This window comes from Citrobacter europaeus (assembly GCF_037482245.1).
GTDB lineage: Bacteria > Pseudomonadota > Gammaproteobacteria > Enterobacterales > Enterobacteriaceae > Citrobacter > Citrobacter europaeus.
This window is the reverse complement of record NZ_CP148084.1, coordinates 1095760-1152813: the sequence shown is the minus strand read 5'-3', so window position 1 is coordinate 1152813 and position 57054 is coordinate 1095760. Positions and strand designations below refer to the sequence as shown.

The 57054-nt window shown below is 53.4% G+C and carries 58 protein-coding genes and 5 tRNA genes (2 of these 63 cut by a window edge); 31 read left to right on the top strand and 32 right to left on the bottom strand.

Features of this window, described 5'->3' with window-relative positions:
* The 3 genes from WHR59_RS05395 to WHR59_RS05385 all read left to right on the top strand — a co-directional run.
* Positions 1–160 carry the 3' portion of an ArsR/SmtB family transcription factor gene (locus WHR59_RS05395; RefSeq protein ID WP_006687216.1) on the top strand. Its footprint begins 140 nt before the window's first position, so 160 of the gene's 300 nt are visible here — the last part of the coding sequence; its start codon lies beyond the left edge, outside the window; it ends in the stop codon at positions 158–160.
* Between the two features lie 9 nt (positions 161–169).
* Complete coding sequence (locus WHR59_RS05390; RefSeq protein ID WP_338843695.1) at positions 170–697, top strand: rhodanese family protein; 528 nt, start codon at positions 170–172, stop codon at positions 695–697.
* A gap of 80 nt (positions 698–777) precedes the next feature.
* Positions 778–957, top strand: a complete 180-nt coding sequence (locus WHR59_RS05385; RefSeq protein ID WP_043017306.1) for a hypothetical protein — start codon at positions 778–780, stop codon at positions 955–957.
* A 36-nt stretch (positions 958–993) separates the two neighbouring features.
* Here the strand turns inward: WHR59_RS05385 and stpA are convergent, their stop codons facing one another.
* A complete protein-coding gene (gene stpA, locus WHR59_RS05380) occupies positions 994–1395 on the bottom strand; it encodes a DNA-binding protein StpA (RefSeq protein WP_181634372.1) in 402 nt (133 codons plus the stop codon).
* Positions 1396–1942: 547 nt separating this feature from the next.
* On the opposite strand from stpA, the gene alaE reads away from it, so the two are divergent.
* Positions 1943–2392 carry an L-alanine exporter AlaE gene (gene alaE, locus WHR59_RS05375; RefSeq protein ID WP_016154144.1) on the top strand — a complete coding sequence of 150 codons (450 nt, stop codon included), beginning with the start codon at positions 1943–1945 and terminating at the stop codon, positions 2390–2392.
* A 36-nt stretch (positions 2393–2428) separates the two neighbouring features.
* On the opposite strand, the gene WHR59_RS05370 is transcribed toward alaE, so the two are convergent.
* Positions 2429–2779 (bottom strand): DUF2002 family protein, encoded by a 351-nt coding sequence (locus tag WHR59_RS05370; protein WP_016154145.1) that lies wholly within the window; start codon positions 2777–2779, stop codon positions 2429–2431.
* Positions 2780–2902: 123 nt separating this feature from the next.
* Positions 2903–4237 carry a PLP-dependent aminotransferase family protein gene (locus WHR59_RS05365; RefSeq protein WP_043017308.1) on the bottom strand — a complete coding sequence of 445 codons (1335 nt, stop codon included), beginning with the start codon at positions 4235–4237 and terminating at the stop codon, positions 2903–2905.
* 90 nt (positions 4238–4327) lie between these two features.
* On the opposite strand from WHR59_RS05365, the gene WHR59_RS05360 reads away from it, so the two are divergent.
* From WHR59_RS05360 to emrB, 14 genes are all read left to right on the top strand, one after another.
* Positions 4328–4759 (top strand): carboxymuconolactone decarboxylase family protein, encoded by a 432-nt coding sequence (locus tag WHR59_RS05360; protein ID WP_043017309.1) that lies wholly within the window; start codon positions 4328–4330, stop codon positions 4757–4759.
* A 279-nt stretch (positions 4760–5038) separates the two neighbouring features.
* Entirely contained in the window at positions 5039–5284 is a 246-nt protein-coding gene (gene nrdH, locus WHR59_RS05355) for a glutaredoxin-like protein NrdH (RefSeq protein ID WP_043017310.1), read from the top strand.
* Positions 5281–5691, top strand: coding sequence for a class Ib ribonucleoside-diphosphate reductase assembly flavoprotein NrdI (gene nrdI / locus WHR59_RS05350; protein WP_047409260.1), 411 nt, complete (start codon positions 5281–5283; stop codon positions 5689–5691). The genes nrdH and nrdI overlap by 4 nt, the downstream gene beginning before the upstream one ends.
* The gene (nrdE, locus tag WHR59_RS05345; RefSeq protein WP_338843693.1) at positions 5664–7808 is read left to right on the top strand and encodes a class 1b ribonucleoside-diphosphate reductase subunit alpha; all 2145 of its coding nucleotides are present in this window, start codon (positions 5664–5666) and stop codon (positions 7806–7808) included. Before nrdI ends, nrdE begins: the two co-directional genes overlap by 28 nt.
* A 10-nt stretch (positions 7809–7818) precedes the next feature.
* On the top strand, positions 7819–8778 hold the full coding sequence (nrdF, locus tag WHR59_RS05340) for a class 1b ribonucleoside-diphosphate reductase subunit beta (RefSeq protein WP_075145744.1): 960 nt from the start codon (positions 7819–7821) through the stop codon (positions 8776–8778).
* A 354-nt stretch (positions 8779–9132) separates the two neighbouring features.
* Positions 9133–10335, top strand: coding sequence for a glycine betaine/L-proline ABC transporter ATP-binding protein ProV (gene proV / locus WHR59_RS05335; RefSeq protein WP_003037282.1), 1203 nt, complete (start codon positions 9133–9135; stop codon positions 10333–10335).
* Entirely contained in the window at positions 10328–11392 is a 1065-nt protein-coding gene (proW, locus tag WHR59_RS05330) for a glycine betaine/L-proline ABC transporter permease ProW (RefSeq protein WP_043017314.1), read from the top strand. The genes proV and proW overlap by 8 nt, the downstream gene beginning before the upstream one ends.
* Before the next feature lie 189 nt (positions 11393–11581).
* Positions 11582–12577: a glycine betaine/L-proline ABC transporter substrate-binding protein ProX gene (gene proX / locus WHR59_RS05325; protein WP_043017315.1), complete on the top strand. Its 996-nt coding sequence runs from the start codon at positions 11582–11584 to the stop codon at positions 12575–12577.
* A gap of 192 nt (positions 12578–12769) precedes the next feature.
* On the top strand, positions 12770–13954 hold the full coding sequence (locus WHR59_RS05320) for an MFS transporter (RefSeq protein WP_338843691.1): 1185 nt from the start codon (positions 12770–12772) through the stop codon (positions 13952–13954).
* 122 nt (positions 13955–14076) lie between these two features.
* The gene (locus WHR59_RS05315) at positions 14077–14814 is read left to right on the top strand and encodes an AzlC family ABC transporter permease (protein ID WP_047409251.1); all 738 of its coding nucleotides are present in this window, start codon (positions 14077–14079) and stop codon (positions 14812–14814) included.
* Entirely contained in the window at positions 14804–15139 is a 336-nt protein-coding gene (ygaH, locus tag WHR59_RS05310; protein ID WP_043017318.1) for an L-valine transporter subunit YgaH, read from the top strand. The genes WHR59_RS05315 and ygaH overlap by 11 nt, the downstream gene beginning before the upstream one ends.
* A gap of 90 nt (positions 15140–15229) precedes the next feature.
* Positions 15230–15760 carry a multidrug efflux transporter EmrAB transcriptional repressor EmrR gene (emrR, locus tag WHR59_RS05305; protein ID WP_003037300.1) on the top strand — a complete coding sequence of 177 codons (531 nt, stop codon included), beginning with the start codon at positions 15230–15232 and terminating at the stop codon, positions 15758–15760.
* Positions 15761–15891: 131 nt separating this feature from the next.
* Positions 15892–17064, top strand: a complete 1173-nt coding sequence (gene emrA / locus WHR59_RS05300; protein ID WP_200008209.1) for a multidrug efflux MFS transporter periplasmic adaptor subunit EmrA — start codon at positions 15892–15894, stop codon at positions 17062–17064.
* Between the two features lie 15 nt (positions 17065–17079).
* Positions 17080–18618, top strand: a complete 1539-nt coding sequence (emrB, locus tag WHR59_RS05295) for a multidrug efflux MFS transporter permease subunit EmrB (protein WP_338843689.1) — start codon at positions 17080–17082, stop codon at positions 18616–18618.
* 48 nt (positions 18619–18666) lie between these two features.
* Here the strand turns inward: emrB and WHR59_RS05290 are convergent, their stop codons facing one another.
* The 16 genes from WHR59_RS05290 to mltB all read right to left on the bottom strand — a co-directional run bounded on the left by WHR59_RS05290 (position 18667) and on the right by mltB (position 31626).
* Entirely contained in the window at positions 18667–20034 is a 1368-nt protein-coding gene (locus tag WHR59_RS05290; protein ID WP_338843687.1) for a carbohydrate porin, read from the bottom strand.
* 346 nt (positions 20035–20380) lie between these two features.
* Complete coding sequence (gene luxS / locus WHR59_RS05285; RefSeq protein WP_016154160.1) at positions 20381–20896, bottom strand: S-ribosylhomocysteine lyase; 516 nt, start codon at positions 20894–20896, stop codon at positions 20381–20383.
* A 149-nt stretch (positions 20897–21045) separates the two neighbouring features.
* Complete coding sequence (gshA, locus tag WHR59_RS05280) at positions 21046–22602, bottom strand: glutamate--cysteine ligase (RefSeq protein WP_016154161.1); 1557 nt, start codon at positions 22600–22602, stop codon at positions 21046–21048.
* 77 nt (positions 22603–22679) lie between these two features.
* Positions 22680–23108: a YqaA family protein gene (locus WHR59_RS05275; protein WP_003825961.1), complete on the bottom strand. Its 429-nt coding sequence runs from the start codon at positions 23106–23108 to the stop codon at positions 22680–22682.
* Positions 23105–23671, bottom strand: a complete 567-nt coding sequence (yqaB, locus tag WHR59_RS05270; RefSeq protein ID WP_043017322.1) for a fructose-1-phosphate/6-phosphogluconate phosphatase — start codon at positions 23669–23671, stop codon at positions 23105–23107. The genes WHR59_RS05275 and yqaB overlap by 4 nt, the downstream gene beginning before the upstream one ends.
* 310 nt (positions 23672–23981) lie before the next feature.
* Positions 23982–24058, bottom strand: a tRNA-Arg gene (locus tag WHR59_RS05265).
* 60 nt (positions 24059–24118) lie between these two features.
* Positions 24119–24195, bottom strand: a tRNA-Arg gene (locus tag WHR59_RS05260).
* Positions 24196–24255: 60 nt separating this feature from the next.
* Positions 24256–24332 (bottom strand) — tRNA-Arg (locus tag WHR59_RS05255).
* Between the two features lie 91 nt (positions 24333–24423).
* Positions 24424–24500: transfer RNA gene (locus tag WHR59_RS05250), tRNA-Arg, on the bottom strand.
* 3 nt (positions 24501–24503) lie between these two features.
* Positions 24504–24596: transfer RNA gene (locus WHR59_RS05245), tRNA-Ser, on the bottom strand.
* A gap of 336 nt (positions 24597–24932) precedes the next feature.
* On the bottom strand, positions 24933–25118 hold the full coding sequence (csrA, locus tag WHR59_RS05240) for a carbon storage regulator CsrA (protein ID WP_000906486.1): 186 nt from the start codon (positions 25116–25118) through the stop codon (positions 24933–24935).
* 238 nt (positions 25119–25356) lie between these two features.
* Entirely contained in the window at positions 25357–27984 is a 2628-nt protein-coding gene (alaS, locus tag WHR59_RS05235) for an alanine--tRNA ligase (RefSeq protein ID WP_338843686.1), read from the bottom strand.
* 128 nt (positions 27985–28112) lie between these two features.
* Positions 28113–28613, bottom strand: a complete 501-nt coding sequence (recX, locus tag WHR59_RS05230; RefSeq protein ID WP_047409232.1) for a recombination regulator RecX — start codon at positions 28611–28613, stop codon at positions 28113–28115.
* A gap of 86 nt (positions 28614–28699) precedes the next feature.
* Complete coding sequence (gene recA / locus WHR59_RS05225; RefSeq protein ID WP_003037330.1) at positions 28700–29764, bottom strand: recombinase RecA; 1065 nt, start codon at positions 29762–29764, stop codon at positions 28700–28702.
* A gap of 92 nt (positions 29765–29856) precedes the next feature.
* Complete coding sequence (gene pncC / locus WHR59_RS05220) at positions 29857–30354, bottom strand: nicotinamide-nucleotide amidase (RefSeq protein ID WP_047409230.1); 498 nt, start codon at positions 30352–30354, stop codon at positions 29857–29859.
* Positions 30355–30546: 192 nt separating this feature from the next.
* Positions 30547–31626: a lytic murein transglycosylase B gene (gene mltB, locus WHR59_RS05215; protein ID WP_032947148.1), complete on the bottom strand. Its 1080-nt coding sequence runs from the start codon at positions 31624–31626 to the stop codon at positions 30547–30549.
* A 264-nt stretch (positions 31627–31890) separates the two neighbouring features.
* Between mltB and srlA the strand changes: the two genes are divergently transcribed.
* The 7 genes from srlA (at position 31891) to gutQ (ending at position 36811) form a co-directional block, all read left to right on the top strand.
* Positions 31891–32454, top strand: coding sequence for a PTS glucitol/sorbitol transporter subunit IIC (srlA, locus tag WHR59_RS05210; RefSeq protein WP_003825953.1), 564 nt, complete (start codon positions 31891–31893; stop codon positions 32452–32454).
* Positions 32451–33422 (top strand): PTS glucitol/sorbitol transporter subunit IIB, encoded by a 972-nt coding sequence (srlE, locus tag WHR59_RS05205; protein ID WP_075145739.1) that lies wholly within the window; start codon positions 32451–32453, stop codon positions 33420–33422. Before srlA ends, srlE begins: the two co-directional genes overlap by 4 nt.
* A gap of 13 nt (positions 33423–33435) precedes the next feature.
* Positions 33436–33798 (top strand): PTS glucitol/sorbitol transporter subunit IIA, encoded by a 363-nt coding sequence (srlB, locus tag WHR59_RS05200; protein ID WP_043017328.1) that lies wholly within the window; start codon positions 33436–33438, stop codon positions 33796–33798.
* A 17-nt stretch (positions 33799–33815) separates the two neighbouring features.
* Positions 33816–34595 (top strand): sorbitol-6-phosphate dehydrogenase, encoded by a 780-nt coding sequence (gene srlD, locus WHR59_RS05195; RefSeq protein ID WP_003037345.1) that lies wholly within the window; start codon positions 33816–33818, stop codon positions 34593–34595.
* Positions 34596–34649: 54 nt separating this feature from the next.
* Complete coding sequence (gutM, locus tag WHR59_RS05190; protein ID WP_043017330.1) at positions 34650–35009, top strand: transcriptional regulator GutM; 360 nt, start codon at positions 34650–34652, stop codon at positions 35007–35009.
* A gap of 70 nt (positions 35010–35079) precedes the next feature.
* The gene (srlR, locus tag WHR59_RS05185) at positions 35080–35853 is read left to right on the top strand and encodes a glucitol operon DNA-binding transcriptional repressor SrlR (RefSeq protein ID WP_003037350.1); all 774 of its coding nucleotides are present in this window, start codon (positions 35080–35082) and stop codon (positions 35851–35853) included.
* Complete coding sequence (gene gutQ, locus WHR59_RS05180) at positions 35846–36811, top strand: arabinose-5-phosphate isomerase GutQ (protein WP_038633059.1); 966 nt, start codon at positions 35846–35848, stop codon at positions 36809–36811. Before srlR ends, gutQ begins: the two co-directional genes overlap by 8 nt.
* On the opposite strand, the gene norR is transcribed toward gutQ, so the two are convergent.
* A complete protein-coding gene (gene norR, locus WHR59_RS05175) occupies positions 36808–38328 on the bottom strand; it encodes a nitric oxide reductase transcriptional regulator NorR (RefSeq protein WP_080626190.1) in 1521 nt (506 codons plus the stop codon). The two genes, gutQ and norR, sit on opposite strands and share 4 nt — an antisense overlap.
* 191 nt (positions 38329–38519) lie before the next feature.
* On the opposite strand from norR, the gene norV reads away from it, so the two are divergent.
* The gene (gene norV, locus WHR59_RS05170; RefSeq protein WP_075145736.1) at positions 38520–39968 is read left to right on the top strand and encodes an anaerobic nitric oxide reductase flavorubredoxin; all 1449 of its coding nucleotides are present in this window, start codon (positions 38520–38522) and stop codon (positions 39966–39968) included.
* On the top strand, positions 39965–41098 hold the full coding sequence (norW, locus tag WHR59_RS05165; protein WP_181231133.1) for an NADH:flavorubredoxin reductase NorW: 1134 nt from the start codon (positions 39965–39967) through the stop codon (positions 41096–41098). The genes norV and norW overlap by 4 nt, the downstream gene beginning before the upstream one ends.
* Positions 41099–41236: 138 nt before the next feature.
* On the opposite strand, the gene hypF is transcribed toward norW, so the two are convergent.
* The 3 genes from hypF to WHR59_RS05150 form a co-directional block, all read right to left on the bottom strand.
* Positions 41237–43477: a carbamoyltransferase HypF gene (gene hypF / locus WHR59_RS05160; protein WP_181231132.1), complete on the bottom strand. Its 2241-nt coding sequence runs from the start codon at positions 43475–43477 to the stop codon at positions 41237–41239.
* A 95-nt stretch (positions 43478–43572) separates the two neighbouring features.
* Complete coding sequence (gene hydN, locus WHR59_RS05155) at positions 43573–44118, bottom strand: electron transport protein HydN (RefSeq protein ID WP_003037366.1); 546 nt, start codon at positions 44116–44118, stop codon at positions 43573–43575.
* A gap of 145 nt (positions 44119–44263) precedes the next feature.
* Complete coding sequence (locus WHR59_RS05150) at positions 44264–45277, bottom strand: LacI family DNA-binding transcriptional regulator (RefSeq protein ID WP_043017976.1); 1014 nt, start codon at positions 45275–45277, stop codon at positions 44264–44266.
* Between the two features lie 264 nt (positions 45278–45541).
* Here WHR59_RS05150 and ascF point away from each other — a divergent pair, with 264 nt between their 5' ends.
* From ascF to WHR59_RS05135, 3 genes are all read left to right on the top strand, one after another.
* Positions 45542–46996, top strand: a complete 1455-nt coding sequence (gene ascF, locus WHR59_RS05145; RefSeq protein ID WP_047409216.1) for a PTS cellobiose/arbutin/salicin transporter subunit IIBC — start codon at positions 45542–45544, stop codon at positions 46994–46996.
* Between the two features lie 22 nt (positions 46997–47018).
* Complete coding sequence (locus tag WHR59_RS05140; protein ID WP_043017977.1) at positions 47019–48443, top strand: 6-phospho-beta-glucosidase; 1425 nt, start codon at positions 47019–47021, stop codon at positions 48441–48443.
* A gap of 172 nt (positions 48444–48615) precedes the next feature.
* Positions 48616–48855 carry a SymE family type I addiction module toxin gene (locus WHR59_RS05135; protein ID WP_075145731.1) on the top strand — a complete coding sequence of 80 codons (240 nt, stop codon included), beginning with the start codon at positions 48616–48618 and terminating at the stop codon, positions 48853–48855.
* 55 nt (positions 48856–48910) lie between these two features.
* Here WHR59_RS05135 and hycI read toward each other — a convergent pair whose 3' ends face one another.
* The 9 genes from hycI to hycA form a co-directional block, all read right to left on the bottom strand.
* Positions 48911–49381, bottom strand: a complete 471-nt coding sequence (hycI, locus tag WHR59_RS05130) for a hydrogenase maturation peptidase HycI (RefSeq protein WP_193145234.1) — start codon at positions 49379–49381, stop codon at positions 48911–48913.
* On the bottom strand, positions 49374–49784 hold the full coding sequence (locus tag WHR59_RS05125) for a formate hydrogenlyase maturation HycH family protein (protein ID WP_338843671.1): 411 nt from the start codon (positions 49782–49784) through the stop codon (positions 49374–49376). The genes hycI and WHR59_RS05125 overlap by 8 nt, the downstream gene beginning before the upstream one ends.
* Complete coding sequence (hycG, locus tag WHR59_RS05120; protein ID WP_080626188.1) at positions 49781–50548, bottom strand: formate hydrogenlyase subunit HycG; 768 nt, start codon at positions 50546–50548, stop codon at positions 49781–49783. Before hycG ends, WHR59_RS05125 begins: the two co-directional genes overlap by 4 nt.
* Entirely contained in the window at positions 50548–51090 is a 543-nt protein-coding gene (gene hycF / locus WHR59_RS05115) for a formate hydrogenlyase subunit HycF (protein WP_016154185.1), read from the bottom strand. The genes hycG and hycF overlap by 1 nt, the downstream gene beginning before the upstream one ends.
* A 9-nt stretch (positions 51091–51099) precedes the next feature.
* Positions 51100–52809 (bottom strand): formate hydrogenlyase subunit HycE, encoded by a 1710-nt coding sequence (hycE, locus tag WHR59_RS05110; RefSeq protein WP_338843669.1) that lies wholly within the window; start codon positions 52807–52809, stop codon positions 51100–51102.
* Positions 52810–52826: 17 nt separating this feature from the next.
* Positions 52827–53750: a respiratory chain complex I subunit 1 family protein gene (locus tag WHR59_RS05105; protein WP_003825914.1), complete on the bottom strand. Its 924-nt coding sequence runs from the start codon at positions 53748–53750 to the stop codon at positions 52827–52829.
* A 2-nt stretch (positions 53751–53752) separates the two neighbouring features.
* Positions 53753–55579: a formate hydrogenlyase subunit 3 gene (hycC, locus tag WHR59_RS05100; protein WP_200001191.1), complete on the bottom strand. Its 1827-nt coding sequence runs from the start codon at positions 55577–55579 to the stop codon at positions 53753–53755.
* Entirely contained in the window at positions 55576–56187 is a 612-nt protein-coding gene (hycB, locus tag WHR59_RS05095; RefSeq protein ID WP_003825909.1) for a formate hydrogenlyase subunit HycB, read from the bottom strand. Before hycB ends, hycC begins: the two co-directional genes overlap by 4 nt.
* A gap of 143 nt (positions 56188–56330) precedes the next feature.
* Entirely contained in the window at positions 56331–56789 is a 459-nt protein-coding gene (gene hycA / locus WHR59_RS05090) for a formate hydrogenlyase regulator HycA (RefSeq protein ID WP_043017342.1), read from the bottom strand.
* Between the two features lie 198 nt (positions 56790–56987).
* Here hycA and hypA point away from each other — a divergent pair, with 198 nt between their 5' ends.
* Positions 56988–57054, top strand: partial view of a hydrogenase maturation nickel metallochaperone HypA gene (hypA, locus tag WHR59_RS05085; RefSeq protein WP_016154191.1) — the 5' end (the start) only. The gene runs 305 nt beyond the window's last position; the window shows 67 of its 372 coding nt (coding positions 1–67); it begins with the start codon at positions 56988–56990; the stop codon falls past the right edge of the window.

Below are 57054 nucleotides of genomic sequence, written 5' to 3'. Positions count from 1 at the left end.
TACCGGACTGAGCCCTTCCGCCACCTCCCAGCATCTGGCGCGTATGCGCGAAGAAGGTCTGATAGACAGCCAGCGCGATGCCCAGCGCATCCTCTACTCCATTAAAAATGCGGCCGTGAATTCGCTGATCGCCACATTAAAAACACTGTATTGCCCATAAGGAGCCATCATGACCATTGGGACGATTTCCCCGCGCGAGGCGCAGACGCACCTCTCACAAGGTGCAAAACTGATTGATATCCGCGATGCTGATGAGTATCTGTACGAGCATATTCCTGAGGCGCATCTGGTGCCGTTACCCACGCTTGAGCACGGAGTGCTGCCTGAGAATTTACGCGCCGGTCAGGTAATTTTTCACTGCCAGTCCGGCAAACGTACACAAAACGCAGCGACAAAACTGAGCGCCATTGCCGCGCCTGCGCAGGTCTGGTTGCTGGAAGGCGGAATTGACGGCTGGAAAGCCGCTGGTTTGCCGGTGGCGAAAGACAGTTCACAACCGTTACCGCTGATGCGTCAGGTACAGATAGCCGCAGGCAGCCTTGCTTTACTTGGCGTCATTCTGGGTTACGCCGTTAACAGCGCGTTCTTCCTGCTGAGCGGTTTTGTTGGCGCCGGGCTGATTCTCGCTGGCGTGACCGGCTTTTGCGGCATGGCGCGAGTACTGAATATCATGCCCTGGAACCGACGTACTCATTAAGCGGTAATCATTGAAACAGCGCTGTACCCGTTGAATGACGTGATCTATGGTGAGTTCTGCGATAAATAAAGGAGAGCAATATGTTTCAACCTGGCGATCTGGTTCAACCGCGCATGGGCGGACCCAAACTGAAAGTTATCGAAGTCAATGGCGATCAAATTGTGGCGGTACAAGCCAGTAATGAAAGCGGTGATAAATTCACGCTGAAAGCAGCTGATGTGACGCGATATACCGAAGAAGGTGATTTCGGCGTTTGCTGAAAATAAGCGGTGAGGACACCCTCACCGCCGTCGTAATTAGATCAAAAAGTCATCAAGAGATTTACCGGCAGCCAACGCCTGAGCAATTGGCTTCGGTGTGCGACCTTGTCCGGTCCATGTTTGCGTTTCACCATTGAAATCGGTAAAACGATATTTCGCCGGGCGTGGCTGACGTTTTTTAACTGAACGTGCCGACGCAGGCGTTATGCTCAACAGCTCTTCCGGACTGATCCCATCTGCCTGCATCTGCGCCAGCAAGGCACTAATTTTTTCCTGCTGTTCTGCACGTTGGCGCTGCAGTTGTTCTTCTTCATCGCGCCGTTCTTTGGTCACTACCCTGAATTTTTCAAGCATATCTTCCAGTACATCAACGGAAAATTCGCGAGCCATTGCACGCAGCGAGCGGATATTATTTAAGTTTTTTAACATTGAACTCATATTAACAAAACCTCTTTAACGTAAAAACAGTATTACGCTAAATATTGTATGCAACTGCTTATTATATTTCCAGTCTAATTTCTTCGTGAGTTATTAAACAAATAGCCAACACTGGTATTTATAGCATCTATTTCGCTATCGTCCATGCAATATATTCCATTACCGGATAGCTGTCAGGAATATACCTGCAAGCTATCTCAGCACGTCACTTGAGAAACAGACCACGGCATCGCACAGGACAACTCGTCTACATATTGCACATTGGTCAACATTCAGAAAAGGAGCGCAAAAAATTCAGAAAAACAAATTCCTATAACCCATTGATCTAAAATACCTTTAATTAACCCAGCAACGAAAATACCAAAACGAACAAAAAACAGACCATTGCAGAGCATTTTATCGACAAAAAGGTTATAAATAAAAATTTTAAGCTAGTTGCCAGTTATTATCCAGACAGATATCCTATTCAAACGCGAAAGCAGCAAGACAAATCACTAGCAAGAAGGCATTCAAAACCTTTTTTTCCCTTTTTACAAGGAGCATTAACATGTTCTCTCCGCAGTCACGCTTGCGTCATGCAGTAGCAGACACGTTCGCGATGGTTGTTTATTGTTCTGTCGTGAACATGTTGATCGAAATATTCCTTTCAGGAATGAGCTTCGAACAGTCACTGTACTCCAGACTGGTGGCTATCCCCGTCAACATCCTGATCGCATGGCCTTACGGCATGTACCGCGATTTATTTATGCGTGCGGCGCGGAAAGCCACGCAGGCAGGATGGGGGAAAAACCTGGCAGACGTGTTGGCTTACGTCACCTTCCAGTCGCCGGTATATGTGATTATTCTGTTAACGGTTGGCGCAGACTGGCACCAGATTACGGCTGCAGTAAGTTCGAACATCGTGGTGTCAATGCTGATGGGCGCTGTCTATGGCTACTTTCTTGATTATTGCCGCCGCCTGTTTAAGGTCAGCAGCTATCACCAGGCTAAAGCTTGATACGATTCTTTGCGACTGGCCCTGCCAGTCGCATTATTAGTTTGAGCTAACGTCGCCAAACAACCCACTCAGATAGCGCTCAAGTGCAATTCGTGAACTAAAGCCGTGTGGAATACCATAATGTTCATGGGTCTCTCCGGCTAAATACAGCGGGAATTGCTGGTAGTGATCGCAGGTTTTAATATCCGTAGCAGGTTCCGCCAGCGAAGAGCTGCGCTCTTTTAGCGTGGGATGGATGACTAATGCGGTACGTCCCATGCGTGCTTCACGGTTAACGTACACATAATTTTCGCCACGACGATAGCCGTACGTTTTCTGCGTCACAACATCAACGGTAAAGCCCACTTTTTCAAGTACGCGCGCCACCTCATCTGGTCGTAAATACATATTCTTTTCCTCGTTATCTTTTACTGCGGGCTTACCTTACCTGATTCAGCATTAGCAACGCTTTCAGAAAAGTCCATAAACGAGTGGCGATGGTGGGACGAATATCTTAAGAACCGTGCTGATTCAGGCCAGCGCCAGCCGCAGCTGATATGCCGCCTGCTGCGCCATTTCCAGCGAGCTAATGTTGGTAAACGACAGCAATATTCCTCCCTTTCCTGCTGAAGTTATTCGCCAGCGGCTTAACGCCTGAACCGCCAGTCCAGCCTGATTCGCTTTGCGCACCAGCGCAACATCATCTCCATCTACACTCATTACCAGTTGAATCCCACCTTCCTGAGGAATGACGCTAAATCCTTGTTCGGTCAGGGCGTTTTCCATCCATTGTCGTCGCAAGGCGTAATGCTGACGCATGCGTTTTAAGTGTCGCCAGAAGTGGCCGTCTTGCATAAAATCCGCCAGCGTTTGCTGCCATAAAACCGGAACGCTACAGGCCGTTAGCGCCGCCTGCTGACGAAAATGTTCGACCTGGGTCAGAGGCACCACCAGCCATGCCGTGCGCAAAGCCGGAAACAGAGATTTGCTGAACGTTCCGGCATAAATCACCCGCTGGGGCGCATCCAGACTTTTTAGCGGCGGCAACGGTTTACCGTGGTAGCGAAATTCGCTGTCGTAGTCATCTTCGATTACCCACGCCAGCGCGCGAGTCGCCCATTCCAGCAACCGGTGGCGACGGTCTAATGACAAGGCCACGCCCAGCGGGCTTTGGTGTGCGGGCGTGAGCAGTACAAAACGCGCCTGCGGGAAATCGCGGATCCCAGCGCAGACGTCCAGACCATCAGCATCAACCGCCACCGGCATCAGCTCAATGCGTTCCTGAGCGACCACGGGGCGAATCAGCGGAAAGCCAGGATCTTCGACCCACATCCCCTCACCGGGTTGAGACAAAGCGCGCAGAATTAACGTCATTGATGCTGCGTAACCTGAAGTAATAAAAACCTGTTCCGGCTGGCATTCAATACTGCGTGAAACGCGCAGGTAATCAACAATCGCCTGACGTAATACCCGTTCGCCGCAAACATCGCCCACCGCCAGATCAAAACGCGTTTGGGTGCGTAAACGCCGCCCCATTACCCGCGCCCAGACGTCGCGCGGGAAGAGATCGAGTGCGGGTAATCCCATCTGAAAAAGCTGCGGTCTGGGTTTTTCTCCGGCGAAGATGGCAGGTGATGCTGGCGCGCTTTGAGGCCGCAGTTGTTCACTGACAAACGTTCCTGCTTGTCCGCGTCGCGCAAGCCAGCCCTGCGCCACCAGCTCTGCATAGGCGTTTTCCACCGTCGAGCGTGATACGCCCAGCTCCTGGGCCCAGGTCCGACTGGAAGGTAATCTGGTACCTGGCTTGAGTTCACCGTTCTCAATTGCGTTTTTTAACTGACGGGCGATTTGCTGATAGCGCGGCATTTATGGTCTGCTTTTTTTGCAAAAATATGGCTCTCTTTAGCAGTCCATTATAGTGCTACATTGCGGGTCAGCCAAACGAGGAGAAATACCATGACAATGTTACGCCAGCCCTATTATGAACTCAGTCCTGAAATCTATAACGCCCTGGTTCAGGCAAGCAAAGCGCTGGAAAACTGCGCGCTGGAACCTACGCTGACGGAACTGATTTACTTACGGGTCTCGCAAATCAATGGCTGCGCCTTTTGCCTGGAAATGCACAGTAAGGCGCTGCGTAAATCCGGTGTTGCGCAGGCCAAACTGGACGCACTGGCAGGCTGGCGGGTGAGTCACCACTTCAGCGAAAAGGAACGTGCGGCGCTGGCGTGGGCTGAATCCGTCACCCATATCGCCAGTACGCATGCCGAAGATGACGTTTATCTGCCGCTGCTCGCCCATTTTAGCGCGAAAGAAATTAGCGACCTGACGTTTGCCATTAGCCTGATGAACTGCTTTAACCGTCTGGCGGTGGGGATGCGTATGTGATTCTGCGCTATCGGATGACAGCATAAATGTCTTATCCGGCCTGGGAAGTCCTTTCCTGTAGGCCGGATTAGACGCGACGTGCCGCCATCCAGCAACCTGCGATGATACATATCACTTCCCCCGTCACGCTCCTCACCCGGCCCTCATTAATCTAAAATTCCCATATCTTGTATGGTTGAATCTTTTTAAAACTACATCTAGTATCTTCTGTATCAAGACGCACACAACCCGACGCCCTCTATCGCGTCGATCTTTTACTTATAAACGGAAATACGAATCATGCGCATTGTTATTTACACTCGCAACAACTGTGTTCAGTGTCACGCCACCAGGCGGGCGATGGAAAGCCGCGGGTTTAACTTCGAGATGGTGAACGTCGATTTACAGCCCGATCTGGCTGATAGCCTGCGCGAGCAAGGCTTTCGCCAGTTACCGGTCGTGGTCGCAGGGGAAGCCAGTTGGTCAGGATTTCGCCCGGACATGATCAACCGTCTGCGCCCGGAACCCCAAGTGGCCAGCGCATGAGCCAGCTCGTCTACTTCTCCAGCAGCTCCGAAAATACGCACCGCTTTATCCAGCGTCTGGGGCTGACTGCCATCCGCATTCCGCTTAACGAACGCGAGCGGATCCGGGTAGACGAACCTTACATATTAATCGTGCCATCCTACGGCGGCGGCGGTACGGCTGGCGCGGTCCCAAGACAGGTGATCCGCTTTTTAAACGATACGCACAACCGGGCGTTAATCCGTGGAGTGATCGCCTCCGGTAATCGCAATTTCGGGGATGCTTATGGTCGCGCGGGTGATGTGATCTCACAAAAATGCGGCGTGCCGTGGCTCTATCGCTTTGAGCTGATGGGCACCCAAAGCGATATCGACAACGTTCGGAAAGGAGTGAGCGAATTTTGGCAACGACAACCGCAGAACGCGTAATGCAGCCAACGCTGGATTACCATGCCCTGAATGCCATGCTGAATCTGTACGATAAAGCCGGACGCATTCAGTTCGACAAAGACCATCAGGCGGTGGAGGCTTTCTTTGCCGCCCACGTCCGCCCCAACTCGGTGGCGTTTGCCAGCCAGCAGGAGCGCCTGGACACATTGGTAGATGAAGGCTATTACGATGCCAGCGTGTTAGCCCGCTACAATCGCGCGTTCGTGCTGAAGCTATTCACCCACGCCCACGCCAGCGGATTCCGTTTCCAGACGTTCCTCGGCGCATGGAAGTTCTACACCAGCTATACGCTGAAAACGTTCGACGGTAAGCGCTATCTCGAAGACTTTGAGGATCGGGTCACGATGGTGGCGCTCACGCTGGCGCAGGGCGATGAAGCGCTCGCAATGCAACTGGCTAATGAAATGCTCTCCGGGCGCTTTCAACCCGCCACGCCAACCTTCTTAAACTGCGGTAAACAGCAACGCGGCGAGCTGGTCTCCTGCTTCCTGTTACGCATCGAAGACAATATGGAGTCAATTGGTCGGGCGGTAAACTCGGCGCTACAGCTCTCTAAACGCGGCGGCGGCGTGGCATTTTTGCTCTCTAACCTGCGCGAGGCAGGTGCGCCCATTAAGCGCATTGAGAACCAGTCCTCCGGCGTGATCCCGGTAATGAAAATGCTGGAAGATGCGTTTTCTTATGCGAATCAACTCGGGGCGCGTCAGGGCGCGGGGGCTGTGTATCTGCACGCGCACCATCCGGATATTTTGCGTTTTCTTGATACCAAACGTGAAAATGCCGACGAAAAAATTCGCATCAAAACGCTCTCGCTTGGCGTGGTGATCCCGGACGTCACCTTCCAGTTGGCGAAAGAAAACGCCCGGATGGCGCTGTTTTCACCGTATGACGTAGAACGAATTTACGGCAAACCATTCGGTGATATCGCCGTGAGCGAGCGGTATGACGAACTGGTTGCTGACCAACGCGTACACAAAAAATACATTAACGCCCGCGATTTCTTCCAGCGGCTGGCAGAGATCCAGTTTGAGTCTGGCTACCCTTACATCATGTTTGAAGACACGGTGAATCGCGCCAACCCGATTGCCGGTCGGATCAATATGAGCAACCTGTGCTCGGAGATTTTGCAGGTTAACAGCGCCTCCACCTACGATGAAAACCTCAATTACGCACAGACCGGGCATGATATCTCCTGCAATCTCGGCTCGTTGAACATTGCCCATACCATGGATTCACCGGACTTTGGTCGTACAGTGGAAACGGCGGTTCGCGGTTTAACCGCCGTTTCGGACATGAGCCACATCCGCAGCGTGCCTTCGATCGAAGCCGGGAACAGCGCGTCGCACGCGATTGGTCTTGGGCAGATGAATCTGCACGGGTATCTGGCGCGGGAAGGGATCGCCTATGGTTCGCCGGAAGGGCTGGATTTTACCAATCTCTATTTCTATACCATCACCTGGCATGCGCTGAATACGTCAATGAAGATCGCCCGCGAGCGCGGTCAAACCTTTGCCGGATTCAGACAATCCCGCTACGCCAGCGGCGAGTATTTTAGTCAGTATCTGCAGGGCGACTGGCAGCCAAAAACCGACAAGGTACGCACACTGTTTGCTGCCAGCGGCCTTACGCTGCCAACGCGCGAAATGTGGTCGCAGCTGCGAGAAGATGTGATGCGCTACGGCATTTATAATCAGAATTTACAGGCGGTGCCGCCCACCGGTTCTATCTCCTACATCAATCATGCCACGTCAAGCATTCACCCGATCGTGTCGAAAGTGGAGATTCGCAAAGAGGGTAAAACCGGGCGCGTTTACTACCCTGCCCCGTTTATGACCAATGAGAATCTGGCCTTGTATCAGGATGCCTACGAGATTGGTCCACAAAAAATCATTGATACCTACGCGGAAGCAACGCGCCATGTCGATCAGGGGCTTTCACTGACGCTCTTTTTCCCCGATACCGCCACCACGCGCGATATCAACAAAGCGCAGATTTACGCCTGGCGTAAGGGCATCAAATCGCTGTACTACATCCGACTACGTCAACTGGCGCTGGAAGGAACCGAAATCGAAGGTTGCGTGTCATGCGCGCTGTAAGGAGGAGAAAATGACATTATCCCGCGTGAGCGCCATCAACTGGAACAAGATTGAGGATGATAAAGATCTCGAGGTATGGAACCGCCTGACCAGTAACTTCTGGCTACCGGAAAAGGTCCCGCTCTCCAATGACATCCCGGCCTGGCAAACGTTGAACGCCGCCGAACAGCAGTTGACCATCCGCGTTTTTACCGGGCTGACGCTGCTCGACACCATTCAGAATGTTGCCGGAGCACCCGCGTTAATGGCCGATTCGTTAACGCCGCATGAAGAGGCGGTGCTGTCGAATATCAGCTTTATGGAAGCGGTACACGCCCGTTCATACAGCTCTATTTTCTCCACCCTTTGCCAGACCAAAGATGTGGATACAGCTTACGCCTGGAGTGAAGAAAATACCCCACTCCAGCGCAAGGCGCAGATCGTTTTGGCACATTACGCCAGCGACGAACCGTTGAAGAAGAAAATTGCCAGCGTGTTTCTGGAATCCTTCCTGTTCTATTCCGGCTTCTGGTTACCGATGTATTTTTCCAGCCGCGGCAAATTGACCAATACAGCCGATCTTATTCGCCTGATTATTCGTGATGAGGCCGTTCATGGGTATTACATTGGTTATAAATATCAAAAAGGTCTGGAGCATATTTCCGAGTCCGCACGCGAGGAGTTAAAGAACTTTGCCTTCGATCTGCTGATGGAATTGTATGATAACGAAGCGCGCTATACGGAAGAATTGTATGCAGAAACAGGCTGGGTGGATGACGTCAAAGCCTTCCTTTGCTACAACGCCAATAAGGCATTGATGAATTTGGGGTATGAGGCGCTATTTCCACCTGAAATGGCGGAGGTTAACCCGGCAATCCTTGCCGCGCTGTCGCCCAACGCTGACGAAAACCACGATTTCTTCTCGGGTTCTGGCTCATCATATGTGATGGGAAAAGCGGTCGAAACCGAAGACGACGACTGGAATTTCTAGCAATCATTTCTGCGGGAAATACCGTACATTTTTCGCGGAAATATTTTAACAGGATCACACTTTTGTCGTGCAAATATAATTGTGTGATCTACACTCAATATCAGCCGCATTATTCGCCTGCATTCCAGCAATTCAGGCGATTTTTCATTGGCATTTACAAAAAATATTAACCCGCCCGCATTCGCGCTCAGCCCTTATATCACGGGAAGTCCCGCCGCCTGGCCTTCGGCAATATTCATGCCACAACCAAATTCAGGGTTGTCTCAGATTCTCAGTATGTTAGGGTAGAAAAAGGTCACTATTTCCATCAGGTAATATATCGATATAAACAAATAACAGGAATCATTCTATTGCATGGCAATTAAATTAGAAGTTAAAAATCTCTATAAGATATTTGGAGAGCATCCCCAGAGAGCCTTCAAATATATTGAAAAAGGACTTTCAAAAGAGCAGATTCTGGATAAAACAGGGCTATCGCTTGGCGTAAAGAACGCCAGTCTGGCCATTGAAGAAGGCGAGATATTTGTCATCATGGGATTATCCGGTTCGGGTAAATCCACAATGGTACGCCTTCTCAATCGCCTGATTGAACCCACCCGCGGACAGGTATTGATTGACGGCGTAGACATCGCCCGCATATCCGATGCCGAGCTTCGCGAGGTGCGCAGAAAAAAGATTGCGATGGTGTTCCAGTCCTTTGCCCTGATGCCGCACATGACGGTGCTGGACAATACGGCATTCGGCATGGAATTAGCCGGTGTCGGCGCGGATGAACGTCGTGAAAAAGCGTTAGATGCGCTACGTCAGGTTGGTCTGGAGAATTATGCTCACGGATACCCGGATGAACTTTCCGGGGGAATGCGCCAGCGTGTGGGCCTCGCCCGTGCATTAGCCATTAACCCTGACATCTTATTAATGGATGAGGCCTTCTCAGCCCTCGATCCATTAATTCGTACTGAGATGCAGGATGAACTGGTAAAACTACAGGCGAAACATCAACGCACCGTGGTCTTTATATCGCATGACCTCGACGAAGCTATGCGTATTGGCGACAGAATTGCCATTATGCAAAACGGTGAAGTGGTCCAGGTCGGCACGCCGGATGAAATCCTGAATAATCCAGCCAATGATTATGTACGCACCTTCTTCCGTGGCGTTGATATTAGCCAGGTCTTCAGTGCGAAAGATATTTCACGCCGTAGCCCCGAAGGTTTAATTCGTAAAACGCCCGGGGTGGGTCCACGTTCAGCGCTGCAATTATTGCAGGACAAAGATCGCGAATATGGTTACGTGATCGAACGCGGCAATAAATTCGTTGGCGTTGTTTCAATCGACTCCTTAAAAACAGCGTTAAGTCAGGCGCAAGGTATTGAAGCGGCATTGATCGATGAGCCGTTAGCCGTAGATGCGCAAACTCCTCTCAGCGAGTTGCTTTCTCATGTCGGCCAGGCCCCGTGCGCGGTGCCGGTTGTTGATGAGGAACAGCAGTATGTGGGCGTCATTTCAAAACGCATGCTGTTACAGGCTTTAGATCGTGAGGGGGTAAACAATGGCTGATCAAACTAATCCGTGGGATACCACACCTGCGGCCGACAGCGCCGCACAAACTGCCGATGCCTGGAGCACGCCATCTGGTGCGCCCACTGACGGCGGTAGCGCAGACTGGCTGACCAGCGCCCCTGCGCCGGCGCCAGAACATTTCAATATTATGGATCCGTTCCATAAAACACTGATCCCGCTGGATAGTTGGGTCACCGAAGGGATCGACTGGGTTGTTACCCATTTCCGTCCGGTCTTCCAGGGCATTCGTGTTCCGGTGGATTACATTCTCAACGGCTTCCAGCAGCTTCTGTTAGGTATGCCAGCGCCCGTGGCGATTATCCTGTTCGCCCTGATTGCCTGGCAGATATCCGGTGTCGGAATGGGCGTTGCTACGCTGATTTCCTTGATTGCCATCGGAGCCATCGGTGCGTGGTCGCAGGCCATGATAACCCTGGCGCTGGTACTGACCGCTCTGCTGTTCTGCGTAGTGATCGGTCTGCCGATGGGGATCTGGTTAGCACGCAGTCCGCGGGCGGCAAAAATTGTTCGCCCGCTGCTGGACGCCATGCAAACCACCCCAGCGTTCGTCTATCTGGTGCCGATTGTCATGCTGTTCGGTATTGGTAACGTCCCGGGCGTGGTGGTGACGATTATCTTCGCCCTGCCGCCAATCGTACGTCTGACCATTCTGGGGATTAACCAGGTGCCAGCCGATCTGATTGAAGCCTCGCGTTCGTTTGGCGCCAGCCCGCGTCAGATGCTGTTTAAAGTGCAGCTCCCGCTGGCGATGCCCACTATTATGGCCGGGGTCAACCAGACGCTGATGCTGGCGCTTTCAATGGTCGTCATCGCGTCGATGATCGCCGTCGGCGGGCTGGGTCAGATGGTGCTGCGTGGAATCGGTCGTCTGGATATGGGGCTTGCCACCGTCGGAGGGGTTGGGATTGTAATCCTCGCCATCATCCTGGATCGCCTGACGCAGGCCGTTGGTCGCGACTCGCGTAGTCGTGGCAACCGTCGCTGGTACACCACTGGTCCCGTTGGGCTTATCACTCGCCCTTTCACGAAATAATTCACCCGTTGCCCGGTGGCGCATTGCTTACCGGGCCTACAATTCATTAACTTACACAAAATCATTCAAGTTGCATCGCGGCGGCAAACGAATGTATCCCCAGGAGCGTACAAGTAGTACGTGACTGGGGTGCATGAGTGCAGCCAACAAAGAGGCAGCTTGAAGGATGAAGTGTAATAAGGAACAACGATGCGACAGAAAATAATTATTGCCACAGCGTTTGCCACCCTTGTCTCCACCAGCACTTTCGCTGCCGACCTGCCGGGCAAAGGCATCACCGTACAGCCAATTCAGAGCACAATCTCTGAAGAATCCTTCCAGACGCAGCTGGTTGCCCGCGCGCTGGAGAAGCTGGGTTACACCGTTAACAAAACAAGCGAAGTTGATTACAACGTCGGCTATACCTCCATTGCCTCTGGCGATGCAACTTTTACCGCCGTGAACTGGCAGCCGCTGCATGATGATATGTACGCCGCTGCGGGCGGAGACAAAAAGTTTTATCGCGAGGGGGTATTCGTTACGGGTGCCGCACAGGGTTATCTGATCGACAAAAAAACCGCTGAGCAGTACAAAATCACTAACATCGCTCAGTTAAAAGATCCGAAGATCGCCAAAATCTTTGACACTAACGGTGACGGAAAAGCCGATATGATGGGCTGTTCACCGGGCTGGGGTTGTGAAGCCGTAATCAACCACCAGAACAAAGCTTTCGATCTGGAAAAAACCGTCGAGGTCAGCCACGGTAACTATGCGGCGATGATGGCTGACACCATTACCCGTTTTAAAGAAGGCAAACCCATTCTTTACTACACCTGGACACCGTACTGGGTCAGCGACGTCATGAAGCCGGGTAAAGATGTGGTCTGGCTGCAGGTACCGTTCTCTTCCCTGCCAGGCGAGCAGAAAGATATTGATACCAAGCTGCCAAACGGCGCCAACTACGGCTTCCCGGTGAACACGATGCATATTGTCGCCAATAAAGCCTGGGCGGAGAAAAACCCGGCTGCAGCGAAACTGTTTGCCATCATGAAGCTGCCGCTGGCGGATATCAACGCGCAGAACGCGATGATGCATGACGGTAAAGCGTCTGAAGCCGACGTGCAGGGTCACGTTGACGGCTGGATCAAAGCCCACCAGCAGCAGTTTGACGGCTGGGTGAACGAAGCGCTGGCCGCGCAGAAATAACCGGCTCGCAGGCCTGATGAGCGTAGTTTCATCAGGCACTGTAACCATACCAATGCCGGATGGTGGCGCGATGCGCCTTATCCGGCATAGACGCCCTCCCCCCAATCGCACAATTCATCACCCAACAAATCAGCAACATTTAATCACTTCCGTTATGATTGTTTTCTGCAACCCATTACTCAGTTGAAAACAATGACGAAAACCACTCAGGGACTTAGCCCTTCGCTGATCCTGTTAATGTCTATCGCCACCGGCCTCGCCGTCGCCAGTAACTATTATGCTCAGCCGTTGCTCGACACCATCGCCCGTAACTTTTCACTATCTGCCAGTACCGCAGGGTTTATCGTCACCGCGGCCCAACTCGGCTATGCCGCTGGCCTGCTGTTTTTAGTCTCGCTTGGCGATATGTTCGAACGTCGGATGCTGATCGTCTCCATGACGCTGTTAGCGGCAGGCGGCATGCTGATTACCGCCAGCAGCCAGTCGCTGGGCATGCTGATCCTCGGCACCGCCCTGACCGGGTTGTTCTCGGTAGTCGCACAGATTTTAGTTCCGCTGGCGGCGACACTTGCCACGCCAGACAAGCGCGGTAAAGTCGTCGGCACGATTATGAGCGGCCTGCTGTTGGGCATTCTGCTGGCGCGCACCGTAGCGGGATTACTGGCCAATTTGGGCGGCTGGCGCACCGTGTTTTGGGTGGCATCGGTATTAATGGCGCTGATGGCGATTGCGCTGTGGCGCGGTCTGCCGAAGATGAAATCAGAAACGCATCTTAACTACCCGCAACTTCTGGGTTCGGTATTCAGCCTGTTTATCCACGATAAACTGCTGCGTACCCGCGCGATGCTGGGCTGTCTGACCTTTGCCAATTTCAGTATCCTCTGGACATCAATGGCGTTTTTGCTCGCCGCACCGCCGTTTAACTATTCAGAAGGCATGATTGGTCTGTTTGGCCTGGCGGGGGCCGCCGGGGCATTAGGCGCGCGTCCGGCGGGCGGTTTTGCCGATAAAGGTAAATCTCACCTGACCACCACCCTTGGGCTGTTATTGCTGCTGCTCTCCTGGCTAGCTATTTGGTTTGGGCACGCTTCCGTCCCCATGCTGATTATCGGCATTCTGGTGCTGGATCTCACCGTTCAGGGCGTACATATCACCAACCAGACGGTTATCTATCGCACTCATCCGGACGCGCGTAATCGCCTGACCGCCGGATACATGACCAGCTATTTTATTGGCGGAGCGGCAGGGTCGCTGATTTCAGCCTCCGCCTGGCAGCATGCCGGGTGGGCTGGCGTTTGTCTGGCCGGTACGACCGTTGCCCTACTCAATCTGTTGGTCTGGTGGCGAGGTTTTCACCGTCAGGAAGCCGTAAATTAAGCGTATAGTGCATGTTTACCGCTGATTGGGCTCCACAGGGTGTTAAGGAGCCCATCAGTCTGCTAAGGTTATAACTCATTGAACCAAGTTATATTAATTTCGGTAATGAAACCTATAACCCTATGGAAAGCCCTATACCCCAGTCTGAACCCAGTTCTGCAACGCTAACTGAAGGATTCAAAGACAGCCTGCCAATAGTCATTAGCTATATTCCGGTCGCTTTTGCATTTGGTCTCAATGCCACTCGCCTTGGCTTTTCTCCCGTTGAAAGCGTCTTTTTCTCCTGCATTATCTATGCGGGAGCCAGCCAGTTTGTCATCACCACGATGCTCGCTGCAGGCAGTTCTCTGTGGGTTGCCGCTCTGACCGTCATGGCCATGGATGTACGCCATGTTTTGTACGGCCCTTCCCTGCGTAGCCGAATCGCCCAGCGACTGAGCAAACCCAAAAGTGCGCTGTGGGCCTTTGGCCTCACCGATGAAGTCTTTGCCGCCGCAACCGCAAAGCTGGTACGGGATAACCGGCGCTGGAGTGAGAACTGGATGATTGGCATTGCGCTATGCTCATGGGCCTCCTGGGTATTTGGCACGGTGATCGGCGCGTTTTCCGGCAGCGGTTTACTTAAGGATTACCCGGCCGTTGAGGCGGCGCTGGGCTTCATGCTCCCGGCGCTGTTCATGAGCTTCCTGCTGGCCTCTTTCCAGCGTCAGCAGGCGCTCTGCGTCACTGCGGCGCTAGCCGGGGCGCTGGCTGGCGTTATGCTGTTTTCCATTCCTGCCGCCATCCTTGCCGGCATTGTCTGCGGATGCCTGACGGCACTCATCCAGTCATTTTGGCAAGGGGGTCCTGATGAGCTATGAGGTCCTGCTGCTTGGCCTGTTGGTCGGCTGCGTGAACTACTGCTTTCGCTATTTACCGCTGCGCCTTCGAGTGGGTAATGTTCGCCCGACCAGGCGCGGCGCAACGGGCATATTACTCGACACCATTGGCATAGCATCAATTTGCGCCCTGTTGGTGGTGTCTACCGCGCCAGAAGTAATGCACGACGCTCGTCGGTTCGTACCGACGCTGGTGGGGTTTGTCATACTGGGCGCAAGCTTCTATAAGACCCGCAGCATCATCATTCCAACCTTACTGAGTGCTCTGGGCTACGGATTAGCCTGGAAAATGCTGGTTGGCTTATAGATAAAAGAAATCAATTTAAATAAATAATACATTTACTTTATTTGTCACTGTCGTTACTATATCGGCTGAAATTAATGAGGTTATACCCAAATGGATAGTTCGTTTACGCCCATTGAACAAATGCTAAAATTTCGCGCCAGCCGCTACGAAGAGTTCCCTTATCAGGAAGTGCTTCTGACTCGTCTCTGCATGCACATGCAGGGCAAGCTGCTGGAAAACCGCAATAAGATGCTGAAAGCTCAAGGGATTAACGAGACGTTGTTTATGGCGTTGATTACGCTGGAGTCTCAGGAAAACCACAGTATTCAGCCCTCTGAACTGAGTTGCGCGCTCGGCTCGTCACGCACTAACGCTACCCGCATCGCGGATGAGTTAGAAAAACGTGGCTGGATCGAACGTCGCGAAAGCGATAACGATCGCCGCTGTCTGCATCTGCAATTGACCGAGAAAGGCCATGCATTTTTGCAAGAGGTATTACCGCCTCAGCACAACTGCCTGCATCAGCTCTGGTCGTCTCTCAGCACCACCGAAAAAGATCAGCTCGAGCAAATTACCCGTAAACTTCTGACCCGTCTTGATCAGATGGAGCAGGATGGTGCGGTGTTAGAAGCGCTGCGCTAAGGCGCCGACTCGCTCAGAAATCCAGATTTATAAATGAAAAAACCGACAGGCCAGCACGCACACTGCTGGCCTGTCTGATAAACAGGTCGGCTCAGCCGATGTGAAAAAAAAAGAAGATCGTGGAGAACAACATGAGCGCAAATGCGGAGACTCAAACCCCGCAGCAACCGGTCAAGAAGAATGGCAAACGTAAAAGTACGCTGCTCCTTCTGACCTTGCTCTTTATTATCATTGCCGGGGCTATTGGGATTTATTGGTTTTTAGTACTGCGTCATGTCGAAGAGACAGACGATGCGTACGTGGCAGGGAACCAGGTTCAAATCATGGCGCAGGTATCAGGCAGCGTGACGAAAGTCTGGGCTGATAACACTGACTTTGTAAAACAAGGCGATGTACTGGTCACCCTTGATCAGACGGACGCAAAACAGGCATTTGAAAAAGCCAAAACTGCGCTGGCTTCCAGCGTGCGTCAGACGCACCAGTTGATGATCAACAGCAAGCAGTTGCAGGCCAGCATTGAAGTGCAGAGAACCGCACTGGCGCAGGCGCAAAGCGACTTTAATCGCCGTGTTCCACTGGGCAACGCCAACCTGATTGGCCGCGAAGAACTGCAACATGCGCGTGATGCTGTCGCCAGCGCGCAGGCCCAGCTTGATGTCGCAATTCAACAATATAATGCTAACCAGGCGATGATTCTGGGTAGCAAGCTGGAAGACCAGCCCGCCGTGCAACAGGCTGCCACTGAAGTACGCAATGCCTGGCTGGCACTGGAACGTACTAAAATTGTCAGCCCAATGACCGGCTATGTTTCCCGTCGTGCCGTGCAGCCTGGCGCGCAAATTAGCCCAACCACGCCGCTGATGGCAGTTGTTCCGGCCACTAATCTGTGGGTGGATGCTAACTTTAAAGAAACACAGCTCGCGCACATGCGTATCGGCCAACCGGCGACCGTTATCAGTGATATTTACGGCGATGACGTGAAATACACCGGTAAAGTAGTCGGCCTGGATATGGGTACGGGCAGCGCCTTCTCCCTGTTACCAGCGCAAAACGCGACCGGTAACTGGATCAAAGTCGTCCAGCGTCTGCCGGTACGTATCGAACTGGATGCGCAGCAACTGGCGCAGCATCCGCTGCGTATCGGTTTGTCTACGCTGGTAACCGTTGATACCGCTAATCGTGACGGGCAGATTCTGGCAAGCCAGGTTCGCACCACGCCGGTAGCAGAAAGTAATGCACGTGAAATCGACCTTGCTCCGGTCAATAAGATGATCGAAGAGATCGTGCGGGCCAACGCGGGCTAATTAAAGGTGCGTGTTATGCAACAGCAAAAACCGCTGGAAGGCGCGCAGCTCGTCATTATGACGATCGCGCTGTCCCTGGCGACATTCATGCAGGTGCTGGACTCCACCATTGCTAACGTGGCGATCCCCACTATCGCCGGGAACCTGGGCTCTTCGCTGAGCCAGGGAACCTGGGTGATCACCTCTTTCGGGGTGGCGAACGCTATCTCTATTCCGATCACCGGCTGGCTGGCAAAGCGCTTTGGCGAAGTCAGGCTCTTCATGTGGTCCACAATTGCCTTCGTCATTGCGTCCTGGGCATGTGGGATGTCCACCAGCCTGAACATGCTCATTTTCTTCCGCGTGATACAAGGGATTGTCGCCGGTCCATTAATTCCTCTGTCACAGAGCCTGTTGCTGAATAACTATCCTCCCGCCAAGCGTTCCATCGCCCTCGCGCTATGGTCGATGACGGTAATTGTTGCTCCGATATGTGGCCCTATTCTTGGGGGCTATATCAGCGACAACTATCTCTGGGGCTGGATATTTTTCATCAACGTGCCAATCGGTGCTGCGGTGGTATTGATGACCCTGCAAACCCTGCGCGGACGGGAAACCAAAACCGAGCAGCGGCGCATCGACGCCATTGGTCTGGCTCTGCTGGTCATCGGTATCGGCAGTTTGCAGATTATGCTCGACCGCGGCAAAGAGCTGGACTGGTTCGCCTCGCAGGAGATTATCATCCTGACGGTGGTCGCGGTTGTCGCTATCAGCTTCCTGATCGTCTGGGAGCTTACCGACGAGCACCCCATCGTCGATCTCTCGCTGTTTAAGTCGCGCAATTTTACCATCGGCTGCCTGTGTATCAGCCTGGCCTATATGCTCTACTTCGGCGCAATCGTCCTGCTGCCGCAGCTATTGCAGGAGGTTTATGGCTATACGGCAACCTGGGCCGGTCTGGCGTCCGCGCCGGTAGGGATCATTCCGGTGATCCTGTCGCCAATTATCGGCCGCTTTGCGCACAAGCTGGATATGCGTAGGTTGGTGACGTTCAGTTTTATTATGTATGCCGTCTGTTTCTACTGGCGTGCGTGGACGTTCGAACCGGGTATGGACTTTGGCGCATCAGCCTGGCCGCAGTTTATTCAGGGGTTCGCGGTAGCCTGCTTCTTTATGCCACTGACGACCATCACGCTGTCCGGCTTACCGCCTGAGCGTCTGGCCGCAGCATCAAGTTTGTCGAACTTTACGCGAACGCTGGCAGGTTCTATCGGCACGTCGATTACGACAACGATGTGGACGAACCGCGAGTCGCTGCACCATGCGCAGTTAACGGAATCCGTAAACCCCTACAACCCAAATGCTCAGGCCATGTACGATAAGCTGCAGGATTTAGGGATGACGCAGCAGCAGGCGTCAGGCTGGATAGCTCAGCAGATCACCAATCAGGGTCTGATTATTTCCGCCAACGAAATCTTCTGGATGTCGGCGGGGATCTTCCTGGTTTTGCTTGGCCTGGTGTGGTTTGCCAAACCGCCCTTCGGCGCAGGCGGTGGTGGCGGCGGCGCACACTAAACTTCTGATAAAAGGGATCTGCGGATCCCTTTTTTATTAGACTCGCGATCAGAAGTAATATTTAAATCTCAGGCGCCCGCCGTAGCGTGCATCTTCGCTGTTATCGCCATTATTCGGATCGGCCTCAACCCATGAGGCATAGGCACCGAGGTAGATGTTAAAGTTTTTCATATCCAGTACGTTGGGGAACAGATATGAGGCATGAATGGTGTGAATATCATAACTGCCAGGATCGGTTATCCAACAATCTTCCTCGCAAACGGCTTCAAGATTCGTGGCGTTGAAGGCGTCAATGTTGTTATGCGCATAGATATAACCCAGCTCAAACCGGTGCCACAACGCATTCACCCCGGCGGTAAAATCGGTCTCGTCGGTCGCATCCATATAGGCGGTGTTCAGGTTAATCACCGCACCATCTTCTGGATCGGTTTTCTGACCATCCCAGGTCATAGTAAAACCATAGCCTGTACGATCGGACTGATCGATCCACTTCCCATTCTCATAATAGCCATAGGCGTTGTTGACGACGTTACTTTCCATCGCCACCGCCGTCGAGAAGCGTCCGCTTTGCCAGGCTATCACCGGACGCACATAGGCCACGTTTTTATCGTTGGTTAAGTCCATTCCGTGGTACTGCTTCTCGGTATAAAGCGTACTGCCATTTTCCATCAATGTGTTCACTTCGAAATACCAGTTATCGATGGTTTTGCTGATCAGGAAGTTACCACCGCTGTCGCTACGCCCCCGGCCCTCTTTCATCATATATATATAACCGTAGCCATCGCTGTACAGGTCATTCGCCGTATTACCTGAATATTCAATAAAGGTATCCTGATTCAGCGGGAACATATCGTAAGCTTCAAAGCGTCCAACCTTAATTTGCCAGTCTTTTTCTTGTCCAAAGAAGAATACTGCATCATCGAGGTTCATTTTTCCTGTCAGGTCTGCCAGGGGCTGGACCGAGAACCCGGCAAAATTACCGTTATTCAGTCGTTGGTAACCATCAAAACCCAGCAAAATACGTCCGTTGATATCCCAACGCTCATTTGTTCCTGGCGCCCAATCTTTATTCGCAGAGGTTCTCGTTGATGCCAGGCTGCCGGAACGGCTTGCTGCGTCCATATTAAATTCAACATCACCATAGAATTTAATATCGCTAAAACCGGATAATGTTAGTTTAGGTGGGTTTTCCGTAGCGGCGACGGGCTCAGCTGACTGCACCTGTACCGTCGGTGCTGTGGCTACCTGCTGTTGCTTCAGCGAACGGATTTGCGACTCGGCATCAGCAGCCCGCTGCTCGGCATTAATCACACGCTGCTCCAGTTCGGCAAGACGCTGCTCAATAGCGGTATTCGCTGCCCAAAGGTTATGCGAAAAGCAAGCGCCGACCACTAGCGCTAAATATTTCACCTTCATTTTTTATCCCTAAAGTTAAATGTATACCAGATAAGATTTGATAAAAACCTCATCCACCGGCTATTAAAAGAGTCTTGTTATTACCCGGATATCTGGTGCATTCCATTATGTTTTTCTATTAATTATTTATGTTTTTTAATTTATGTGATCAATGCGGTCTGGCATCGTTAATCATCCGCCACTTTCTGTATACCAGATCACATTTTATTATTTCCCTGGCCATGCTTTAGTTAATACGTGATGTATTTCCTCCGCAAATATAATAAATACAAATTATGTTAAGCAATAAAAAACCCCGGCTACAAACCGGGGTTAATTTAAATACTGAAACAGCTAATTAGTAAGACTAAATATGCAGTTCCTGCAGTTTCTCTTTCGGCAGCGCCAGCTCTTCATTGCTGTTAACGCGCACATCATGCTCCAGAATATGACGTGCGATATCCTGCGCTTCGCTAAGCGAGTGCATCTGATACGTACCACACTGGTAAACGTTCAGTTCTGGGATCTGGTTTTGATCCTGCACTTTCAGCACGTCCGCCATCGCCGCTTTCCACGCGTCGGCAACTCGCTGCTCGTCCGGCGTACCAATCAGGCTCATGTAAAAGCCGGTGCGGCATCCCATCGGAGAGATATCGATAATCTCAACGCCGTTACCGTTGAGGTGATTACGCATAAAACCTGCAAACAAGTGTTCCAGCGTATGGATACCTTTCTCAGGCATCACTTCTTTGTTCGGAATGCAGAAACGCAGATCAAACACGGTGATTGCGTCGCCATGCGGGGTGTTCATCGTTTTTGCAACCCGGACCGCGGGAGCTTCCATCCGGGTGTGATCGACAGTAAAACTATCTAACAACGGCATTTAGCCACCTCCGATAAATTTTTTAAAAATAATCTGAACTCTTTGTTCCGGGGCGAGTCTGAGTATATGAAAGACGCGCATTTGTTATCATCATCCCTGTTTTCAGAGATGAAATTTTGGCCACTCCCGAGTGGCCTTTTTCTTTTGTATCAAGCGTGCTTTTCCAGCCACACGCTAAACGGCTCAGTATCCGCCGCTTCGATCTCCTGCTGACGACGCTTTGAAGCCTCGGTTTCAGCAATAAATTCAGCTTCCTGCAATATTTCTAACGGCTCTTCACGCAGTAGATTTCGGTAAGCCTCACCCAGCGCTTTGCCCGTGCCACCGATGCCTTCATCAATCATAGACCGAAGGATCCGGGCAGAGAAAGTCAGTTCAGGATTGTCAAAACAGGCAACCAGTTCATCACAGACCTTCTGATACTCCTCTCCCCCATCGATGCTGTCCAGCGTTTGTGCCACGCGTTTCAGATCGCGGAACAGATCTTTACCTACCTTCGGCAGCGGGAACTGGGCTGTTTCACAGCCAATACCTAGCGTCAGCCCAGGCTTACGCCCTTCGAGGATCACACGGTTCCAGTTTTTACGCGTACACAGCAATTCATCGCTGCTCATTTCCGGGGCATCGGCCAGCGCGCACCAGACCATAAACAGATCGAGGAAGCGCACCTGCTGCTCGTCTACGCCAATCGGTGAGAACGGGTTGATATCCAGCGAGCGAACCTCGATGTACTCAATACCGCCGCGAAGAAGCGCGTCAGAAGGTGTTTCACCACGACGAGTGACACGTTTCGGGCGAATAGGCGCATACAGCTCATTTTCAATCTGCAGAACGTTGCTGTTGATTTGCAGACGCTTACCATCCTTCTCCAGACCGATCGCCGCGTACTCCTCGGAAGGAGTTTTAATCGCGCGCTTTAATCCTGCCACATACTCATGCAAATCGTTAAACGTAATTCCGAGATTGCTTTGCGACTTATTGGTATAGCCTAAATCACTCAGACGCAGCGACGTCGCGTATGGCAGGTAATACATCCCGCAGTCGGTTTTTTCAAACGGCAGGGTTGTCGGTTTTCCTTGCAGGAAGGAGGAACAAATGGCCGGAGAGGCACCAAACAGATACGGGATAACCCAACCAAAACGGTAGTAGTTGCGGATCAGGCGGAAGTAACCTGCGGAGATCTTCTCTTTCGCATCTTCACCGTCCGTTACGCCGCATTTCGCCTGCCAGAAAGCCATCGGCAGCGAGAAATTGTAGTGTACGCCAGAGATAGTTTGCATCAACGCGCCGTAACGGTTTTTGAGGCCTTCACGGTACAGCGTTTTCAGACGACCAGTATTCGACGTACCGTACTGCGCCAGTTCGATATCCTGGCCTTCGGCAATATAGCAAGGCATGCTCAATGGCCACATACGCTCGTCGCCCAGATTTCTGGCGGTATAACGATGCAGATCGCGCATGAACGTGAGCATTTTCTCAATATCGTCGCCAGGAGGCGTAATAAACTCCAGCAGCGCTTCGGCAAAGTCAGTGGTTATCCATTTATGCGTTAGCGCTGAGCCTAACACCTCAGGATGACCTGTCGTTGCTAATGACCCGTCTGCATTAACGCGCAGCGTTTCGCGCTCCAGCCCACGTTGAATCCCCTTTAACGCCTGAGGATGGTTTTCCAGCCAGGCCAGCGCCTGTGATACGTCCGGGATCAAATTGACCTCCCGCCTGTCAAAATCGTTTTAATTAGCATAATGGTATTGGTTACCCTGTAGGCTATCTCACAACACAATTAGTGCCACCACATAATGCCTTGCGTCGTAACCGCTGCGACAACAACATAGCGCAGCGCCTTGCCAAGACATAAGAAAAAGAGTACCGGGCCCCACGAGATGCGCATCCATCCAGCTAACAGGCACAGTAAATCACCCACAACCGGCATCCAGCTTAATAATAGTGTGACAGCGCCATAGCGCCGCAGCCAGCCAGTGGCTTTTTCTTGCCAGCGCGATGTTTTACGCAATGGAAAGAAACGCCCAAGGATAACGTTAGTTAACCCTCCAAGGCTATTACCCATTGTTGCTGTTAAGACTAAGACCCAGGGATGACTTACCCCAGAAACCAGCAAAGCAACTAAAACAACCTCAGAATTACCGGGTAATAGCGTAGCGCTGAGAAAACTGCTGGCAAACAGTGACAGGAGCGATAGTCCATCACTCACAATAACCGGACATCCACAGCATCCATTCCCGCGGCACGCGCCGCCTGCAGTCCAAAATCAGCATCTTCAAACACCACACAGCGCGCCGGAACAACGCCCATACGTTCAGCACAGAGCAAAAACGTATCAGGAGCAGGTTTATGGCGTTGAACGTGATCGGCTGCGACTACAGCATCAAAATAGCGACGCAGCCCAAGATGAGCGAGCAGAGCTTCTGCAATCGCGCTTTCACTCCCCGTACCTACCGACATAGGACGGCGACCATGCCAGGCTTTCACGACGTCAACCAATGGCAAAGGTTGGACGCTATCCAGCAGCATGCTTCTCACCTTATCGGTTTTTTCACGTGCCAGGGCATGTGGGTCAAGATCGGCATGATTCAACTCAATTACCGACTGGGCAATACGCCACGTTGGGGAGCCATTGAGGGCGACCATGGCTTGTTCATCAAAACGTAGCCCATAATGCCCCAATACCTCATGCCACGCCTTACGGTGCGTAGGCTCGGTATCCAGGATGGTGCCATCCATATCAAAAATCAAACCCGCATAACGTTCGTACATCGTCTTCTCACAAGCCGATTGACCAGACGTTATTTTATCGTAATTGATTGATTTTGTCGCTGACAGCGAATTAAGGGGTGTTCCGGGAGTATGAGGAAATGATTCGAAAGGGGGAAGATGGTGCTGGCGATTATCTCGCAGACCATGAAAAAACAGTTTCACAGTTATTTCGGAGAAGATGGTGCATCCGGGAGGATTACTCACTAGTGTTCGCCCTGCGGGCCGTTGCTGAAGCAACGTTATCCTCCCTGGTACTCGCGATTATCTCACAGACCATGAAAAAACAGTTTCGCTGTTATCTCGGAGAAGATGGTGCATCCGGGAGGATTCGAACCTCCGACCGCTCGGTTCGTAGCCGAGTACTCTATCCAGCTGAGCTACGGATGCATCGGGAAACTTGCTTTACTGCCGATATTGATACCGCAATAAACGATATCAAGTAAGAGATGGTGCATCCGGGAGGATTCGAACCTCCGACCGCTCGGTTCGTAGCCGAGTACTCTATCCAGCTGAGCTACGGATGCATCGGGAAACTTGCTTTACTGCCGATATTGATACCGCAATAAACGATATCAAGTAAGAGATGGTGCATCCGGGAGGATTCGAACCTCCGACCGCTCGGTTCGTAGCCGAGTACTCTATCCAGCTGAGCTACGGATGCATCAGGGAAACTTACTTACTGCAGATTTGATATCGCTGCTAAAGTGATATCGATTTTCTGTAACAACGCTAATGCGCTATTGCAGAGAAGATGGTGCATCCGGGAGGATTCGAACCTCCGACCGCTCGGTTCGTAGCCGAGTACTCTATCCAGCTGAGCTACGGATGCAAATGGCGGTGAGGCGGGGATTCGAACCCCGGATGCAGCTTTTGACCGCATACTCCCTTAGCAGGGGAGCGCCTTCAGCCTCTCGGCCACCTCACCAACACGCCTCTTGCGAGTGCTTCGAAGAACTTGTTTCTGCTCATCGTCGCTGCGTGGCGCACATATTACTTTCTGGGACTTATAAGTCAAACAATTTTTCCAGAGCTTTTATCGTTTGCACATTTCACGCGCAATTAGTCTGCAAAAACGGCAAAAAGAGTGTTTTATCAACAGATAAATTGGCAATTTCCTGAAGCAGTGAACAAACGGAAACGTCGCAGGAAAAGGCAATACGCGCAGTGGAATCGAAAAAATGGGGAAGACAAAATAGAAAAGAGAAGAAAAAGGACTATTCAATCAGGTTGCGCCTCACCAGAAAGGTGAGACGCGAAAACCTTAGTAACTGGACTGCTGGGATTTTTCAGCCTGGATACGCTGGTAGATCTCTTCACGATGGACAGAAACTTCTTTCGGGGCGTTTACGCCAATGCGCACCTGGTTGCCCTTCACCCCTAAAACTGTCACGGTGACCTCATCGCCTATCATGAGGGTCTCACCAACTCGACGAGTCAGAATCAGCATTCTTTGCTCCTTGAAAGATTAAAAGAGTCGGGTCTCTCTGTATCCCGGCATTATCCATCATATAACGCCAAAAAGTAAGCGATGACAAACACCTAAGTGTAAGCAGTCACGGCATCACATTCTGTTAAACCTAAGTTTAGCCGATATACACAACTTCAACCTGACTTTATCGTTGTCGATAGCGTTGATCCAACCGCTGCGGACTGAAGTCCGCAGCGTCGGCTTACGCTTATAATTATTACAGTTTTGCGCTGACCCAGCCTTTCACACTGGCTAACGCTGCAGGCAGAGCCGCTGCATCCGTACCACCGGCTTGCGCCATGTCCGGACGACCGCCACCCTTACCGCCTACCTGCTGAGCGACCATGCCAACCAGTTCCCCTGCTTTCACGCGATCTGTCACGTCCTTAGACACACCCGCAATCAGAGAAACCTTACCTTCCACTACCGTTGCCAGAACGATAACGGTAGACCCCAGTTGATTTTTCAGATCATCAACCATGGTACGCAACATTTTCGGCTCAACGTCCGCGAGTTCGCTGACCAGCAGCTTCACGCCGTTGATATCAACTGCTTTGCTGGAAAGATTTGCACTCTCCTGCGCCGCAGCCTGTTCCTTCAATTGCTGCAATTCTTTTTCAAGTTGACGCGTACGCTCCAGTACGGAACGAACTTTGTCACCGATATTCTGGCTATCGCCTTTCAGCAGCTGCGCAATATCGCTTAAGCGATCGCTCTCAGCATGCACGGTTTGGATAGCGCCTTCACCGGTTACGGCTTCGATACGACGAACGCCCGCCGCGGTGCCTGACTCGGACACTATGCGGAACAGACCGATATCCCCCGTATGGCTGGCGTGAGTACCGCCACACAGTTCGGTAGAGAAATCCCCCATGCTCAGAACACGCACGTGATCGTCATATTTCTCACCAAACAGTGCCATTGCGCCTTTGGCTTTCGCCGCTTCGAGATCCATGATGTTCGTTTCAATCGGCAGGTTGCGACGAATTTGCGCATTCACCAGATCTTCAACGGCACGGATTTCATCAGGCTTCATAGCTTCGGTATGAGAGAAGTCGAAGCGCAGCACTTTATCGTTAACCAACGAGCCTTTCTGCGCTACATGCGTACCGAGTACCTGGCGCAGCGCCGCGTGCATCAGGTGCGTTGCGGAGTGGTTCAGGCGAATACGCGCACGACGTGCATCATCAACATCGGCCTGTACTGCATCGCCAATTTTCAGAGAACCCGTAGACAGCTTGCCGATGTGACCAATGGCCTGGCCATATTTCTGCGTGTCGCTGACCGCAAAGCTAAAGCCCGCGCCTTTCAGTTCACCCTTGTCGCCAACCTGACCGCCAGATTCCGCATAGAACGGCGTCTGATCCAGAACGACAACTGCGTCCTGACCTGCGTTAATTGCGTCTACTGCTTTACCATCAACAAACAGCGCGGTCACTTTGCCGTTCAGTTCCAGGTGTTCGTAGCCTTTAAATTCAGAGGCGCCATCAACGCGAATCATCGCATTGTAGTCTGCGCCGAAGCCGCTGGCTTCACGCGCACGACGGCGCTGTTCTTCCATTGCAGCTTCAAAACCGGCTTCATCAACCTTAATGTTGCGCTCGCGGCAAACGTCTGCCGTCAGGTCAACCGGGAAACCGTAGGTGTCATACAGACGGAATGCGGTTTCGCCATCCAGCGTATCGCCGGACAGTTTTGCCAGTTCTTCATCCAGCAGCGCCAGACCACGCTCCAGAGTACGTGCAAACTGCTCTTCTTCGGTTTTCAGAACCTGCTCAACCATAGCCTGCTGACGCTTCAGTTCTTCACCTGCTGAGCCCATGACTTCCACCAGCGGACCAACCAGCTTGTAGAAGAAGGTATCCTTCGCGCCCAGCATATTGCCATGACGTACCGCGCGACGAATGATACGGCGCAGCACATAGCCACGGTTTTCATTCGACGGAACAACGCCATCGGCAATCAGGAATGCGCAGGAACGGATATGGTCGGCGATAACGCGCAGCGACTTGTTGCTCAAATCGGTCGCGCCAGTAACTTTTGCCACGGATTCGATCAGTGAGCGGAACAGGTCGATTTCATAGTTGGAGTTAACGTGTTGCAGCACTGCCGCAATACGCTCCAGGCCCATACCGGTATCCACGGACGGTTTCGGCAGCGGTTCCATGGTGCCGTCAGCCTGACGGTTGAACTGCATGAAGACGATGTTCCAGATCTCAATGTAGCGATCGCCATCTTCTTCTGCGCTTCCCGGAGGGCCACCCCAAATATGGTCGCCATGGTCGTAGAAAATTTCGGTGCACGGGCCGCAAGGACCGGTATCACCCATCTGCCAGAAGTTGTCGGAAGCATAAGCCGCGCCTTTGTTATCACCGATGCGGATGATACGTTCGCGTGGAATACCGACTTCTTTCTCCCAGATTTCATAAGCTTCATCGTCAGTTTCATAGACGGTGACCCACAGACGCTCTTTTGGCAGGGCAAACCAGTTTTCACCGGTCAACAGCTCCCACGCGTATTGAATGGCGTCGTGTTTGAAGTAATCGCCGAAGCTGAAGTTGCCCAGCATTTCGAAGAAAGTGTGGTGACGTGCAGTGTAACCGACGTTTTCCAGGTCGTTGTGCTTACCGCCCGCACGTACGCAACGCTGCGAGGTGGTTGCGCGGGAATAATTACGCTTGTCGAGGCCAAGGAAAACATCCTTGAACTGGTTCATCCCGGCGTTGGTAAACAACAAAGTAGGGTCATTGTTCGGTACCAGGGAGCTGCTGGCAACTACCTGATGTCCTTTACTATGGAAAAAATCGAGAAACGCCTGACGGATCTCAGCGGTGCTCTTGCTCATAATTATCCTGAAGAAATCAAGCTAACGAAATGTCATTACCAGCATCGGCACGTAAACTGCGCCTCTGGCAATCGAAAAGTGGGAATAAGATAAGTTTTCTTTACTGGGAAGTAAAATCCCGTATGCGCTCAATCGTCAAAATTTCGCCATATTGCCTGAATATCTTCCATCAGATAGCCACGATAGAGCAAAAAGCGCTGGACCTTTACCTTATCTGAAAAATCTACAGGTAAAGGTTCTCCGTATTTCCGAATGGCCTGATCGCGCGCAAGAACTGCCCAGTCAATTTCGCATTCGCGCATGGCCCGCTCGATAGCCTCACGCGTGATCCCCTTTTGGTTTAGTTCCTGACGTACACGCGCGGGTCCATAGCCCTTACGGCTACGGCTGGCGATAAACTGCTGAACGAAGCGATCATCATCCAGATAACGACTTTCAATACACCAGGCGATGACCTTGTCGTAATCCTCTGGCGTAGCATCAATGTCTTCCGGTCCATTTTTCCCCATCACTGGAGCGGCCAGCTTGCGCCGCAGTTCCTGCTCGCTGTGATCGCGCATTGCCAGAATACGTACGGCGCGGTCAAGAAGTCGTGAATAAGCCGAACGGCGAGAAGTTGCTTCTGTCATAGTGAGCCTTCAGAAATGAAAAAGGGCTGCATGATATGCAGCCCTTTACTATATGCGATTCAAAACATGCGATTCAAAACAGATTATCAGAAATCTTCGTTCGTTTCTTTTACGTCTTCACCGCTGTCATCAACGGAGAAATCAGGCGTTGAATCCTGGTTGTTGAGCAGTAACTCACGTAACTTCTTCTCAATTTCTTTCGCAGTTGCCGGGTTTTCTTTCAGCCAGTTGGTCGCATTCGCTTTACCCTGACCGATTTTCTCACCGTTGTAGCTGTACCATGCACCCGCTTTTTCAATCAGCTTCTCTTTCACGCCCAGGTCAACCAGTTCGCCGTAGAAGTTAATACCTTCACCGTAAAGAATCTGGAATTCAGCCTGTTTGAACGGCGCTGCAATTTTGTTTTTCACGACCTTAACACGGGTTTCGCTACCAACCACGTTGTCGCCTTCTTTCACCGCGCCAATACGACGGATATCCAGGCGGACAGAAGCATAGAACTTAAGGGCGTTACCACCGGTGGTGGTTTCCGGGTTACCGAACATCACGCCAATCTTCATACGGATCTGGTTGATGAAAATCAGCAGCGTGTTGGACTGCTTCAGGTTACCGGCCAGCTTACGCATTGCCTGGCTCATCATACGTGCCGCAAGGCCCATGTGAGAGTCACCAATCTCGCCTTCGATTTCTGCCTTCGGCGTCAATGCGGCAACAGAGTCGACAACGATAACGTCAACCGCGCCGGAGCGCGCCAGCGCATCACAGATTTCCAGCGCTTGCTCACCGGTATCCGGCTGAGAACACAGCAGGTTGTCGATATCAACGCCAAGTTTGCGCGCATAGACAGGATCCAGCGCATGTTCCGCATCGATGAACGCACAGGTTTTACCTTCGCGCTGTGCGGCGGCAATAACCTGCAGGGTCAGCGTCGTTTTACCGGAGGATTCAGGCCCGTAGATTTCGACGATACGGCCCATTGGCAGACCGCCCGCGCCCAGTGCGATATCCAGAGAAAGCGAACCGGTGGAGATGGTTTCCACATCCATGGAACGGTCTTCACCCAGGCGCATGATGGAGCCTTTACCGAATTGCTTTTCGATCTGACCCAGCGCTGCCGCCAACGCTTTCTGTTTGTTTTCGTCGATAGCCATTAATTACTCCTGTCATGCCGCTTTCGGGTTAAACCGCGAAACGTGATAGATAATGTTCTGTTGAGGCAATTATACTGTATGCTCATACAGTATCAAGTATTTTGTAGAAATTGTTGCCACAGGGTTTGTAACGCGTAGACGGTCGCCTGTCGACGTACCGCGTCGCGATCGCCGCTGAAGCATTCCCGGCGGGTAATCCCCTCGCCGCTCACGCTGGCAAAAGCGAACCATACCGTCCCCACAGGCTTTTCTTCACTGCCACCATCTGGCCCCGCAATACCGCTTATCGAAACAGCGAAATGCGCGCGGGCGGCTTTTAGCGCGCCAATCGCCATCTCCACCACGACAGGCTCGCTCACCGCGCCATGCTGGGCCAGCGTCTCTTCGCGCACGCCAATCATCTGCGCTTTAGCTTCATTGCTGTAGGTTACAAACCCACGCTCAAACCAGGCGGAGCTGCCGGCAATATCCGTAATCACTTTGGCTACCCAGCCGCCGGTGCAGGATTCCGCCGTTGTTACGGTTGCACCGCGCGCCTTCAGCGCCAGGCCAACCTTCTCGCTTAACTGCATCAGTTCACTGTCAGTCATTTCAGCCTCTGTCAGTTAAAAAAATATGCCGGACAAGATAGCACTTTCATAACCAATGTGGGGATGGAGAGAACGATTTACGAGGAGGATTCCAAAAATTGCTCCGTGGCATAAATAAGACCTGCCGGATGGCGATACCAGAGCATCTTATCCGGCCTACAAGAGATATCTTCCGGTAGGCCGGTGGAGCGATTACTGCACGCGCGCCAGTGCGACAGCCTGACCCAATTGCCACACGGCCATCGCGTAGTGGGTACTGTGATTGTAGCGGGTGATGGTGTAGAAGTTCGGCAGTCCATACCAGTACTGATAACCAGTACCGATATCCAGGCGCAGCAGGCTGGCCTGCTGATGATTCCCCAACGACTGCTGCGGCGTCAGGCCCGCGGCGGCAAGCTGAGATATGCTGTACTGGGTTTTAAAGCCGTTCGCTAGCCCAGGCGCCTGACCATTGGCCGGAACCGCAACCGTATCGCCTTTCACCCAGCCGTGACCTTTGAAATAGTTTGCCACGCTACCGATAGCATCAACCGGATCCCACAGGTTAATGTGGCCATCGCCATTAAAATCAACGGCATATTGTTTATAGGAAGATGGCATAAACTGGCCATAGCCCATCGCCCCTGCGAAAGAACCTTTCAAATCAAGCGGATCGTCGCTTTCATCTCGCGCCATCAGCAGGAAGGTTTCCAGTTCACCAGAGAAATATTCTGCACGACGAGGATAGTTAAACGACAACGTCGCCAACGCATCCAGAATCCGCGTTTTACCCATCACGCGGCCCCAGCGAGTCTCTACGCCAATAATGCCAACGATAATTTCCGGCGGTACCCCATAGACCTGCCAGGCACGGTTAAGGGCATCTTCATATTGGTTCCAGAAGGCCACGCCGTTTTGCACATTATCCGGCGTGATGAACTGTTTACGATACCGCAACCATGCGCCGTTAGGCCCGGCTGGCGGTTGAGTCGTCGGTGCCTGGCGGTCCATCAATCGCAATACCGAGTCCAGACGCTTGGCCTGCGACAGGATCTCTTGCAACTGCTGGCGGTCAAAGCCGTGCTTGTTCACCATTTTCTCGATGAACTGCTGCGCGTTCGGATTATTGGCAAAATCGCCGCCCGTTTGCATGACATTATGCTGTGGCTCAAGCAGGAAACCGCCGGAAGGCGTACCCGTAGTCGTTTGAGTCTCTGAAGGTTTAGGTTTGCTGCTACAAGCAGCAAGCAATACGAAAAGGGGAAGTAACGCTACATAACGACGCTTGAACATGAGACATCCATTAAACAAATTCAGCCTGGGAGAAGTATGGTAAAGCATCCTCCTCCATACAAGGAAGTAGTAGTCACTCTCCTTCACAGAATTTCCCCCCTCTTGCCCCCCCGACCGGCACATTTGCGATCCCTTACGCACAATCTTTCAAATTAAAATATTTATCTTTCATTTTGAGATCAAAATAACACTTTTAAATCTTTCGATCTGATTAAAATTAGTTACCGTTTGGCAAGATAACTAAAAACCCTACAGGAGAGAATAATGATCGACACCATCACACTCGGTGCTGAGTGGTTTATCGGGTTGTTCCAGAAAGGCGGAGAGGTCTTTACCGGCATGGTAACCGGTATTCTGCCCCTGCTGATCAGTCTGCTGGTCATCATGAATGCGCTAATTAACTTTATCGGTCAGCAGCGCATTGAACGTTTTGCCCAGCGCTGCGCCGGAAACCCGCTGTCCCGCTATCTGCTGCTGCCGTGCATCGGCACATTTGTGTTTTGTAACCCAATGACGCTGAGCCTGGGCCGCTTTATGCCAGAAAAGTACAAGCCCAGCTACTACGCCGCCGCCTCATACAGTTGCCATTCCATGAACGGCTTATTCCCACACATCAACCCTGGTGAACTGTTCGTCTATCTGGGGATCGCCAGCGGACTGACCACGCTGGGTCTTCCGCTCGGCCCGCTAGCGGTGAGCTATTTGCTGGTCGGTCTGGTGACCAACTTCTTCCGCGGCTGGGTGACTGATTTCACCACCGCCATCTTTGAGAAAAAAATGGGCATTCAACTTGAGCAGAAAGTGCATCTGGCGGGAGCAACATCATGACGCGTATTCGTATTGAAAAAGGCACCGGCGGCTGGGGCGGCCCGCTTGAACTGGATGCCGAACCGGGCAAGAAAATTGTCTATATCACCGCCGGGACTCGCCCCGCAATAGTCGACAGGATAGCAAGTCTGACCGGTTGGCAGGCCGTTGATGGCTTCAAAGAAGGCGAGCCGCCGGAAAACGAAATTGGCGTGGCGATCATCGACTGCGGCGGCACGCTGCGCTGCGGGATCTATCCCAAACGTCGTATACCGACGGTGAATATTCACGCTACAGGTAAATCAGGCCCACTGGCCCAGTACATTATCGAAGACATCTATGTCTCTGGCGTAAAAGAAGAAAATATTACCATTGTCGGTGAAGCATCCGCTGCGACAACGCCTGCAAGCAGCACGATTGGTCGCGAGTACGACGCCAGCAAGAAAATTACGGAACAAAGCGACGGTCTGCTGGCAAAAGTTGGGATGGGAATGGGTTCAGCAGTTGCGGTTCTGTTTCAGGCCGGACGCGACACTATCGATACCGTTCTGAAAACCATTCTGCCATTTATGGCGTTCGTCTCGGCGCTGATCGGCATCATCATGGCTTCTGGTCTGGGGGACTGGATTGCCCATGGACTCGCACCACTGGCCAGCCATCCGCTGGGACTGGTCACTCTGGCGCTGATCTGTTCTTTCCCGCTGCTGTCACCTTTTCTCGGCCCCGGCGCGGTTATCGCCCAGGTTATCGGCGTTCTGATCGGCGTACAGATTGGTTTGGGGAACATCCCTCCACATCTGGCGCTACCTGCCCTGTTCGCCATTAACGCCCAGGCTGCATGCGATTTTATTCCTGTCGGGTTGTCGCTGGCCGAAGCGCGTCAGGACACGGTCCGCGTCGGCGTGCCATCTGTTCTGGTGAGCCGTTTTCTGACCGGCGCGCCTACCGTTCTCATCGCCTGGTTTGTTTCCGGCTTTATTTACCAATAAGAGGCACTCAAAAATGACCGTGATTTATCAAACCACCATCACCCGCATCGGACAGAGTGCCCCGGATGCGCTCTGCGACCAGATGCTGATTACCTTTCGTGAAGGTGCCCCTGCGGATATCGAGGAGTTTTGCTTCATCCATTGCCACGGAGAACTAAGCGGCTCATTGCAAGCAGGGATCCAATTTGTGCTGGGTCAGCATCACTACCCGGTCACGGCCGTTGGCAGCGTGGCGGAACAAAACTTACGTGAACTAGGCCATATCACCCTGCGTTTTGACGGACTGAGTGAAGCGGAATTCCCTGGCACCGTACACGTTGCGGGTCCTGTACCAGACGGTATAGCGCCGGGCTGTATTTTGAAGTTTGTTGCTTAAGATTGAAGGAGATAAAGATGAATCAGGTTGCCGTTGTCATTGGTGGAGGCCAGACCCTGGGGGCATTCCTTTGCCGTGGGCTTGCGACAGAAGGATACCGCGTCGCGGTAGTGGATATTCAAAGCGATAAAGCCGCCAACGTCGCGCAGGAAATTAACGCCGAGTTTGGCGAAGGCACCGCCTACGGTTTTGGCGCAGATGCCACCAGCGAGCAGAGCGTGCTGGCGTTATCGCGCGGAGTGGATGAAATATTTGGCCGCGTCGATCTGCTGGTTTACAGCGCGGGTATCGCTAAAGCCGCGTTTATCAGCGACTTTCAGCTTGGGGATTTCGACCGCTCGCTGCAAGTGAATCTGGTTGGCTACTTCCTCTGCGCACGTGAATTCTCACGCCTGATGATCCGCGATGGCGTTCAGGGGCGCATTATCCAGATCAACTCCAAATCAGGGAAAGTGGGCAGTAAACACAACTCAGGTTATAGCGCGGCAAAATTTGGCGGCGTGGGCCTAACCCAGTCGCTGGCGCTGGATCTGGCGGAATACGGGATTACCGTGCATTCGTTGATGCTCGGTAATCTGCTGAAATCACCGATGTTTCAGTCGTTATTGCCGCAATATGCGACCAAGCTTGGCCTTAAGCCAGACGAAGTTGAGCAGTATTACATTGATAAGGTTCCGCTCAAGCGCGGCTGCGATTATCAGGACGTGTTGAATATGCTGCTGTTTTACGCCAGCCCGAAAGCCTCTTACTGCACAGGGCAGTCCATCAACGTCACCGGCGGTCAGGTGATGTTTTAATGTTGAATTGCCGGATGGCGACTGCGCTTATCCGGCAAAATCAAAGGAGTACATATGGTTTCCGCACTGATTACCGTCGCCGCTATCGCCTGGTGTTTGCAACTGGCGCTTGGCGGCTGGCAAATATCCCGCTTTAACCGGGCGTTTGATAAACTCTGCCAACGGGGTCGGGTTGGCGTCGGTCGTTCCGGCGGACGGTTTAAACCACGCGTGGTGGTCGCCATCGCGCTGGATGAGCGGCAACGGGTTACCGATACGTTGTTTATGAAAGGTCTTACGGTATTCGCCAGACCCGGCAAAATTGCCACAATAATGGGCAAACATCTTGATGATTTACAGCCTGATGTGATCTTTCCCCATGATCCGTTAGCGCAGAATGCACTATCATTGGCGCTTAAACTGAAACATGGGTAATTTCGTTGTGAATGCTAATAGCTTGCGAAATTATCATTTTGCAACCTATTAAGTCAGGGTAATCACGCCTATGAAACCTCGTCAGCGTCAGGCTGCCATACTGGAGCATCTGCAAAAGCAGGGAAAATGCTCGGTTGAAGAACTGGCCCACTACTTTGACACGACCGGCACGACCATTCGCAAAGACCTGGTCATTCTGGAAAATGCCGGAACCGTCATTCGTACCTATGGCGGCGTAGTATTAAATAAAGACGAATCCGACCCGCCAATCGATCATAAAACGCTAATCAATACGCATAAAAAAGAGCAGATTGCCGAAGCCGCCGTCCGTTTTATACACGATGGCGACTCTATTATTCTGGATGCGGGTAGCACCGTATTGCAGATGGTGCCGATGCTCACACGCTTTAGCAACATCACCGTCATGACCAACAGTCTGCACATTGTTAACGCCCTTTCGGAGCTGGACAACGAGCAAACCATCCTGATGCCCGGCGGGACCTTTCGCAAAAAATCTGCGTCATTTCACGGTCAGCTGGCAGAAAACGCCTTTGAGCAGTTCAGCTTTGATAAACTCTTCATGGGAACCGACGGCATTGACCTCAATGCCGGCGTGACCACCTTTAATGAGGTGTTTAGCGTCAGTAAAGCGATGTGTAATGCTGCTCGTGAAGTGATTCTGATGGCTGACTCGTCAAAATTCGGGCGCAAAAGCCCCAATGTTGTGTGCAGTCTGGAAAGCGTCGACAAGCTGATTACCGATGCGGGTATCGACCCTGCGTTTCGTCAGGCGCTGGAAGCAAAAGGGATTGAAGTAATCATAACCGGAGAAACCAATGAGTGATGCACTACTGAACGCGGGCCGCCAGACGTTAATGCTGGAACTACAGGAAGCCAGCCGACTGCCTGAGCGGCTGGGCGATGATTTTGTCCGTGCCGCCAATACTATCATCCACTGCGAAGGCAAAGTGATCGTCTCCGGGATTGGAAAATCCGGCCATATTGGCAAAAAAATCGCAGCGACCCTCGCCAGTACCGGCACGCCCGCCTTTTTTGTGCATCCGGCGGAAGCGCTGCACGGTGACTTAGGGATGATTGAAAGCCGCGATGTCATGCTATTTATCTCCTACTCTGGCGGCGCAAAAGAGCTGGATCTCATCATCCCACGCCTGGAAGACAAATCCGTCGCCCTGCTGGCAATGACCGGAAAACCGACCTCACCGCTGGGTCTGGCCGCCAAAGCCGTGCTGGATATTTCCGTTGAGCGCGAAGCCTGTCCGATGCGTCTGGCACCAACGTCCAGCACCGTGAACACTTTAATGATGGGTGACGCACTGGCAATCGCCGTAATGCAGGCGCGCGGCTTTAACGAGGAAGATTTTGCCCGCTCGCATCCGGCAGGTGCGCTGGGCGCTCGTCTGTTAAATAAAGTGCATCATCTGATGCGCCGTGACGATGCCATTCCGCAGGTGACGCTTACCACCAGCGTCATGGACGCGATGCTGGAACTCAGCCGCACGGGTCTTGGCCTGGTGGCGGTCTGCGACGACGCGTCACTAGTGAAAGGGGTCTTTACCGACGGCGACCTGCGCCGCTGGCTGGTTGGCGGCGGAGCGCTCACCACTCAGGTTAGCGAAGCAATGACCCATAATGGCATTACGCTGCAGGCGCAGAGCCGCGCGATTGATGCCAAAGAGATCCTGATGAAGCGCAAAATCACTGCCGCACCGGTGGTAGATGAAAACGGTAAACTCACCGGTGCTATCAACCTGCAGGATTTCTATCAGGCCGGTATTATCTAATCCTTCAGCCCCAGACGTTTCGCCAGCCGGTGCAGGTTGGCGACGTCTGTTTCCAGCGCTCGCGCACTTGCCGCCCAACTATGGTTATTTTGCGCCAGTGCCCGACGGATCATTTCCCGCTGGAAAGACTCTGTTGCCTCACGCAGGCTGTGATGCTGTGGGATCTCCGCAACAACTTCTGCCGCCTGCGGAGCCGGACCTTCATCCAGCAGGGCAAAATGCTGCGCCTCCAGTACCACTTCATCCCCTGCCCTGGTCGCCCTTGCCAGAACCACCGCCCGGTGAATGGCATGTTCCAGCTCGCGCACGTTTCCAGGCCAGCCATAATTCAGCAGATGGCTACGCGCGCCTGGGCTTAACACTACGCGGGAAAGCCCCAGCCGCAGCCGACATTGCTCGCAAAAATAGCCGGCCAGCAGCACCACATCTTCGCCGCGTTCGCGAAGAGGCGGTACGGAAAGGGGAAAGACGCTCAGACGGTGGAACAGATCCGCACGGAAATTTCCGGCCAGCACCTCTTCGCGTAAATCACGGTTCGTCGCCGCCAGCACCCGCACATCCACGCGCAGACTGCGATCGTCACCCACACGCTGAATATCACCGTACTGCAATACGCGCAGCAGCTTAGCCTGTAGTGCTAACGAGAGTTCGCCAATCTCATCAAGAAACAGCGTCCCATTGTCGGCCATTTCAAACTTACCGCTACGATTGCTGATAGCCCCGGTAAACGCGCCTTTTACGTGCCCAAACAGCTCACTTTCGGCTACGGTTTCCGGCAACGCCGCGCAGTTCAGATACACCAGCGGGTTTACCGCGCGCGGCGAACCTTCATGGATAGCTTTAGCCACCAGCTCCTTCCCGGTCCCCGTTTCGCCGCTAATCAGTACGTTGAGATCGGACCCTGCCACAATCTCAATCTCTTTTTTCAGCTGCATCATATTGGGCGACAGGCCAATCATCTGCGTTTCAGTCACCTGCTCGAAAGCCGTCGATGGGCCTGGCAGCATATTCTGGCTTTCCAGTTGTTCAATCAGCAGCGCATTGCTCAGCGCGCCCGCCGCCAGCGCGGCAATCAGTCTAAGCTCTTCATCGCTGAAAACATCGAACTGATCGGGCTCCATGCCATCCAGGGTTAACGCGCCAATCAGATTTTGACCGGCGAACAGCGGTAAGCCAATGCAGGCGTGTACCTTCAGGCTTTCCTGCCCCGGAATCAGCCCATCGTAAGGGTCTGGCAAATCGCTGTCGGCAGGGAAACGAACCACGTCCCCGGCGCGGGCAATCGCCTCCAGACGCGGATGCCCCTCCAGGGTAAAGCGTCTGCCGAGAACATCCTGCGCCAGCCCATCGATCGCCAGCGGAATAAACTGTCGGGACTCATAGCGCAGCAATGCCGACGCGTCGCACTCCAGCACCTGGCGCAAGGTGGTTATCAGGCGTTGAAAACGGTCCTGATGTCCAATACCGCTTTGTAATTCAATGGCGATGCCCGCCAGCACGTCTACGGAAAAGCTCATGACTACCTCATTGTCATTTTGACAATCCATATTGTCATATTGACAATAAAATGAATAGTCATTTTGACTACCACCTAATAATCATCAAACTATAAAACCTTTAAAATCAATAAAATAAAAAATTGGCACGCAACCTGCAATAAGCAAAACATCTTTTTTAGAAAAACGCTGAATTAATTACTGAGGTTGCTATGTCTATTCTGGTTAAAAATAACATTCATTGGGTTGGCCAACGTGACTGGGAAGTTCGTGATTTCCACGGGACTGAATACAAAACGCTGCGCGGTAGCAGCTACAACAGCTATCTCATCCGTGAAGAAAAAAATGTCCTGATCGATACAGTAGACCACAAATTTAGCCGTGAATTCGTGCAGAACCTGCGCAGTGAAATTGACCTCGCGGATATCGACTACATCATCATTAACCACGCGGAAGAAGACCATGCCGGGGCGCTGACCGAGCTAATGTCCTGCATCCCGGATACGCCGATTTACTGCACAGCCAACGCCATTGACTCCATCAACGGGCACCACCATCACCCGGAGTGGAATTTCAACGTGGTGAAAACCGGTGATTCACTGGACATTGGTAACGGCAAACAGCTGATCTTCGTTGAAACGCCGATGCTGCACTGGCCTGACAGCATGATGACCTACATGACCGGCGACGCGGTGCTGTTCAGTAACGACGCCTTCGGTCAGCACTACTGCGACGAACGTCTGTTTAACGACGAAGTTGACCAGACCGAACTGTTCGAACAGTGCCAGCGTTACTACGCCAATATCCTGACGCCGTTCAGCCGTCTGGTTACACCGAAAATCACTGAGATCCTCGGCTTCAACCTGCCGGTCGATATGATTGCCACTTCTCACGGCGTGGTATGGCGCGACAACCCAACGCAAATCGTTGAGATGTACCTGAAATGGGCGGCGGATTACCAGGAAGACCGGATCACCATTTTCTACGACACCATGTCCAACAATACCCGCATGATGGCGGACGCCATTGCCCAGGGCATCAACGAAGTTGACCCGAACGTGGCGGTGAAAATCTTTAACGTCGCCCGTAGCGATAAAAACGAAGTTCTGACTAACGTCTTCCGCTCTAAAGGCGTGCTGGTCGGTACTTCGACGATGAACAACGTGATGATGCCGAAAATCGCGGGTCTCGTGGAAGAGATGACCGGCCTGCGTTTTCGTAACAAACGCGCCAGCGCTTTTGGCTCACACGGCTGGAGCGGCGGAGCGGTAGACCGTTTATCCACGCGCCTGCAGGATGCAGGTTTCGAGATGTCGCTAAGCCTCAAAGCCAAATGGCGTCCGGACCTGGATGCGTTGGAACTGTGCCGCCAGCACGGCCGTGAAATTGCTCGTCAGTGGGCGCTTGCTCCACTGCCGGAAACAACCGTGAAAGCAGCATCCAAAGAAGAAGAGTGCGCCTGCGCAGCAGCCGCAGCAGCCGATCTCGGTCCATGCATGCAATGCAGCGTGTGCCAGTGGATTTACGACCCGGCAAAAGGTGAACCGCTGCAGGATGTTGCGCCGGGAACGCCGTGGAGCGACGTGCCTGACAACTTCCTGTGCCCGGAATGTTCATTAGGTAAAGACGTCTTCGACGTACTGGCAACGGAGGCAAAATGAGTCGCGGAATTGTCATTATTGGTTCGGGCTTCGCTGCCCGCCAGTTAGTCAAAAATATCCGTAAGCAGGATGCAAATGTCCCGCTGACCCTGATTGCTGCGGACAGCATGGATGAGTACAACAAGCCCGATCTCAGCCATGTTATCAGTCAGTCGCAGCGTGCAGACGACCTCACCCGCCAGTCGGCGGGAGAGTTTGCCGAACAGTTTAATTTACGCCTGTTCCCGCACACCTGGGTAACCGACATCGACGCTGATGCTCACGTAGTGAAAAGCCAGGATCATCAGTGGCAGTACGACAAGCTGGTACTGGCGACGGGCGCTTCAGCCTTTGTACCGCCCGTTACCGGACGTGAGTTAATGCTCACGTTGAACAGTCAACAAGAGTACCGCGCCTGTGAAACTCAGCTGCGCGACGCACAGCGGGTACTGATTGTCGGCGGCGGCTTGATTGGCAGCGAACTGGCGATGGATTTCTGTCGTGCCGGTAAAGCGGTGACGCTTATCGACAACGCCGCCAGCATTCTGGCTTCGCTGATACCGCCGGAAGTCAGCAGTCGCTTACAGCATCGTCTGACCGATATGGGTGTACATCTGCTGCTGAAATCGCAGCTTCAGGGGCTGGAGAAAACGGCGTCGGGTATTCTCGCCACGCTCGATCGTAGCCGCAGCGTAGAGGTCGATGCGGTGATCGCCGCAACCGGTCTGCGCCCGGAAACTGCATTGGCACGCCGCGCCGGATTGAACATCAACCGTGGCGTCTGCGTCGACAGCTACCTGCAAACCAGCCATCCGGATATTTACGCACTCGGCGACTGTGCGGAAATTAACGGTCAGGTACTTCCGTTCCTGCAACCGATTCAACTGAGCGCCATGTATCTGGCGAAAAACCTGCTCGGCGGCAATACGCCGTTGAAGCTGCCAGCCATGCTGGTAAAAGTCAAAACGCCGGAACTGCCATTGCATTTGGCCGGGGAAACCCAGCGCCGCGATTTGAACTGGCAAATTGCCGCCGAAACGCAGGGGATGGTCGCCAGAGGGATGAACGACGAAGGTCAGCTGTGCGCGTTCGTCGTCAGTGAAGACCGCATGAAAGAGGCCTTTGCGTTGCTGAAAACGTTGCCCGTGTAAATCGTGATGCCGGATGGCGGCTTTGCTTTATCCGGCTACGCTGCTACTGATTTATTAACCTCACGCACATGGATGTGCGTTGCCATTTGTCGGTATGCCCCGACATGTTTTTCTTGCCCCGCCAGTCCCGGGGCTTTTTTATTTTTGTGCCAACGCTCGCGCCGCGGCAATCACGCCTTGCCCCAACGACAACCCACCGTCGCCCGCCGGTAAACGCTGGGGAAACAGTAAAGTAAAATCATGCAGATAAATAGCCAGACGGGCTGACAATAAACGGTTATGCATCACGCCGCCGCTAAATACTAACGTCTTGATTCCACGCGCTTCGGCCTGCTCTCGCATCAGAGTAGCAAACCCACGCGCCAGCGCGTCGTGAAACGCCCACGCTCTTTCCGCTGGTTTGGCCTGCCAGTTCAGCCATTGCTGCCAAAAAACCGCTAAGTCCAGTTCATTGCCATCAAGCGGCACCGTGACAGGATGATCAACATCATCACACTGCGATGCCAGCGCCTCCAGCGCGCAGGCCGCTTCTCCTTCATAACTCAACGAGTCCGGCGCACATTGCAGCGCAGCGGCAACGGCGTCAAACAACCGTCCGCACGATGACGCCAGCGGAGCGTTGATCCCCCGTTCAATAGCGCGCGCCAGCACATTCCAGCTTTGATGCTGCAGCGCAGATGTTTCCGGATAACGCTGCCAGTCAGGAACAAAACGCAGGCACTGCGCGAGCAGGTTACGCCACGGCTGTTTTGCCGCCAGATCGCCGCCCGCCAGCGCTACCGCAGGTAAGCCGCCAAGGTGTTCGCATTCACGATAGTTGACCCGCAAACACTCTCCCCCCCACAGCGCGCCGTTTTCCCCCATGCCGATACCGTCTAACGTCAGAGCAATCACGTCGCCACCGTCGAGCGGCCAGCCGTGCTCGGCAAGACACGCAGCGGCATGCGCATGGTGATGCAGCGCCGTTTCAACTGGCAGCTCCATTTCGCTGGCCCACTGGCTGGAAACATAGCCAGGGTGTGCATCGTGCACAATACGCTGCGGCGTAAAGTCATAAATGCTCTGGATCAGGCGCAGCGCATCACGCCACTGCTGCTGAATGCCGTCATCGCTGAGATCGCCCAAATGCTGGCTGATAACCGCCTGTTCGCCACGCATCAGACAGAAAGTATTTTTCAGATCCGCGCCTAAGCACAGCATCGGCGGCACATCGCGAAATCCTGGCGGCAGTGCTACCGCATCCGGTACGTAACCCCGGGAACGACGCAGCATTTCCCCACTTTCACGCACCACCGAGTCATCCATCCGCTGCACAATTTCGCGGTTATGCAGCAGGAAACCGTCAGCAATGTCGCGTAAATCTTCCAGCGCCTGCGCGTTGGTAATGGCCGGAGGCCTGCCGCTGAGATTGCCGGAGGTCATCACCAGTGGGCAATTCATCTCTTGTAAAAGTAAATGCTGTAACGGATTCGCGGGCAGCATGACGCCAACTTCCGTTAACCCTGGCGCAATTCCTTCGCTCAATGCCGCGACATAGCGCTTCTGTACCAGCACGATCGGCGCGGCAGGGGTAGTCAGCAAACGACGAGCGGGTTCAGGTAGCCCGTCATCACCTGGCAGCATTACCGCCAGAGGTTTTGCCGGACGGCGTTTGCGCAACCTGAGCAACGCTATGGCATCATCATTTCGCGCATCACACACCAGATGAAACCCGCCAATGCCTTTAACGGCCACAATACCGCCTGCTTTCAGCCGCGATACCGCCGCCTGCAGCGCCTCTTCTTTCTCCGCCCGCTCATCCGCGCTGAACCACTCAAGATGAGGGCCGCAGGCCGGACAGGCAACGGGCTGGGCATGGAAGCGACGATCATACGGGTCGCGATACTCTTTATCGCATTGCGCACAGAGTGGGAACGACGCCATCACGGTGAACGGCCGGTCATAGGGCATGGCGCGGATAATCGTAAAACGTGGACCACAGTGGGTGCAGTTGATAAAGGGGTATCGGTAGCGACGTTCGCCGGGGGTGTTCATTTCAACAAGGCATTCGGGACAGGTCGCGGCGTCAGGAACGATTTGCGTATTCATCGTACCGCCAGCGCTTTGACGAATCGAGAAATCGGCAGGCTGCTGCGTCCAGGCGAATGGTTCGCTCTCAACGCTGTCAATACGCGCCAGCGGTGGGCAGTGTTGATGCAACTGTGCAATAAACTCCGCCGGATCTTCCTGTACACGCACAACCACACCGTCACCGTCGTTACACACATCGCCATGCAGTTGTAACCGCTGCGCCAGTTGCCAGACGTAGGGGCGAAATCCGACACCCTGTACCTTACCGCGAATACGCAGTTGTACGCCGGAGTGGTTGTTTATTGTCATTAGGTAGTCCCGCAGTCATCTATCCCCGTAGGCCGGATAAGGCAAAGCCGCCATCCGGCATAAGTACTGCCGTATTTTACGCGGATTTTCAGATATCAGAACAGCAAAGATGCGGTGGAATCCAGCGCCGCGCGACGGCGTTTTTCCGCGCTCAATTGCTCAAGCTTATTGCGATCCACATAAATCAGCGCGTGAGTCGGGCAGACTTCCATACAGGCAGGGCCGGCCTCACGGTGGTGGCACAGATCGCACTTATTGGCTTCTGCTTTTTCTGCACGGACGTTCAGACCCGCGCCGCTGTTACGCACAACCGGGCGCACAACCACTTCCATTGCGCCATAAGGGCACGCCACAACGCAGGTTTTACACCCAATGCAGCGTTCCTGCATCACGTGGACAAAGCCTTTATCACGGCTGATAGCACCGTTCGGGCAGACGTTAGCGCACGGCGCGTCTTCGCACTGGCGGCACAGCGTCGCCGTGGAGACATTAACGCCTTTGATGACGTGAATGCGGGGTAAAAAAGTTTCAGGGGTCAGCGATGCGCAGTCCTGGTTATCCTGATGGGATACCACGCAGGCCACTTCACAGGTACGGCAACCAATGCATTTATTGGCGTCTGCAATGATGAAACGGTTCATCAATTTCTCCAGCAATGACAGAATATCTGCCGAAGCATTCACAAATCGTGCCAGATTTTAATTGACTGTTATTAAAGGTTTTTTATTCTGACGAATGCAGGAAAGGCGTGTCATCGTCACTAGTGACGATGACAAATGACAGCCGTCAGCGCAAGACAAGCGGCGCAACAGAGTCGCGTTGGATGAGTTCGCCGGTGAAGGTTTTTGGCGGCGTAAATGCCCCGTCATCCAGCATAAAGATCAGACGTCCAATCGTTTCCTGAATCATTTCCGTCACCGGTATTTTGACGCTGGAAAGCGCCGGAATAGTGTATGGCGCGAGGGCGATATCATCGAAGCCAATCACCGACACCTGTGCAGGAACGCGCACGCCATGCACGTGCAACTGCTTCATCGCGCCGATCGCCATATCGTCATTACTGGCCACCAGCGCGGTGAATTTGACCTTGCGCGAAAGTAAAGTATCCACACCCGCTGCGCCGCAGGCTGGCGTCCATTTCCCGTTAACAATCAGATCATTGTTTAGCGGGATACCATGATGCGCCAGCGCGTCTTTATAACCTGAAAGTCGCTCCACGCCGGTAGGGGAATCCATTGAGCCGGTAATAAATCCAATCTCTTTATGCCCGGCGGCAATGAGCTGAGTAACGGCGTTGAAGCTGGTTTGCTTTTGATCGCACCACACACTGTGGCTACTGTTTTTCCGCAGGCGTCGATTAAGCACCATAATCGGCTGGCTGTGGGCGTCGATGATATCGTCTATCTCATCCACGCTGAGAAAACGCGGATAGATCATAATCGCGTCACAGCGCAGGTCGAGCAGGTACTGGATCGCCTGGCGCTCTTCCTCAGCGCTGTGTTTACCGTCAGCCAGTAACAGCTGGCGTCCTTTATCTTCCGCCATCCGCGCGGTATGAAACAGCAGCTCGCTGAAATAGACGCCGTGATAAAGGGTATTTGTTACCACCAGACCCAGCGTCTGCGTGGTTTTCGCTGCGAGACTGCGGGCCAGCAAGTTTGGGCGGTAACCACTCTCTTCAATGGCCTGAAACACGCGGTCTTTGGTCTCCTGGCTGACATAGCCGTTTCCGGAAAGCACCCGGGAAACGGTCGCTTTCGACACCCCGGCACGCTTCGCCACCTCCAGCATCGTGGTCATATTACTCATCCCTATTCTCTCAATGTGACGCAGTGTACTGCACCGTTTCGCCGCTGTCCTTGCTGCTAAATCGCAGACGCTGACATCTGGTGATCGGAGTCACAATTACAAAAAGTGATCAAAATTAAATCTTGCTCATTATTCATAATTTAAACATGATTTTGTGGAACCGGTTTCCTATCTGTGTTTCATTCACTCAGAAAAGCGACCAACGTAAACGGATAAAACATAACGTACTCTACTGATAAAACAGGATTAAATCCGATGTCCAAGAATTATGCAGCGCTGGCGCGCTCCGTTGTGACGGCTCTGGGAGGCGTCGACAACATCACAGCAGTGACCCACTGCATGACCCGTTTGCGTTTCGTTATCAAAGATGACTCGCAGGTCGACAGCGCGACGCTGAAGACGCTCTCTGGCGTGCTCGGCGTGGTGCGTAACGATAACCAGTGCCAGGTGATTATCGGCAACACCGTTTCGCAGGCGTATCGTGAAGTGGTCAGCCTGTTGCCTGCCAACATGCAACCTGCTGAGCCGCAGACCAAACCCCGACTGACGCTGAAGCGGATTGGCGCGGGGATCCTCGACGCGCTGATCGGCACCATGTCTCCGTTGATCCCGGCAATTATCGGCGGATCAATGCTCAAGCTGCTGGCGATGGTTCTGGAAATGACCGGCGTGCTGGTGAAAGGTTCGTCCACACTCACCATTCTGACCGTTATCGGCGACGGCGCATTTTTCTTCCTGCCGCTGATGGTCGCCGCTTCGGCAGCCATCAAATTCAAAACCAACATGTCGCTGGCTATCGCCATCGCAGGGGTACTGGTGCATCCCAGCTTTATCGACCTGATGGCGAGGGCCGCGCAGGGTGAACACGTTGAGTTCGCCCTGATCCCGGTGACGGCGGTGAAGTATACCTATACGGTGATCCCGGCACTGGTCATGACCTGGTGTCTGTCTTACATCGAACGCTGGGTCGATCGCATCACTCCGGCGGTGACCAAAAACTTCCTGAAACCGATGCTGATCGTACTGATCGCCGCCCCACTCGCCATCGTCATCATTGGCCCGGTAGGCATCTGGATCGGGAGTGCGATTTCCGCGCTGGTGTATACCATTCACGGCTATCTCGGCTGGCTGTCGGTAGCCATTATGGGCGCGCTGTGGCCGCTGCTGGTAATGACCGGTATGCACCGCGTCTTTACGCCAACCATCATTCAGACTATTGCCGAGACCGGAAAAGAAGGCATGGTGATGCCGTCTGAAATCGGCGCCAACTTGTCGTTAGGCGGTTCATCGCTGGCAGTAGCATGGAAAACTAAAAACCCGGAGTTGCGTCAGACGGCGTTAGCGGCAGCTGCCTCAGCCATTATGGCGGGTATTTCCGAACCTGCGCTGTATGGCGTGGCGATCCGCCTGAAACGTCCGCTGATTGCGAGCCTTATCAGCGGCTTTATCTGCGGCGCCGTTGCCGGAATGGCCGGACTGGCAAGCCACTCCATGGCGGCTCCGGGCCTGTTCACCAGCGTACAGTTTTTCGATCCGGTCAATCCGATGACCATCGTCTGGGTATTTGGCGTGATGGCGCTGGCAGTAGTGCTTTCCTTTGTATTAACACTGATTCTCGGCTTTGAAGATATTCCTGTCGAAGATGCAGCCGCGCAGGCCAGAAAAAATCAGGCCGCACAACCGGGCAATATCAATGGAGCCAGCATTTGACTGGTATCAACTGAGGTTAATTATGTCTGTTTTTCCGCAAGGATTTTTATGGGGCGGCGCACTGGCCGCCAACCAGTCTGAAGGGGCATACCGGGAAGGCGGCAAAGGGCTGACCACCGTCGATATGATCCCTCACGGCGCACACAGGATGCCCGTCAAACTGGGTCAGGAAAAGCGCTTTACGCTTCAGGATGACGAATTTTATCCCAGCCATCAGGCGATCGACTTTTATCATCGCTATAAAGAAGATATCGCGCTGATGGCGGAAATGGGGTTTACGGTTTTTCGTACTTCCATTGCCTGGAGCCGTCTCTACCCTAACGGCGATGAACTGACGCCGAATGAAGAGGGAATCGCGTTTTACCAGAGCGTGTTTGCCGAGTGTAAAAAATACGGAATTGAGCCGTTGGTCACGCTGTGCCATTTCGATGTGCCAATGCATCTGGTCACCGAGTACGGCTCCTGGCGTAACCGCAAAATGGTGGAGTTCTTTACCCGCTACGCCCGTACCTGCTTCGAGGCGTTCGACGGTCTGGTGAAGTACTGGCTGACCTTCAACGAAATCAACATTATGCTGCATAGTCCCTTTTCTGGCGCCGGGCTGGTATTTGAAGAAGGTGAAAATCAGGATCAGGTTAAATACCAGGCCGCGCACCACGAACTAATAGCCAGCGCCCTGGCGACTAAAATTGCCCATGAAATTAATCCGCAAAACCAGGTCGGTTGTATGCTGGCTGGCGGCAATTTTTATCCTTACTCCTGTAAACCGGAAGATGTATGGACCGCGCTGGAAAAAGACCGCGAAAACCTGTTCTTTATTGATGTGCAGGCGCGCGGGGCTTACCCCGCATACTCTGCCCGTGTGTTTCGCGAAAAAGGCGTGGTGATAGAAAAAGCCCCGGAAGATGACGACATCCTGAAAAACACCGTCGATTTTGTCTCGTTTAGCTACTACGCATCGCGCTGTGCCTCTGCTGAAATGAACACCGGCAATACCAGCGCCGCCAACGTGGTGAAATCGCTGCGTAATCCATATATTGCCACCAGCGAATGGGGCTGGGGCATCGATCCGCTCGGTCTGCGCATTACCATGAACATGATGTATGACCGCTACCAGAAACCGCTGTTTCTGGTGGAAAACGGGCTGGGGGCGAAAGATGAAATCGATGCTAACGGCGAGATCAATGACGACTATCGCATCAGCTATTTACGCGAGCACATTCGCGCCATGGCAGACGCTATTGAGGATGGCGTGCCGCTGATGGGTTACACCACCTGGGGCTGTATTGATCTGGTTTCTGCCTCAACCGGTGAGATGAGCAAACGCTACGGTTTTGTGTATGTGGACCGCGATGACGCGGGTAACGGCACGCTGGCGCGCACCCGCAAGAAATCATTCTGGTGGTACAAAAAAGTGATCGCCAGCAACGGTACCGATCTGGCCTGACGGGCCTGCCGGAGGGGTCTACAGCCCTCCGGCAGAAGTACGTATTTTCATTTCATTTATTGCATTCAAAATGTGGAATCATCCTTCCAGTTTCAGGTTTGCTCGCGCCCTTTTTTACTGGCATTTTATTCAGTAGTTTTTAATCCTGGCCGTTCACCACAAGGAAACGTGTATGACTGATAAAAATGGCAAAATAGCAGTGGCTATCACCAAACCCGTACGTCGTTTGAAAGTCGGCTATGTCAGAAAACGCCATGAAGATCCCAAAACGGGTTTCACGCGACGAATCAGTCGGCACGCTTCACTCACGCTGAACGGTGACTGGCTGGAACAAGCTGGGTTTCCTACCGGTACGGCAGTAAAAGTGTCAGTGATGCAGGGGAAATTAATTATTGAGCAGGCCATTGAGTGACGAGGATACGCAGGGAAACAGGCCGGATGTCGCTCACATCCGGCACTGATACGGTTTACTCTTCCGGCGCTTCCAGCTCGGAGAATCCGCCGTGTCCTTCCCAGCCAGCTAATCGCTGATAGACGGTATCAACCGCATCTTTAATCGGTTGTGTCATCGGGTAGTAAAAACCGACAATATCTGGCTGAATGCCAAGGAAAATTACCTCGCCTACGTCGTCTTTCAGCTGATCGACCAGGTAGTTCAGCGGCATGTTGTGGGTGGTCATCATGAACATCTCAGCAATATCATCAGGATCGATAATACGGATTTCACCAGGGTTTAGCCCCATGTCGGTGGCATCCACGATCAACAGACGCTGCGGGCGCAGGTCACGGATGGCGACGATGTCGTTCTCCGGCGCGCTACCGCCGTCGATGACAACCCATTGGCCTTGAGGGTTTGCGGCACACATTTCGGCCAGCAGCGGACCCGCGCCGTCATCGCCCATCATGCTGTTACCTACACATAATAAAACGTCAGTCACGGTGTCTCCTCACCATCAGATAGATAGCGCTTTCCTGGTGGATATCGTGCAGCATGCTGAGCATCAGCTTGCTCCACTCCTGCTGCTGCGGGGTCTGCACGGCACGCGCATCATCGAACGCGCGCGCCAGCATTTGCACATGGTTGAAATCGATGACTATCTCACCGTACTTCGGCACGCCTTCCATTTTCCGGCGAGCTTCACTGCCTTCGGCAAGCGTAGCAATCCACACCAGATATTCATCCCACGGACAGGTTAACGCCGCTTCCAGGCAATCGATGATCCCAAGGTGGTGACCAATCGCCAGGCTGTAATAGACAACCTGCTGCGCCTCAGCGGGCGTTGCATCGTTCTCATCAATAAACTTACGGCTCAGTTGGCTGAACACCACCGTTTCACTCATCGGATACGCGCCTCTTCGACAACATGATTAAGATGCGTGACGATCTCGGTCAGACGCGGATCGTTTTCCGCTTCCAGCCAGCGCGCCACCTGATGCTCGCCCTGCCCTAACTGCGTCAAATAGTCATCAGCAATCTGGCGGCCATAGCGGTATCCCGCCAGACGACGTGCTTCGCGGTCCACCTTCACACGCAGCGGCTGAACCATATCCGGATGCAGAATTTCCGCCGGCTGTTCGTCCAGTTCACCCGGCGCACGCGCGTGAATTTTTTGTTCCAGCAGTCCCAGCGCCATGGCAAAGCCGTACAGCGTTGCCGCAGGCGTCGGCGGGCAACCTGGAATATACACGTCCACCGGTACGATTTTGTCCGTGCCGCCCCATACGCAGTATAAGTCGTGGAAGATACCGCCGCTGTTACCGCAGGCACCGTAAGAGATACAAATTTTCGGATCCGGCGCTGACTGCCAGGCGCGCAACGCCGGAGAGCGCATGGCACGCGTTACCGCGCCGGTAAACAGCAGAATATCCGCATGGCGCGGCGACGGTACCACTTTGATACCAAAACGTTCGGCATCAAACAGCGGAGAAAGCGTGGCGAAAATTTCGATTTCACAGCCGTTGCAGCCGCCGCAGTCCACACGGTAAACGTACGCTGAACGCTTGATGCTTTTAAGCAGCGACGCTTTCATGCTGGCAATGGATTCATCCACCGTCATCGGCACTGGAATACCGTTGGCGTCACGTGGGCCTAATAAATTGCTCATCAGCTGGCCTCTTTCATATGGCGAGTCAGTTCAATACGGTCAGACGGCACCAGACATTTCTGGCGCTTACAATCCGGGCAGGTCTCAAAGCTTTCGCGGTGGTTTTCCGCACGGCTGTCACCGTTGTGCTTCAGCAGCGCAATGGCGTAGTCGATCTCTTTTTGTACCGCAAACGGGCGGTTACATACGCGGCAATTACACAGCGCAAAGCGGGACTGCTGCAGGAAATCCTCTTTCTTCCACACCGCCAGTTCATACTCCTGCGACAGTTTGATTGCCGCCGTCGGACAGACTTCTTCGCAGCGGGCGCAGAAGATGCAGCGACCGAGGTTGAACTGCCACGCCAGCTCATGGGTAACCAGATCGGTTTCTACCGTTAGCGCGTTCGACGGGCATGCATTCACACAGGCCGCGCAGCCAATGCACTGCTGCGGATTATGTTCCGGTTTGCCACGGAAGTTTTTATCGACCGCAATCGGCTCCAGCGGATACGACGACGTCGGCGCCCCGGTTTTGATGACTTTTTTGATAAAGGTAAACATGGCGATTCCTTATTTCAGCGGCGAGTTTTTACGCTCGATGCTGTAGCGCTCAAGTTCTTTGTACGGCACGACTTTGCTCTTCTTCTTACGCACATCAACCACGGTCATACGGTCAGTACAGGAGTAGCAAGGATCGAGGCTACCGATAATCAGCGGGGCATCGGAAACGGTGTTGCCACGCAGCATATAGCGCAGCGTCGGCCAGTTGGCGTACGTCGCCGCACGGCAGCGCCAGCGATACAGTTTCTGGTTGTCGCCGGTCATGCTCCAGTGGATGTCATCTCCGCGCGGCGCTTCAGCAAAGCCCAGTGCGAAGCGGTGAGGAATATAGGTAAAGCCTTCCACCATCAGCGGGCCGCCCGGCAGGTTGTCCAGACCAAAGTCGATCATATTCAGTGCGGTGTAGACTTCATTGATACGGACTTTCAGACGAGAAATAACGTCGCAACCCTGCTCGCTATGAACTTCCATCGGCAGCAGACCATAACCGACAAACGGGTGATCGGCACGGGTGTCACGCGCGTGACCGCTGGCGCGTACCATCGGGCCGACGTTACTGAAGTCTCGAGCAATTTCCGGATCCAGACGACCAATACCAACGGTACGTTGTTCCATGTTCGGCGTGCTGAGCAGCATATCGACCAGTTCCTGCACGTCACGGCGCATCTGCTGCGCCAGTTGACGGGTCTGGATCATATCCTCTTTCAACAGGTCGCGACGAATACCGCCGATCAGGTTCAGACCGTAGGTTTTACGTGCCCCGGTGAGGATCTCGGCCATCTTCATCGACGTTTCGCGCACGCGGAAGAACTGCATAAAGCCGGAGTCAAAACCGGTGAAGTGACAGGCCAGGCCGAGGTTCAGCAGGTGCGAGTGCAGACGCTCAACTTCCAGCAGAATGGCGCGGATCATCTGCGCACGCTCTGGCACCACGATGCCCATCGCATTCTCAACGGAGGTGGTATATGCGGTGCTATGCGCAAAACCGCAGATACCGCACACGCGATCCGACAGGAACGTGACTTCGTTATAACCCATACGGGTTTCCGCCAGTTTCTCCATGCCGCGGTGAACATAGAACAGACGGTAGTCGGCGTCGATGATGTTCTCGCCGTCAACGAACAGGCGGAAGTGACCGGGTTCATCGGAGGTGACGTGCAGCGGACCAATTGGCACCACGTTGTTTTTCTTGTCGCCCAGTTCGTTGATGAACTCGTAGGTTTCGGCATCGGTGGTCGGGGCCGGGCGCTGACGATAATCCATACTGTCTTTACGCAGTGGGTAGAGTTCGTCCGGCCAGTCATCCGGCAGTACCAGACGACGTTCATCCGGTAAACCTACCGGGATCAAACCGTACATATCGCGCACTTCGCGCTCGCCCCAGACCGCAGCCGGAACGCGCGGCGTGACGGAGGGAAACTCCAGCTTATTGGCATCGACCTCAACGCGGACGGTTATCCAGCACTTGGTGCCCTGCTCCATCGACATCACGTAGTAAACGGCATAATGGCCGCACAGCTGGCGTTCGTCGTTACCAAACAGCACGGACAACCAGCCACCGTGTTTGTAGTACAGGAACTCCACCACTTCCGGCAGGTAGTTCACCTTGACGGTGATCGTCAGTTGATCTTTGGTCTGCCAGGCTTCATCCAGTACGACACCCGGAAAGGCCTGGTGCAGCGCAGCGAGATATTGTTGACCTAATTTTTCTTCAGACATGCTCAAACTCTCTTAAATCACGCCACCAGCAAGGAGACGAACGCTAAAAACGCAAACCCAAAACCGGCCCAGGTCACGCGTGAAGTGGCGCAAAAACGCAGACGCGCCATGCTGTTTTCGAACAGGGCGATAACCAGCACGCCGAGGACCAGTTTGACGACGGCAATCACCAGCGCCAACAGCAGCCCACCGGCGGTGAAGGTTTCCATCTGTCCCCACGGCAGGAACACGCCGACGAACATTTGCAGAACGACCAGTTGCTTGAGGCTAATGCCCCATTTCAGCACCGCAAAACCGCTGCCGCTGTATTCGGTCAATGGACCTTCCTGCAGCTCCTGCTCTGCTTCCGCCAGATCGAACGGCAGTTTGCCCATTTCGATAAAGGTGGCGAAAGCACAGGCGCACAGCGCCAGAATCAGCGGGATGCTGCGCGCAGCAGGCCAGTGATAAATGGTATCGGCGATATTGCTGATATGAGTTGAGCCAGCAACCTGCGCCGCTACCCACAGCCCCAGCAGCAGGATAGGTTCAACCAGTACGCCGAGCATCGCTTCGCGGCTGGCGCCAATAGCGGTAAATGGGCTACCGGTATCCAGACCCGCGATAGAGAAGAAGAAACGGGCGATGGCGAACAGGTAAATCAAGGTGATCAGATCGCCCAGTTGCGGCAGCGGCGAGCCAACGGTCACTACCGGCAACGCGGTGGCGATAGTCAGCATCACGCCCACCATCACGAACGGTGTCAAGCGGAAAACCCAGCTGGAATCCGCAGGCGCAATGCTCTGACGGCCCAGCAGTTTGATAATGTCGCGGTATTCCTGCAAAACGCCCGGACCACGGCGATTGTGCAAACGCGCACGCGCCACGCGGGTAACACCGGAAAGTAGCGGCGCAACGGCAAACAGCACCAGCGCCTGAATTAACGGATATAAAACACTCATTCTCAGGCTCCTCGTGAAACCACAATCACCACCAGCACCGCCAGCTCAATCAATGCCAGACGACGGAACAGCACCGGGGCAGCCGCATTCTGCCAGCCCGGAACCAGTGATACCGGGTTTAGCCATTTACGCAGTTTGAGTACCGGGGCAAAGGCTTCTTTCACCGGCATGGCAAAACCGTGCGCGGTAATGACCATTGACTGCTCATGATCGTAACCACACACCCATGCCGCACCGCGTGAACGCGACGGCAGACGGTTGCCTTTGAAAATTGCCATGATGATGAACGGCAGCAGCGGACATGCGATTAGCAGCAGCGTGATCATTGGCTGAGAAACGGTGGTGTTCGCAGTTTCCAGCGGCAGCGGAACGGCAGAGGAGATCATCGGCAGCAGCCACGGCGCCGCCACGCCGCCAATCACGCAACAGATAGCCAGCGCAACGACGCTCACTCCCATCAGGATTGGCGCGCAGCAGGCATTTTCAGCTTCCTTCGTGCGCGGTGCGCCAAGGAACGTAACGCCATAGACTTTCGCCATACACATCACCGCCAGCGCGCCGGTAATTGCCAGCCCTACCGCCAGCAACGGTCCTAACAGGCTACCGACAAACGCGCCGCTGTTGCCAAGCTTAAAGAAGGATTGGTAGATAACCCACTCACCGGCAAAACCGTTCAGCGGCGGCAGTGCGGCCATCGCCATCAGACCAACCAGCATCGCCAGCGAGATAACCGGCATACGTTTACCGATACCGCCCAGTTTTTCGATATCACGATGACCGGTACGGAACCAGATGCTGCCTGCGCCCAGGAACAGAACGCTTTTGAACAGGCTGTGGTTTACCAGGTGGTACAGACCGCCGGTCAAACCCAGCGCAATCAGTGCCGGTTGATTCAGGGAGATTCCGGTCACGCCAGCGCCCAGACCCAGCAGAATAATGCCGATGTTTTCTAGCGTGTGGTACGCCAGCAGGCGCTGGATATTGTGTTCCATCAGCGCATACAGACCGCCAACAAACGCGGTGATCATGCCCAGCACCAGCAGCGTAATCCCCCACCACAGCGGCGCGTTACCGCCCAGCAGCGACAGGGAGAGAATACCCAGCAGACCAACCTTCATGACGACGGTAGAGAACAGCGCAGCAGCCGGTGCGCTGGCATTGGCGTGTGCCTGTGGCACCCAACCGTGGAGCGGAATAATCCCGGCCAGCAGGCCAAAACCTGCCACGCCCAGCAGCCAGATGTCAGATCCGAGCGGCAGTTCCTGGGTGCGCAGGTCTAGCAGACGCAGCTCCAGCGTGCCGTAACGTTGCCACACCAGGTAGCAGGCGACCGCCAGCAGCAGCGTACCAATACGCCCCAACGCAAACCACAGTTTGCCTTCTTTACTGCATCCGGTGAGGAACACGGCACACAGCGCCATGATTTCCGCCATCACCACCAGCGTACCGAGGTTGCTGGCAACCACCGCACATACCGCCGCGGCCATCAGCAGATTCACCAGCAGGCCGTTAGCTTTCACCTGAGGATGACGATGCCAGTCAATGTTGTACAGGCTGACAAACAGGCCGCACAGGCCCAGTGTAATCAGCCAGATAGCGTTCAGCGGCGTGACTTGCAGACTGTGACCAATAAACGGCATCACGCCGCTAATCGCAACGGCGCGGGTCAGTACGAGAAACCCCGCAGCCGCCGTACACAGGCTGCCCACCGCACCGCCAACCCCGGCAATCCAGCCGCTCAGCGGTTTATGAAACGAAAACAGAAATGCCAGAACCGCAGCCGCTGTAAACCAGGCCACGCCGCTGTTAATTAGTGAAATTGCGCTCATTTTGCATCTCCACTCTGAGCCTGCTGAAACAAGGTGAGATCGCCGAAATCGGTATTGAAAGTCAGCTCACGCTTACGTTTGCTGGCGCGGGCGATATCCATGTTGCTCACCAAGTGCAGGGCTTTGGTCGGACACATGCGCACGCAGGCCGGACCTTGCTCGTCAAAACTACACAGATCGCATTTCACCGCGATGGCACGAACGCCAGGAACCCAGTCCAACAGCGAACTCACGCGAGCAGGCGCTGGCGGAGCCGGAGGCGCTTTTGGCGTATTGGCGTTTGCCGGAATGTGTAGCGGACGGCTACCGGAAAACTCTATCGCGCCAAACGGACAAGCGATCCCGCACAGTTTGCAGCTTACGCACAGGCTTTCGTTCAGCTGTACGGCGCCATCAACGCGGTTAATGGCATTAACCGGACACACGGTGGCGCAAGGCGCATCTTCACACTGGTGGCAAAGCTGCGGGGCGGATTCTTTTTCATTTAACATCACTTTCAGGCGCGGCATTGACTGCAGGCCATGCTGGCGATGTGTCTCTGAGCAGGCGGCTTCACAGGTGTGGCAGCCGATACAAAGAGTGGAGTCAGCAATTACAAAACGATTCACCAGGCATTCCTCAGGTGATAGTCATTTTTGACGAAAACATGTCTGGTAAATGTCATTTCGACATTTTTCGACATGCCCATTCCCTAAACTGTCGTGACGCAATATGAAAGCGCATCATGACAAAAGTGGGCAGCACCCGAGGCTTAAGCCGGGCTGTGTCCCTCAACCAGCTGGCTTAAATTCACCGGCATATTGTTCTCAACCGCGGTGTACAGGCTGTCGTAGACGGTGGCGATTTTTTCGAGATAGTGCTCCAGCACCTGCTCGCGATCGCGGTTGCTGATACGCTCATCGACTTTACCGTCGATGGTCAACTCTGCCCGTGCAATCAGTTGTTTATCATCACCATCTTTCGTTTCAACGTAGTATTCGATGGTGTGGCTGTTAAAGCCGTCCGCCAGCGTGACGTAGATAGTGAAGTGTTCAAAAAGGACGAAGCAGAGATCCTTGTCCGGTGCGCAGCTCATTGCATGATGCAAACGCGCTTTTGACAGGGTGATCCCCTGAACCAGCGAGTTACAGTAAATACGCCACTGGTCCTGTAGGCGACGGTGCCGTTCAGCGATGTAATCGGCTTTTTCGCTTATTTCCCAAATAGTCATGTCAGGTTACCCGTTTAGCAGAGATGAACACCCTTAAGCACATTTCATGCCAAAATTAAAATTCTTTATTTTCATATAGATAAAAAACATAAACCCGGTGACGACGTGTCATTTCGTCATCGTCGTCATTGTCACTCGCGGGAAATTTCAACCTGGCATGTTTATTGCTTTTAATATCGCAACTTCACAGGAGGCGGTATGCACGAAATAACCCTCTGCCAACGGGCACTGGAATTGATTGAACAACAGGCCACGCAATACGGTG

Coding starts and splice junctions, on each gene's coding strand:
- WHR59_RS05390 (WP_338843695.1), top strand. CDS start 170: ATGACCATTGGGACGATTTCCCCGCGCGAGGCGCAGACGCACCTCTCA.
- WHR59_RS05385 (WP_043017306.1), top strand. CDS start 778: ATGTTTCAACCTGGCGATCTGGTTCAACCGCGCATGGGCGGACCCAAA.
- stpA (WP_181634372.1), bottom strand. CDS start 1,395: ATGAGTTCAATGTTAAAAAACTTAAATAATATCCGCTCGCTGCGTGCA.
- alaE (WP_016154144.1), top strand. CDS start 1,943: ATGTTCTCTCCGCAGTCACGCTTGCGTCATGCAGTAGCAGACACGTTC.
- WHR59_RS05370 (WP_016154145.1), bottom strand. CDS start 2,779: ATGTATTTACGACCAGATGAGGTGGCGCGCGTACTTGAAAAAGTGGGC.
- WHR59_RS05365 (WP_043017308.1), bottom strand. CDS start 4,237: ATGCCGCGCTATCAGCAAATCGCCCGTCAGTTAAAAAACGCAATTGAG.
- WHR59_RS05360 (WP_043017309.1), top strand. CDS start 4,328: ATGACAATGTTACGCCAGCCCTATTATGAACTCAGTCCTGAAATCTAT.
- nrdH (WP_043017310.1), top strand. CDS start 5,039: ATGCGCATTGTTATTTACACTCGCAACAACTGTGTTCAGTGTCACGCC.
- nrdI (WP_047409260.1), top strand. CDS start 5,281: ATGAGCCAGCTCGTCTACTTCTCCAGCAGCTCCGAAAATACGCACCGC.
- nrdF (WP_075145744.1), top strand. CDS start 7,819: ATGACATTATCCCGCGTGAGCGCCATCAACTGGAACAAGATTGAGGAT.
- proV (WP_003037282.1), top strand. CDS start 9,133: ATGGCAATTAAATTAGAAGTTAAAAATCTCTATAAGATATTTGGAGAG.
- proW (WP_043017314.1), top strand. CDS start 10,328: ATGGCTGATCAAACTAATCCGTGGGATACCACACCTGCGGCCGACAGC.
- proX (WP_043017315.1), top strand. CDS start 11,582: ATGCGACAGAAAATAATTATTGCCACAGCGTTTGCCACCCTTGTCTCC.
- WHR59_RS05320 (WP_338843691.1), top strand. CDS start 12,770: ATGACGAAAACCACTCAGGGACTTAGCCCTTCGCTGATCCTGTTAATG.
- WHR59_RS05315 (WP_047409251.1), top strand. CDS start 14,077: ATGGAAAGCCCTATACCCCAGTCTGAACCCAGTTCTGCAACGCTAACT.
- ygaH (WP_043017318.1), top strand. CDS start 14,804: ATGAGCTATGAGGTCCTGCTGCTTGGCCTGTTGGTCGGCTGCGTGAAC.
- emrR (WP_003037300.1), top strand. CDS start 15,230: ATGGATAGTTCGTTTACGCCCATTGAACAAATGCTAAAATTTCGCGCC.
- emrA (WP_200008209.1), top strand. CDS start 15,892: ATGAGCGCAAATGCGGAGACTCAAACCCCGCAGCAACCGGTCAAGAAG.
- emrB (WP_338843689.1), top strand. CDS start 17,080: ATGCAACAGCAAAAACCGCTGGAAGGCGCGCAGCTCGTCATTATGACG.
- WHR59_RS05290 (WP_338843687.1), bottom strand. CDS start 20,034: ATGAAGGTGAAATATTTAGCGCTAGTGGTCGGCGCTTGCTTTTCGCAT.
- luxS (WP_016154160.1), bottom strand. CDS start 20,896: ATGCCGTTGTTAGATAGTTTTACTGTCGATCACACCCGGATGGAAGCT.
- yqaB (WP_043017322.1), bottom strand. CDS start 23,671: ATGTACGAACGTTATGCGGGTTTGATTTTTGATATGGATGGCACCATC.
- csrA (WP_000906486.1), bottom strand. CDS start 25,118: ATGCTGATTCTGACTCGTCGAGTTGGTGAGACCCTCATGATAGGCGAT.
- alaS (WP_338843686.1), bottom strand. CDS start 27,984: ATGAGCAAGAGCACCGCTGAGATCCGTCAGGCGTTTCTCGATTTTTTC.
- recX (WP_047409232.1), bottom strand. CDS start 28,613: ATGACAGAAGCAACTTCTCGCCGTTCGGCTTATTCACGACTTCTTGAC.
- recA (WP_003037330.1), bottom strand. CDS start 29,764: ATGGCTATCGACGAAAACAAACAGAAAGCGTTGGCGGCAGCGCTGGGT.
- pncC (WP_047409230.1), bottom strand. CDS start 30,354: ATGACTGACAGTGAACTGATGCAGTTAAGCGAGAAGGTTGGCCTGGCG.
- mltB (WP_032947148.1), bottom strand. CDS start 31,626: ATGTTCAAGCGTCGTTATGTAGCGTTACTTCCCCTTTTCGTATTGCTT.
- srlA (WP_003825953.1), top strand. CDS start 31,891: ATGATCGACACCATCACACTCGGTGCTGAGTGGTTTATCGGGTTGTTC.
- srlE (WP_075145739.1), top strand. CDS start 32,451: ATGACGCGTATTCGTATTGAAAAAGGCACCGGCGGCTGGGGCGGCCCG.
- srlB (WP_043017328.1), top strand. CDS start 33,436: ATGACCGTGATTTATCAAACCACCATCACCCGCATCGGACAGAGTGCC.
- srlD (WP_003037345.1), top strand. CDS start 33,816: ATGAATCAGGTTGCCGTTGTCATTGGTGGAGGCCAGACCCTGGGGGCA.
- gutM (WP_043017330.1), top strand. CDS start 34,650: ATGGTTTCCGCACTGATTACCGTCGCCGCTATCGCCTGGTGTTTGCAA.
- srlR (WP_003037350.1), top strand. CDS start 35,080: ATGAAACCTCGTCAGCGTCAGGCTGCCATACTGGAGCATCTGCAAAAG.
- gutQ (WP_038633059.1), top strand. CDS start 35,846: ATGAGTGATGCACTACTGAACGCGGGCCGCCAGACGTTAATGCTGGAA.
- norR (WP_080626190.1), bottom strand. CDS start 38,328: ATGAGCTTTTCCGTAGACGTGCTGGCGGGCATCGCCATTGAATTACAA.
- norV (WP_075145736.1), top strand. CDS start 38,520: ATGTCTATTCTGGTTAAAAATAACATTCATTGGGTTGGCCAACGTGAC.
- norW (WP_181231133.1), top strand. CDS start 39,965: ATGAGTCGCGGAATTGTCATTATTGGTTCGGGCTTCGCTGCCCGCCAG.
- hypF (WP_181231132.1), bottom strand. CDS start 43,477: ATGACAATAAACAACCACTCCGGCGTACAACTGCGTATTCGCGGTAAG.
- hydN (WP_003037366.1), bottom strand. CDS start 44,118: ATGAACCGTTTCATCATTGCAGACGCCAATAAATGCATTGGTTGCCGT.
- WHR59_RS05150 (WP_043017976.1), bottom strand. CDS start 45,277: ATGACCACGATGCTGGAGGTGGCGAAGCGTGCCGGGGTGTCGAAAGCG.
- ascF (WP_047409216.1), top strand. CDS start 45,542: ATGTCCAAGAATTATGCAGCGCTGGCGCGCTCCGTTGTGACGGCTCTG.
- WHR59_RS05140 (WP_043017977.1), top strand. CDS start 47,019: ATGTCTGTTTTTCCGCAAGGATTTTTATGGGGCGGCGCACTGGCCGCC.
- WHR59_RS05135 (WP_075145731.1), top strand. CDS start 48,616: ATGACTGATAAAAATGGCAAAATAGCAGTGGCTATCACCAAACCCGTA.
- WHR59_RS05125 (WP_338843671.1), bottom strand. CDS start 49,784: ATGAGTGAAACGGTGGTGTTCAGCCAACTGAGCCGTAAGTTTATTGAT.
- hycG (WP_080626188.1), bottom strand. CDS start 50,548: ATGAGCAATTTATTAGGCCCACGTGACGCCAACGGTATTCCAGTGCCG.
- hycF (WP_016154185.1), bottom strand. CDS start 51,090: ATGTTTACCTTTATCAAAAAAGTCATCAAAACCGGGGCGCCGACGTCG.
- hycE (WP_338843669.1), bottom strand. CDS start 52,809: ATGTCTGAAGAAAAATTAGGTCAACAATATCTCGCTGCGCTGCACCAG.
- WHR59_RS05105 (WP_003825914.1), bottom strand. CDS start 53,750: ATGAGTGTTTTATATCCGTTAATTCAGGCGCTGGTGCTGTTTGCCGTT.
- hycC (WP_200001191.1), bottom strand. CDS start 55,579: ATGAGCGCAATTTCACTAATTAACAGCGGCGTGGCCTGGTTTACAGCG.
- hycA (WP_043017342.1), bottom strand. CDS start 56,789: ATGACTATTTGGGAAATAAGCGAAAAAGCCGATTACATCGCTGAACGG.